The sequence below is a fragment of the Aristophania sp. ESL1100 genome, assembly GCF_058511235.1.
The window spans coordinates 707844-765514 of sequence record NZ_CP196394.1 but is presented as its reverse complement, the minus strand read 5'-3'; the positions used below and the strand labels follow the sequence as shown (position 1 = coordinate 765514).

Genomic DNA, 57671 nt, shown 5'->3' with positions numbered 1-57671 from the left:
AGTCTCCTGGTTAGTCTCCTGCCCTGTTGACGGTTCCTCTACAAGCTGCGTCGCAGAATTATCAGCACTATCTTCGTTCACCACATTAGCGGGGCCCGAGTCCGAATCAGAGGAAGAGGCTGCATTATCGTCCCCTTCTCCCTCGCTGTCTCCTTCAGAAGACCCAGGAGATTGTGGCCCGTCATTGCTGGTATTATCGACCAGCAGGGCCGTATCAGCCTTTTGGGCACCATCTTCATCATGAGAGGAAAAATGGTACCATCCGATATAAGCGGCCAGAACGACGATTAAACCGCTCGTGATCAAAACCCATTTCGGCAATGACCGCTCTGCTGCGGCTGCCTGCGGAAAGTCAAGCTGAGGCGCTTCCTCGCTTTGTTTAGCTCCTGCTGCTGCGAGTTCACGTTTAAAAGCCGCAATAACCTTGTCAGCGTCAAGCCCCATTAAAACGGCATAATTCCTCAGAAAACCAATCGCATAGACGTGACCAGGCAGCGCTTTGTAATCACTTTGTTCGAGAGCCTGCAAGAGGCTCAAACGGATCCGTAAATGATCGGCAATATTCTGTTCATCCCATCCCAATTCTTCACGCCGTTTACGCAGAACAGTGCCTATAGCGATCTGTACAGTCGGTCTTTCCTCGGGTTTGGGTCCATGCATATCAGCAATCTCTCTATAACAAGGCGGAGAAAAACAGTAAAAATGATCCTACGTATCACTCTCCTTACTCAGAGCGGTTTTCTCTCACTTCCAGGGCTTCTATCGCCTGGTCAATCAGCATCTTTATAATCTCGGCAACAGGCCTGATCTCCTTGACCATACCCACAGATTGTCCGGCCATCATAGAACCGTTTTCAATATCGCCTTCAATTACGGCTTTTCTGAGAGCCCCTGCCCAGAAATGTTCAATTTCCAGCTGAGCGGCTTCGCGCTCAATAACACCTTGCTTGAATTTCTCAACAGTATCGGCCTGATGCTGCATGAAATGACGGCTTGCCGTATTGACCAGACCACGAACCGGAATTACCGGGAAACGCTCATCAAGCTGCACTGACATCGCCGCATCTCTGGCATTTGCCCGCTTGAAGGCTGCTTTGAAATTGGGGTGAGCAATACTTTCCGTTGAAGCGGCAAAAAGAGTTCCAAGCTGTGCCCCGGCTGCGCCCATTTCCATATAAGACAGAATGGCATCACCCCGGCCTAAACCACCAGCAACGAAAACGGGAACATCGTTGATATAAGGCAGTATTTCCTGAGCCAGAACATTCAAGGAAACCGGGCCAACATGTCCCCCTGCTTCTGATCCCTCAATAATAAGGGCTTCAATCCCCAATTTAACGAGGCGTTTTCCTAAAGCAAGAGCCGGTGCAAACCCGATAGCCCGCGCACCACCATCGCGCACACGCCGGATGGTGGCACCGGTAGGAACCCCACCGGCAAGAACGATATGTGATACATTCTGCGCAAGACAGACATCCACAAGTTCATCCAGTCTCGGATGCATGGTGATCAGGTTCACCCCGAAAGGACGGTTCGTCAAACCTTGAGTGGCGATAATCTCCTCTTCCAGCCGTTCAGGTGTCATCGCGCCACAGGCAATCACACCGAAACCACCAGCATTGGAAATTGCCGAGACAAGATGACGCTCACTCACCCATGACATGGCCCCACCGAGAATCGCGACATCACTCCCCAGAAATTCACACCCACGCTCTGAGAGCTGTGAGAAAATCCGGCGAGCTTTTTCCTGCTTATCCACCGCTGAGTCATTCATGAATAGTCTTCCTTTTCAGCATCAAGTCCATAAGCAGCATGTAATGCCCGCATGGCCAGTTCAGTATATTCTGCATCTATTAATACAGAAATTTTTATTTCGCTTGTGGAAATTACCTGAACATTTATACCACGTTCAGCTAATGTTCTGAACATTGTCGCCGCAACGCCAGTATTAGAGCGCATTCCTACGCCAACGACACTGATCTTTACAACATCATGTGACGTTTCCAATCCCTTATAGGGGATTTCCTTACGCAACTCTTCAAGAAGCTGACAGGCTTTACGTTCATCACCTTTACTGACTGTAAAGGTCATATTGGTCGCCTGATCAACGCCGATACTCTGCACAATCATATCAACATTAATACCGCTTCCGGCCAGACCGCCGAAAATAGCGGCCGCAACACCAGGCCTGTCGGGAACGTCGCGAAGGCTGATTTTTGCTTCATCTCTGGAATAGGCAATGCCTGCCACAAGTCCTTTTTCCATGCCCTCATCCTCATCTACAACAATTGTGCCGCTTTTATCGTCTGTCTGATCAAATGATGACAGGACCCGAACTTTCACTTTCTCTCTCATCGCCAGGGCAACACTGCGAGTCTGCAAAACCTTTGCACCCACTGATGCCAGTTCAAGCATCTCTTCATATGTGATGCGGTCAAGCCGTCTTGCTTTTGTTACAATTCTGGGATCCGTTGTATAAACCCCGTCAACATCAGTATAAATATCGCATTGGTCAGCGTGAATGGCCGCTGCAAATGCCACCGCAGAGGTATCAGAGCCGCCGCGGCCCAATGTGGCAATCCTGCCGGCCCGGTCAACACCCTGAAAACCGGCAATCACCGGGATAATGCCCGCTTCAAGACAGGAAAGAATCGCCTGCCCCTCCACGCTTTCAATCGCTGCCTTGCCATGTGCCTCATCAGTGATAAGCGGAACCTGCCATCCCTGGAAAGAACGGGATTTCAAGCCCAGACTGTTTAATGCAATGGCGACCAATCCGCTCGTGACCTGCTCACCCGTTGCCACGACAGCATCATATTCTTCCAACGCCGGTGCCGGGTCGAGATCATGGCAATATTTCACCATCTGGTTGGTGACACCTGCCATGGCAGAGACAACAACAGCAACGCGGTTCCCGCGCTCATATTCAGTTTTAATCTTCTGGGCAACATTGCGAATACGGTCAAGGTCCCCGACAGACGTGCCGCCAAACTTCATGACGATTGTACGAGAACGATGTGTGAGATTATGATCCGAAAGGCTGCCAGGATCATCCTGAGAGGGATCAAGCGTGGACATTAGAACATTAGCTCCGATACATACATATTTTCTGCACAGAAAGATTTATGACATACCCATCTTGTCATGTCCCGTCCAGCAATGCTCTTAAGCAATGTAAATTTTATTGAAAGAATGAGCCATGAATGATACACCCCGAGCCGATTCTGCTACGGTTTTCAAACAGGCTGACTCTTCGGTCGTGCCAGAAGAAATTGAACATTTCAGCGCGTTGGCAGAAGAATGGTGGAACCCCAAAGGCCCTATGGCCCCTTTGCATGCCATGAATCCCGTCCGCACGGAATGGGTCAAAAAAAAATTGGCTTCTGCCTGTTCATCTTCTCCTCTCACCTTGCTTGATATTGGATGCGGTGCCGGCCTTGCCAGCGAAAGTTTTGCGAGATTGGGCTTTGATACGTCAGGTGTTGATGCCAGTGAAAAGGCTATTGAAGCAGCCAAGGCCCATAAAGAGCTCTTTCCCCTTCCCGCCTCAGCGGCTCCCCTCTCTTACCATCACGGCAATGCTGAACGCCTCGTGCAGGAGGGCAGAAGCTTTGATGTGGTTTGTGCGCTCGAAATTATTGAACATGTCAGAGATCCCGAAGAATTTCTTCGCCTGCTTTATGCACTGACAAAAGAAAATGGACATGTTGTGATTTCGACCATGAACCGGACGATCCGTTCATTCCTCATGGCCAAACTGGGTGCTGAATATCTGCTGCGAATGCTTCCTGTCGGAACACATCAATGGCAGAAATTTATCAAACCTGTTGAACTGGACCATATGGCCAGTCAGGCCGGGTTACGCCTTACCAACATCAGTGGGCTTTCCTATCACCCACCCCGTTGGCAAGAAAGTCGCGATCTGAGTGTGAATTATATCGCGCTTTTTTCTAAAAATCAGCTTTCACCAAAGGGCAGATGATTACGGCTCTTTCCTCACGTATCTCTCGTTAAAAAAGCAAAACTCGTGGGGCTGCCAACCGCTGTGAAATGATTTGTAAAAAGAAGCGTTCCTCTATCGCGATCCACACGGAAAGAGGTCACGGCATCGGAACGCTGATTGGCACAAAAAAGGAAGTTCCCACTGGGGTCAAACATCATGGCACGGCCATAATCAGCATGCATCCAGACCTGATCCTTCTGCACTAAGGTGCCATCCTGCCCCACGTCGAAAACTGCCAGAGAATCCCCCAGGCGATTTGAAACATAAACATGTTTCCCATCGCCAGAGAGCAAAATCTCAGCTGCCAATGTGGACCCCTTGAAGTGAGAGCTGACCGTGCTGACCGTCTGCACAACAGAAAGAGCTCCTGTTGAAGGGTTAAACTGGCAGACATTTACTTTTGAATCCTGCTCGCACAGATTGTACATAATCCGCCCTGAATGATCGAAAACAAAATGCCTGGGCGCAGACCCCGGTGTCATATCGAAATAAGGTGTTTTGGCTGGTATTAATTTCCCGCTCTTAAGATCGAGCGTTGAGATATAAACACGATCCAGCCCGGCATCATTAACAATGACGTAACGGCCACTGGGGTCAGTATCCACCATATGCGGATGGGGCCCACTATGATCGGAAACGGCAAAATTACCAGGAGGATTATCTGCAGCTCTATCGGGTTGGCGTGGCCCTGAATTATGTACGACATCTGTCGCATCACCCAATGAGCCATCGTCTTTTATGGGAAGGACACCGACCGAACCGCCAACATAATTAGCCACCAGGACATATTTCCCGGAAGGATGCACGCTTAAATGGGCCGGGATTGCGCCACCTGAACTGACACTATTCAGCTTAACGAGTGTGCCTGTACGCTTATCAACGGAAAAAGCCGTGACACAACCATGCCCTTCCTTGTTAAAATCATCAATCTCGCTGAGGGCGTAAAGAAATCTGGAATCTTTAGACAAGGTTATGAAAGAGGGACTGGCAATATCCGTAAAATTGGTAATAAGCGTCAAAAGGCCCGTTTCCCGGTCCATTTCGAAAACTGAAATCCCTGTACCATTTCCCTCACTATTGGGAGGGCCATGCTTGGTATAGCCTCCCACAAAGCATAAAATCCCTGAACCCGTGTCATCAGCCAAGGCCCGTTTATTTCCGATGACAGAGGCGGTGGACAAAGCGCCTATCGCCGTCAGACCGAGAGTAAAATGACGTCTGGAAATCCCATTTCTCATAGATTCTTTACTCCCTTTTTATGCTCTTGCTGAAAAATTATAGCCGTCAGGCTCTTCCTTATGCTGGAAAGAGCCAGGCTGTCTGGTTTCAGATGGAGAACGGCTTTATCTTTTCATAACCATACGGCAATTGGCCCCAATTGGCGGCCCATTATAACGCGTCCATTCCTGTGTCTGACCAAAAAGAGGGAGCAGCACATAGCCATGCAGACGCAATATACCGTCTTTACCCAATTTCAGGCGGGCGCCATATTGTCTCCCTGATCTTGGATCAAGAATATTCCCATGCCAGGCACCATCCTTATCGCGCTTGAGATCCTGCATCATGGTCAGACCACATTGCGAACGTCCCCAATGATCCACAGGGGGATTGGCTTCAGTATAATCCAGCCCGACCAACCAGCCACAAAGGCGCACTTCACCAGCTTTTTCACTCGAAGCGCAGGGGGCAAGATAAAAGATGCCATCTTTCGATTCGACGAGCCAATAACCTTGTTCAGGAATTGCAGAAGGCGCCGCTGGTGCCCCCTTTCCATAAGAAAGGAACGCACCAAACACAAACAGACCGAGAAGCCCTGTAAAACAGAAGCGTCTCAGCACCGCCAAGCTGCTTCTAGCCTTCTCCTCCAGATAAAAGAGCATCCAGCATTCCTTCTTTCTCAAGTTGCATGATATCGTCACAGCCACCAAGACTTTGATTATTGAAGAATATCTGGGGGACTGTCTGCTTTCCTCCTGAACGCGAAATTGCTTCCTCACGTTCAGTAGATCCACGAGGAGCATTAATCTCCTTTAACGCAACAGGTTTACTTTTCAGTAAATTTATCGCCCTTACGCAATAAGGGCAGCCGGGTTGAGTATAAATCTCGACCAAAGGCATTGTCATTAAAATTTGAACCTTTCCTCTACACTGGCCCTTCACAGGCTCTGGCAACGACAAAAAGATCAACCTGGCTACAGCCCGCTTCCATCAACACGGAAACGCAGGCTTCAGCCGTGGCTCCCGTTGTCAAAATATCGTCAATCAAAATAACATGACGGTCTTTTAAAGAGATAAGCCTATTTTCATTCACCTGAAAAGCATCTTTTAGCTCTTCACGACGTTGTTGGACTGATAAGTGAGCCAGAGGCCTGGTCCGACGGCACCTGACCAGGCCATCCAGGACAGCAGAAGAACCTTGTAATTTCCCTAAACTCTGAGCCAATAGCGCAGCCTGGTTATATCGGCGGGAGCGTAATTTCGAAACATGCAAAGGAACAGGAACCAGAACAGCCTCTCTATTACCTGACAGAAAATCATGCCCATAACGGCTCATCAGGGTAGCAAGAGGTTTTACGTTCAGCAGCCTGTCTGCGTATTTTAAAGGCAGGACCAGCTTTTTTGAGGCGTCGTTATAAACAAAAACAGCACGCGCCTCATGCCATAAAGGCGGTTTTTCCTGACAGGAAAGGCAAATCCCCTCTTTTCCCCCCAAGTCTCTGCTGGAAAAAGGTTCCCCGCATTTTTTGCAGAATGGTTCGGTAATAAATCTGAGTGCTGCAAAACATGATGCACAAAAAAAACCTCCCCCATCTGCGACCTCCCCTCGGCAGAGAAGGCACACAGATGGAAAGAGGAAATCACGTATCCTGCGATACAGCAAAATCTTTAGTGACTATGAGCCGCAGGTGCCGAAAAATCAGGGGCTTTTAAACCCGAGGCTGAAAGTTGCTGCACAAGAGCCTCTTTGAGGCGTTCCAGCCCTTCACGACTGTAGGATTCAGCCCGGGCAACCAGAACGGCCTGCGTATTGGACGCTCTGAGCAGCCACCAGCCGTCATCTGTTGAAACGCGCACACCATCAATTTCGGAAACGTTTGCCCCTTCTTTTTTCAGACGGGCAGCAACTTCCTTGATTACTTCAAACTTGCGGTTATCGTCACAAGGGAAACGCAATTCCGGTGTGCTGACCATTTCTGGCAGAGCTTCACGCGTTTCAGAAAGTTTGCCGTCCAGATTGCTGACGACACTAAGAATACGAATGGCGCCATAAATAGCGTCATCAAAGCCGTACCATTTATCCGCAAAGAAAATATGACCAGACATCTCTCCGGCAAGCGGCGCCTTTGTCTCAGCCATTTTGCTTTTAATCAGTGAATGCCCCGTCCGCCACATCAAAGGCTTACCACCGGCTTTTTCCACCTCGTCAAACAATACCTGGCTTGCTTTCACATCGGCAATAATTGTTGCCCCCGGGTGATGTTTCAGAACGTCCCGCGCCAGAAGCACAAGAATCTGATCGCCCCAGAGGATATGCCCCTTATCATCGACCACACCAACTCGGTCGGCATCACCATCAAAGGCGATTCCCACGTCTGCTTTCTGCTTTTTAACCTCTGCAATCAGGTCCTGCAGGTTTGCTTCAACGGTAGGATCTGGATGATGATTGGGGAAATGCCCGTCAATTTCGGGGTATAGAACAATATGCTGCCCCGGAAGTTTCTTTACCAGACGCTGGAGAACCTCCCCGGCGGCTGAATTTCCGTTATCCCATACCACTTTCAGAGGGCGTTTTCCGTCATAATCCTGAAGCAGGCGGGTGATATAGGCTTCAGAAGGATCAAAGGAACTGATTGTCCCTTCTGCCTGCGGAACAACATCCCCGACAGAAGCCAGACGCCCCAATTCGCGAATCTGCTCACCGAAGAAAGGTTTTCCCTGAAGCATCATTTTAAAACCATTATGATCAGGGGGATTATGGCTCCCCGTAATCATGATGGCGCCATCAGCCTGCCCCGTTACAGATGCAAAATAAAGCATCGGCGTCGGGCCACGCCCCATGCGCCTTACTTCAACACCAGATGCAGCAGCCCCGCGCACCAAAGCCTCTTCCAGAGAGGGAGATGAAACGCGCCCATCATAGCCAACGACAAGTGATTTCCCGCCATTACGGATGATAATGCTGCCAAAAACGCGCCCTACGGCATAAGCATCTTCAAGATGCAGCGTCTTATCGACAATTCCCCGGATATCATATTCACGAAGATTGGTCGGCTCGAAATTATATTTAAATGTCATGACACCCTCTCAAATGTATTTTTTCAGGAACGCCTGGACATCATCTCTCAGATCATCGCGGCCGATGGACATGGCGATCTGTGCTTCAAGAAAGCCGATCTTGCTGCCGCAATCAAAACGAGTCCCTTCGTAACGCAGACCGTGGAAGGGCTGACGCCCGATCAACTGTGCCATGGCATCTGTCAGTTGAACTTCCCCACCAACACCTTTCTGCAGTTTTGAAAGGGGTTCCAGCACGTCTGCTGTCAGAACGTAACGGCCTATAATGGTGAGATTCGATGGCGCATCAGCAGGATCAGGTTTTTCAACAAGACCTTTGACTTCAACAAGCTTTCCATCATCAGCGCCGGTTTCGAGCACACCATATTGTTTGGTCATCTCGATAGGCACTTCGTTCACAGCAACAACGTTACCACCGGTTTTGTGATAAACATCTGCCAATTGCGCGATACAGCTTCTCTCACTTTTCACAATGTCATCGGGAAGCAGAATGGCAAAAGGATCATTACCGATAAAGGAACGGGCACACCAGATTGCATGCCCCAGACCCAATGGCAGATTCTGCCGCACAGCCACCATGGAACCAGCATCCATACTACTGGCCTCAAGGGCGGCCAGAGTGGACGTTTTGCCTCTTTCACGTAAAGTATGTTCAAGCTCAGGAGCCGAATCAAAATAATCAATAAGATTATCTTTTCCACGGGCTGTTACGAGGCAGAATTCTTCAATCCCGGCAGCACGTGCCTCGTCAATCGCATATTGAATAAGGGGTTTATCGACAACAGGTAACATTTCCTTAGGCATGGCCTTTGTCGCCGGAAGAAAGCGCGTACCAAGACCACCAACTGGCAGAACAGCTTTACGTAAAGGTTTAATCATAAATTTAATTCACCCTCTCTAAGCATCAAATTAAAAATAGTCCCTACTGTGACAGAAGAAATGTTCTCACAGAAAAAGGGCAAACAATTTTAAAATCCTGAGGGAGAATAAAAGTTCATTTAAAAAAGCGCAAATGATCGTTTCTTAATATAAGATTGCCGACCAAAATCCATCATCATAATGCCTCTGCTTATCTTCAGCGACATTCTGACAATTTCTTTTAAGAGATTTTTTATTGGAAAAATTAAATTCTTTTCACACCCTGCCGTTCTATCGACAGGGGAAAAGAATATGGTGCGGCCGAGAAGACTCGAACTTCCACAGGATTTCTCCCACAAGCACCTCAAGCTTGCGCGTCTACCATTCCGCCACGGCCGCTCCGTGTGTAAGCGCCACATCAATTAAAACGTGACCGCTCTGGTGGGACGGCGTATAGCCCATACAAACAAAGAGGGCAACAGTATGATTCACTTTTCTGACGAAATATTTTTCAAACGAGACAAAGATTTATGTTCCTATGAGACCGCGCTGGAAAAAATGCAGACAATCGTCAGTGACATACAACAGAAGAATGGCCCTCAGACGCTCTGGTTTACCCAACACCCTCCTCTCTACACGGCTGGCACTTCAGCCAAGGCAGAGGATCTTCTCAACCCGTTCAATTATCCCACCTACAAAGCAGGCCGTGGTGGGCAATGGACCTATCACGGCCCAGGCCAACGCATTGCCTATGTCATGATGGACCTCTCCAGACCGCATGGCCAGGTCGCACCACGTGATATCCGTTCGTACGTAAAGGGCCTGGAAAACTGGCTCATCACGTCACTGAACAGCCTTAATATTGATGCCTTTACCCGTGAAGGACGCGTCGGGGTCTGGTGCCTGGACCCTGTCAGCGGTCAGGAATCAAAAATCGCCGCGATCGGGATTCGCATCAGCCGCTGGGTGAGCTGGCATGGCATTGCGCTCAACGTAGCGCCTGATCTCAATGATTTCGGGGGAATCATTCCCTGCGGAATCCGTGAATATGGCGTGACCAGTCTCAGGCGCTTTGACCCTGACTGCTCAATGGACAAGGCTGATGCAGCTCTTCTGGAAAACTGGTCCGCTATTTTCGAGTCTAATGTGCAGGAAATTTGAAAATTTCTTCAGAGACAGGCAAATCCTGCTTAACGTCAAAAAAAGATAGGCCGAAATGATGATTCTGCGCATCAACACCTTTCAGGCCTATCAGGGTCAGTTTCCCCCCTATGTCTGAGAATTGTAACGTCAGGAGCCCCTGCGAGGGGTTATTGGCCTGAGCTAATGATATCTGAATGTAATCACTGCCATAACGCACATCGGTAACCTGGACGTCTTTATCAAAATGGACAGGATGGCGCAGAAGGAAACCAAGCGGATTTTTCTTCAAGGAAAGCCGCGTGACTGATTCTGTCTGCTGATCCATCAACATAAGTTTTTCATCATGTGCCAGAACCAGTCTGCCAGCCGGGATTTCATAATCCATTCTTAAAGCACCGGGCACATAGACAAACTGACCGTCTCCCCCCTGATTGCCGCCAAAGCCATTCTGGGCAAATCCTGCCTGCATTGAATGGAGGTTATTGAGATAGGATTCGATCTTCTTTACGTCCGCTCTTTTCTTTTCTGACAGCTGCTCATAACCGCTGGTCGCACATCCTTCGAGCATCAGAAATGATGCGGCAGGAAGCACACAACTCAGACAGAGAGACAGAAACCCTGCACGCCACGTCCGTGTCATTTTTCCTGCTCCCCTCTTAACGTAAGCGACAAAGCGTGCAGGCCGGTCTCAAACTCATTTTTCAGCAGATCCTGCACAAGACGGTGCCGGTCCAGGCGTTTCATTTCGTCAAATGCGGCACTTGTGATCTCTATCTTATAGTGAGTTTGCCCACCCTCAGCCGGTGCTTTGACTTTATCTGCCACGGCCATACGTTCAACATGGCGGGCATGGCGGTGACTGTCATCAATGATAACTAATTTTACGGGATGTAATGCTTCTTCTAAAATAATGCGGATACGCTCTCCACGGTCGTGAATTGCCATGGTTGAAATATCTCCTGGTATGATAAAGTATGCCATCTTTTCAGCACGTTTTATCAAAAGATAGTAAATTTACTTGCAAGTTGAAAAGTCAGGTACCCATATTTCTCTTTATGCAACGTAGAATGTCCCGAACAAAAGCTTTTTCTCCTGATCCTGAAGCCCCTGACCGCGTCTGTGACCATCCGGAATGTGAAGAACCAGCCGGCTATAAAGCCCCACGAGGCAGAACGCACCTGCGCGATTACTACTGGTTCTGCCTGGAACATGTGCGCCAGTACAATGCAGGGTGGAACTATTATAAGGGCATGACACCAGGCCAGATTGAAGCACAGATCAGGGCGGATACGTCCTGGGATCGCCCTTCCTGGAAACTGGGCTCGATTGGAGGGGGCGCGAAGCCAGACTTCACGATCAATGATTTGCGGGATCCCCATGACATTCTGCGGGACTATCGCCAGAAACCGAGCCGGAAAGCCCCGCCGCCACCTCTTGCTGAACCATTGAGAAAAGCCCTAGCGACATTGGACCTTAAATGGCCTCTCACCTTCGAAGATGTTAAGGTAAAATATCGCTTTCTGGCGCGCCGCCATCACCCTGATGCCAATAGTGGTGATTCCAAAGCTGAAGAACGCTTCAAAACGATCGTCTCAGCCTATATGACTCTCAAGGCCCATTTTGCGTCTCCCTCCGCCAATACAGAGGGCGGGAAATGACGCTTTCTGATTTTATGATAAACACGACGTCTATAGCGATAAGAGCAGGAGTGCTGCCGTGACCTTTTCGACCGATTCTTCTCTGGCAAACAGCCTGCCATCCAAGCCTGACAGCCTGAAACCGGCCAGTGAGTTATTCCACCTTGATCTGGATTTTGACGTTCCGGTCTGGTCGCAACGCACTGATTATGTGCCGGAAATTGACCCGTCTTATTGTTTTGACCGCGATACAACACGCGCCATATTGGCCGGTTTCATCTATAATCGCCGCGTCATGGTGCAAGGGTTTCATGGAACAGGGAAATCTTCCCATATTGACCAGATCGCGGCCCGTCTGAACTGGCCATGTGTCAGGATCAATCTCGATAGTCATATTTCCCGCATTGACCTCATCGGTAAAGATGCCATCACCCTGCGTGATGGCTTACAGATTACTGAATTCAAGGAAGGGCTCCTTCCCTGGTGCCTTCAGAATCCCTGCGCCTTGATTTTTGATGAATATGACGCAGGACGCCCGGATGTCATGTTTGTGATCCAGCGTGTGCTTGAGGCCAACGGTGCTCTGACATTACTAGACCAGAATCGCGTCATTCATCCCCATCCCTCGTTCCGCCTGTTTGCAACGGCTAATACAATAGGGCTCGGTGATACCACGGGTCTTTATCACGGGACGCAGCAAATCAATCAGGGCCAGATGGACCGCTGGAACATTGTTGCGACCTTGAATTATCTTCCTTTTGAGCAGGAAGTGAAAATCATTACCGCCCGTATGGAAAACCAGCTTGATGCAGAGTTGATCGGCAAAATGGTAACGCTGGCTGATTTGACTCGCACTGGTTTTATGCAGGGTGATATTTCAACCGTCATGTCGCCCCGTACGGTGATCAGCTGGGCAGAGAATTATCTGATTTTCAAAGATGTTGCTTTTTCGTTTCGTCTGAGCTTCCTCAATAAATGCGATGAAATGGAACGTGATATCGTCGCTGAATATTATCAGCGCTGCTTTAATAATTCGCCTTTTCCCCAGGCATCATGACATCCCAGCCTGAACGCTTCCGCAAGGCGACATTGGCGACTTTGCGCACCTTGAGCCATGATCACAGCATTACACTCCCAGCAGGGCTCCCTGCTGGCGATTTGGAAGAAATTCTCGATGACGCCCGGAAACTTAAAATCCGCGGCACGATCGATGCATATGCCCTGAAATCACGCTATCACGACCCTGATCTGGCGCCCCCTCTTGTCCCGCAGGAAGCGCGGCATATCCTTGAGACTCTGGAACAGGCACGTTGTGAAATTTATGGCTCCCGTCACCTGGCAGGCGTCAGAGCCAATCTGCATAATCGTCTGGCTGAAAGAGGGAAAATTCTCAAAACGCCTGAAATGACATCACGCGAGGATATGCCCCCGGCACTGGCGCTGGAACTGCTGGCTCGGGAAAGCATGATCGGAGCAGAATTTGGGGCGGAATTAGGTGGAAAAGCCTTAAAAAAATGGCGTGAAAGCCTCTCTCCTGCTGTTAAACTTGCCTTAAATCATCTTGCCGAAACACAGTCTGATCAGAAAAAATTCATGCAGGCGGGACAGGAACTTCTAACCTCCCTGGGCCTTGTTAAAAAACAGAAAAGTGAGGCAGAGTCTGACAATCCTGACCAGCAATCTCCAGAGCCGTCTGAAGCAGGCGATGCAGACGCTCAGGGCAATCAGGACGAAGCGGCATCAGACGATTCAGAACAACAGGCTGTTGCCAGTGAAACAGGTGATGAAAGCGCTTCAGAAAGTGCAGAGTTAAGCTCTGACGAAATGGAAGCGCTCCTGACTGAGGGAGAACAGGGCGATGAAGAAGCAGCCGGCCCTTCTTCCCCTGAGGCAGAAGCTTGCTCGGCAGAAGCCCTCACCTTTCCTGATGGATACCATATTTACACACGTGAATTTGACGAAACGATTCCTGCCGATGAACTCTGCGACCCGGAAGAGCTTCATTTTTTAAGAGAACAGCTTGATCGGCAATTAGAACAGACCAAGGAATTTGTCTCCCGTCTGGCCCATCGATTGCAAAGGCGCCTTCTGGCCCAACAGCAACGCCATTGGACCTTTGATGAAGAAGACGGCATCCTTGATGCAGCCCGGCTGCCTCGCATCGTCAGTAATCCAGCACTGCCACTTTCCTATAAGCTGGAAAGCAATACAGATTTCAGAGAAACTGTTGTTACGCTTCTGATCGATAATTCCGGCTCTATGCGTGGAACTCCCATTACAACAGCGGCTATCTGCAGTGATATTCTCGCCCGCACTTTAGAACGTTGCGGCGTTAAAGTTGAGCTTCTTGGATTTACCACACGCGCCTGGAAAGGTGGACAAAGTCGCAATAAATGGATGCAGGATGGGCGCCCGGCTGAGCCGGGGCGGCTTAATGATTTGCGCCATATTATCTATAAATCAGCCGATATTCCCTGGAGAAGGGCTCGATTAAATCTGGGGTTGATGCTCCGTGACGGATTGCTTAAGGAAAATATCGACGGGGAAGCCCTTTTATGGGCTGCACGCAGGCTTAAAGCCCGGCCGGAACATCGGCGCATCCTGATGGTTATTTCAGATGGCGCCCCGGTCGATGACAGCACGGCCTCAGCCAACACGCCTGATTACCTTGATGACCATCTACATAAAGTCATTGCCAGACTGGAATCAGATCGCTCCATAGAGCTTCTGGCGATTGGTATTGGTCATGACGTCACGCGTTATTACGCCAATAGCGTTACAATCGGTTCCGCTTCTGACCTGGGTGACACAATGGTCAGCCAACTGACGAACCTATTTGTTACCAAAAGGAAAAAGCGAGGGACGACAAGAAACTAGAATCATCTTCCTGTTTACTGTAAAATCGCCTTCAAAACATTTACTTCGTTATTTTTGTGGAGCTTTGCTGTTCCGTCATGACATCTTTATCGCCCTTCAGGCTTCCATTCTCAAAAACAGCTCTAAAAAGCCTGTTTTGCGGCGCTTCCCTTTTTATCGGAAGTATCGCTTTTTCGCCTTCCTATGGTCGGGTTCTCGACCCCCTGCCTGAAGGGTGCTTCCGCTTTCTTTCCCAACAGGATAAGGGCGGCGACAATAAACTGACAACAACAAATTTCCACGCAGAGCTTGTTGGTACGGGCTATTCAATCGATGTCGGAACGTCATTATTGAAAGACCAGAAAAAGAAGCTCAATAGTGATGCCCTCATTCGCGTTAATGCTGCGGCCGCTTATGGGGTTCTGGTCGCTTATCATCATGATCTGCCCGACTCATGTAAAAACGCGGCCATTCCCGAAATCAATGAGGTAAAAGACTCACTTCCCCAGGCAAACTGGTCGAACATCAAGATCACCAAACCTGGGCATAGCTTTAATATTAATTCCGTCACATTTAAAATTGTCAGCACGTCTCCGACGATCCGTGCGGAGATTAATGGTAAAGGCCTTCATGACACGGCATATCCTTTGTTCCCACAAAGTGCTTCAGCTGATGTCTCCATGGAGCCCTCGACCACGCTTCCCTTCAATTTCACGATCAATAGTCTGCATACAGTCGTCGATAAAAGCGAAATTGACGGGCACGGCACCATTCATGCCGCGGGTGATCTGCCTAATTCCAATGCCAATGTTTATCTCAGTATCAGCGAGATCGGTAAGTTAATTGACCATCTGAGCCGCGTTGCCCCTGTAAAGGTTACGGCAGCTTTTCTGGTTGCCCGGCTTATGGGAAACCGGGAACCCAACCACCGCACAGGCTGGACGGTCACGCTGGAGGATTCAAAACTCCGGGTAAATGGCAGTAAATTGCCGATTAATCTCCAGCATTAATGATGTTCCATCCGGCTTATATTGCTTAACGTTGCCAGCTTTTCAGCAAGGCGCGGTGTCACTTTATAAGGTTGTGGCAGAATAATTTCGACGTCTCGTGTTTCTTCCATCGCGGGCATTAATACGATACGTCCCTGCCCCCCTGCGCTTTCTTTTAGAACAGCTTCAAGCTCCTCAAGGGCGGCCTCATCATCAAACCAGAGCCGTATCTCCGCCTTTTCTGCCTCCGCTGCCTTTTCCAGATCCACAACTGACTGCGCTGTAATACGCAAGGCGTCCCCGTCCATTTTCAGGTCGGCCGTCACTAATATGGCTTGGCCGGTGACAAGAAGATCACGACTGACTTCCAGCGTTTCTGAAAAGAGCGTGACTTCGCAGCTTCCACTACTATCCGTTAAGGTCACCCAGGCCATTTTCTTGCCTGTTCTGGTAGGGCGCTCTTTTTTATCAACAACACACCCGGCAATTTTGGCTCTGGTCACACCTGTTTCTGCCAGATGTTCAAGATTCGCTGCTGGCGTACTGCCCATACGCCGCAGAACAGAACGATAGGCATCCAGTGGATGAGCACTCATATGAAAGCCAATCACTGAGGATTCCTGAGATAAGCGCTCAAAATCAGGCCATGGCTTCACAGATTTCAGGTGCAGAATCTCCCGCATGGACTCTCCTGCATCCCCGAAGAGACCAACCTGCCCGACCTGTCGTTCTCGTGCTTTTTCCTGCGCACGACGCATAATCAGATCCGCATTGGCAAAAACCATATGGCGATTATCGACCAGACTGTCGAAAGCCCCTGCTTTTGCAAGACTTTCAATCTGTATCTTATTCATATTCTTTGCCTCACACCGTTCGGCAAAATCTGTAATATCCTTAAAAGGTGTCTCACCCCGGTCCTTGACCAGCCCCTCCATTGCCGCGGCGCCAACTCTCTTAATGGCTGAGAGGCCATAACGAATGGCCAATTGCCCCGATTCAAGCGTTTCAATCGAGAAATCAGCCTGGGAGCGGTTGATATCGACCGGCAGAATGGGAATTTCCATTCTTTTGGCTTCCTGGCACAAGGCTGCCAGCTTCTCTGTTTTTTCTCGGGCGAGCGACATACAGCCCGCCAGAAAAGCAACCGGGTAATTCGCTTTCATCCAGGCCGTCTGGTAGGACACAAGCGCATAGGCTGCGGCATGGGATTTATTAAACCCATAATCCGCAAATTTGGCCATCAGGTCAAAAACCTCTTCAGCCTTTTCAGCCGGAATTCCCCTTTTGGTTGCCCCTTCACGGAAAATAGCGCGCTGTTGCTCCATTTCAGAGGCAATTTTCTTACCCATGGCACGGCGTAAAAGATCTGCGCCTCCAAGGCTGTAGCCAGCCATTTTCTGGGCAATCTGCATAACCTGTTCCTGATAGACCATAATGCCATAGGTCTCTTCAAGAATAGGACGAATCTCTTCATGAGGGGGGGCCCAGGGCTCACCATGTTTCCGCCGACAATATTCCGGAATATTGGCCATTGGCCCTGGGCGGTAAAGCGACACCCCCGCAATCAAATCTTCCAGACGGCTGGCTTCCATCTGTTTGAGCATGTCCCGCATGCCCGCCCCTTCAAACTGGAACACACCGGCAGTATCGCCACGCGCCAGCATATCGAAGGTTTTTTTATCATGGAGGGAAATATGGGAGAGATCGACCTCTATGCCCATTTCCTTAAGGAAATCGACCCCCCGTTTCAGAATGGTCAGAGTCGTCAAACCCAGAAAGTCAAATTTGACGAGACCAGCCTGCTCCACATATTTCATATTATATTGCGTGACCAGCATATCACTGCGCGGGTCTCGGTAAAGTGGGACGAGCTTGACTAGCTCTCTATCACCAATCACCACCCCGGCGGCATGGGTCGAAGCATGGCGATAAAGCCCTTCAAGCTGCAGGGCTATTTCCAGAAGACGCTTGATCGTCTCATCACTATCCCGCATTTCCTGAAGACGAGGTTCTTCCTCAATCGCCTTTGCCAGCGGCGTCGGCTTTGCCGGATTATTGGGAATTAACTCGGCAACACGATTCACCTGACCATAAGGCAGACCAAGCACACGACCAACATCTCTGACCGCTGCCTTGGCCTGCAATTTACCGAACGTGATAATCTGTGCGACCTGACTTGAACCATATTCACGCCGGACATAACGAATCACCTCATCTCGCCTGTCCTGACAGAAATCAATATCGAAGTCAGGCATGGAAACGCGTTCAGGGTTCAGAAAACGTTCAAAAAGCAGTCCAAAAGGCAGCGGATCAATATCGGTAATAGTCAGGGCATAAGCCACCAGAGAGCCTGCACCAGACCCACGCCCTGGTCCCACGGGAATATTCTGCGATTTCGCCCATTGGATAAAATCCGCAACGATCAGGAAGTAACCGGGGAACCCCATACGTGCAATAATATCGAGCTCTGTTTTAAGGCGCTCTTCATACTCATCACGTTTCTGCTCGCCATCCTTCATCACTGACAGGCGTTTTTCAAGCCCTTCCTCAGCCATAGCACGAAGGGTCTGCTCTTCAGTGCTGCCCTCACGCACTTTGGGACAGATCGGCAAAAGCGGTTTACGCGTCGAGGCCGCTACAGCACACATTCTGGCAATTGTAACGGTGTTGCTGCACGCATCGGGCAAATCAGCAAATAAATCACACATTGCCTGCTGGCTTTTAAACCACGCTTCAGGAGAAACGCGCCAGCGGTCCTCCTCGGCCATTGTGCGGCCCTGCGCGATACAGAGCAAGGCATCATGCGCCTCATGGCGATCCGGCGTCGGGAAAAAACACTCATTTGTCGCCACTATGGGCAAGCCCATTTCATCAGCGAGGCGGACAAGAGCTGGCTCCGTTATGACTTCGCTTTCTTCCCCCAGGCGATTGAGCTCCAGAGCGATTCTTCCCCTGAAACCATCATTTAACCGGGCCAGAAGCTGCCTGGCTTTATCTTCCTGCTCAGACTGTAATAACCGGTTTAACGTCCCTCTGTTCCCGCCTGTCAGTAGAAAAAGCCCGTCGGCACGCTTACAGAGAAGATCAAGACTGACGCTGGGGTCGGCAGGGTCTCCGTCCAGAAAACCAGCTGACGACAAATATTGAAGGTTTTCCAGACCTTCTTCAGTCTGAGCCAGAACAACCAGAGGCTCAGCCAGGGCGCCAACCTTGTCACTATGGGACGGCAATGCCAGCTGGCAGCCGATAATCGGCTGTATACCAGCCTTTTTACAGGCAAGAGAAAATTCGAGAGCGCCAAACAGATTACCACTATCTGTCAGCGCAAGAGCGGGCATTTCGTTCTTGACGGCCAGAGATACCAGATTGGCAACGCTGATCGCCCCCTGGCTGAGAGAATAGGCAGAATGATTACGAAGATGGAGAAAACGGGGCTGGATCATAAGCCCCGTTATATCATGCCATGAGCGATTTTTTGTTACGAAAGTGGCGCTTCAGAACCAGTTTTTTTCCATCAGCTCTTTCGGACGGGCATAGCCAACACCGGGCTTCAGGAGATAGGTGCGATCCTGCACCTCTGTGACACCTGGAATGTCTTCTGACAACACACGCATGGCATGGATATCCACGACATCCCGTGAGGCTCCTTCCCAGGTCACGCACCCATTCTCCACCTTAAACGTAACGTCCGCAGCCCATTTAACGGTTCCAAGAACATCGTTAAGTTTCTTCGTAATTTCTTCGTCTGACAGAGGAGTCTTCTTTTCCTCAAGCTTTTCTCTCAGAACTTTCATGATATCACGGCCACTAATAACACCGATCAACGCCGAGTCCTGCGTGACGTACAATCTGTGAATGCCTTTGTGACGCATGATCTCAATGGCTTCATTCAAAGGGGTATCGGGGGGAATGGAGATAGGCTCTACCGTCATAACGTCACAAACCTGGCGGCCATATAGATGAATAAAGGCACGGGCATTATCTTCATGCGTAAAACGAGAGAAAAACCCTTCAGGCACTTCTCCCGTATCCAGTTCGGAACGCCAGAGAAGATCTGTGGAGCTGACAACTCCGACGAGTTTCCCTTCATCGGAGATAACTGGAAGGGCGCCTATGCCTTTTTCTTCCATCATATTAATAGCCAAAACAAGTGATTCAGTAGGACCGATATGAATCACGTTTTTATGCATTACTTCGCTGACGTCTCTCATTATTCCCGGCTCCTTCAGCCTCGGTTAAAGACTCTAAGACTCTGTGCCGACTATTTTACCACCTTTTAGAGTTATTGTGCGGTCCATTGCAGCCGCCAAAGAAACATTATGCGTGGCGATCAGAGCAGCAACGCCTTCTTCGCGCACAACACGCATCAATTCTTTAAAAACGAGCTCAGCTGTATGGGTATCAAGATTTCCCGTAGGCTCATCAGCCAATAAAATCGCAGGACGGTTCGCCAAGGCACGTGCAATGGCAGCGCGCTGTTTTTCCCCCCCCGACATACGGCCCGGCAATGATTCAAGACGATGCTCCAGTCCGAACCGTGTCAAAAGATCAACCGCACGTTCTCTTGCTTTCCTGGGTGACACGCCAGCAGTCATAAGAGGCAGCATGACGTTTTCGCACGCAGTAAACTCGCCGAGCAAATGATGAAACTGATATACGAATCCAATTTCATCGCGCCGCATGATCGTACGGCCCTTTTCACCTAACTGACGCGTTGAAAACCCTTCTATAATGACGTCTCCGTCGTCAGGGGCTTCAAGCAGGCCTGCCAGATGCAGAAAGGTTGATTTTCCTGTTCCACTGGGCGCCACAAGAGCAACGATTTCACCTTTCTTCAGAGAAAGATCAGCACCGGACAGGACCTCAAGCGTCTCTTCTCCTGAGGTAAAACGTCTCACGATCTGTTTCAGCTCAAGAACAGTTTTGACCTCATTCATGGCGTAACGCTTCCACGGGATCAGTTTTGGCGGCTCGCCATGAGGGATAAAGCGTTGCCAACAAGGAAAGAAGGAGGGAAAGCACAAGAACTTCTATGACCTGTGACCAGATCAGATGGGCCGGAAGACGAGACAGGAAATACACTTCAGGATTGAAGAGATTCGTCCCCGTCAAAGACTCCAGAAGATGCCTGATCCGCTCAATATTCAACGAGAAAGAGATACCCAGAATGGCACCAAGGGTCGTCCCAAGCACACCAACAGACGCCCCGCACATCAGGAATATGCGCATTATAGCCCCACGACTGACACCAAACGTTCTGAGGATCGCGATATCGCGCGTTTTATCCTTCACCATCATGATAAGCGAGGAGATAACATTAAAGGCAGCAACCAGTATAATAAGCGTCAGAATCAGGAACATGACATTCTGCTCAACATTCACAGCATCCAGAAAGCCATTGGCACTTTGCGTCCAATCCATAACGCGCAATCTGGGATCATTGAGCCTGTCAGCAATCTGGCGCGTCACTTCCTGAACGTGCATAGGATCGCCTGTATTAACCTGAATGACTGAGACGCCTCCTTCCATCAATAGGAACTTCTGCGACGCAGCCAGCGGCATAAGAATGACGTTACTATTATAATCGTTCCAGTTCGCATCAAAAATCGCTGCGACTTTCACAGTCCTGACACGTGGCATTGTGCCAAAAGGTGTTGCCTGACCGTTAGGCGATAAGATCGTCAATGAGGAACCAACATGCGCGCCTGCACGCTCGGCCATCGTAATGCCGATTGCCACCGATTGATCATTATTCAGCTGGTCAAAACTGCCTTCAACAACCCCTTTGCTTAGAGCCGTCCATGATTTCAGGTCAGAAAGAGCAACCCCCTGAAGTTGAGCCCCCGTAGAGTAATGAGGCGCCTCAACCAGCACGGTCCCTTGCGTCATGGGAATAGCCTGTTTGACACTGGGGATCTGGCGGATGAGCATCGTGTCATCCTGATAATCTTTTATGGTCTGACCATAGCCATAAATACCAAGGTCCCCGTGCAGCCCCAGGATACGCCCCATTAAATCGGCTTTAAACCCGTTCATCACCGCCATAACGATGATGAGTGTCGCAACACCAAGGGCAATCCCGATCAACGAGAAAAAAGCGATAATTGAGGCAAAGCGTTCCCCCTTCCTCGCCCGGAGGTAACGCAAAGCCACAAGACGCTCAAAGCGGCCGAACATTCAGCGGAGACCGATTTTCGTCACAGCCTCTTCAAAAGGCAGTTCCAGACGCTCACCGGTCGCACGGTTTTTCAGCTCGATTGTGCGGGTTTTCGCCCCACGTGGGCCAATAATGGCCTGCCAGGGATGTCCCATCAAATCAGCGTCGTTAAATTTAACCCCGGCTCGCTCTGAACGATCATCATAGAGAATCGCATCCGGATCAAGGGCATAAAACTCTTCGCAAAGCTGGTCACAGGCTTCATCACCCGGGCGCAGATTCAGCAGGGCCGCCCGATAAGGGGCCACTTCTTCCGGCCAGATGATTCCAGCCTCATCATGAGAGGCCTCAATAATCGCCCCGACAAGACGGGATACACCAATACCATATGAGCCCATATGAGGATGGAACGGCGCCCCGTCATGGCCACTGACCTCTACGCCCATGGATTCAGTATATTTGGTGCCGAAATAGAAGATGTGACCAACTTCAATCCCGCGCCCCTCACGCCTTTTTTCTGAAGGCAATGTTTCCCACGCAGCTTCATCATGCTTTTCATCGGTTGCGGAATAGGTTCTGGCAACGCGATTTTTCAGCTCCTGAAGATCTTCATCTTTTCGCGGATCAAGAGACGAGGCGCTCCAGTCAAAGGAATCCCACTCACTGTCATAGAACACGCCACTTTCACCCGTAGGTGCCAGAACGAGGAACTCATGACTGAGGTCTCCCCCAATAGGCCCGGTATCAGCCGCCATTGGAACTGCTTTGACCCCGAGGCGACGGAAAATACGCAGATAGGAAAGCATGATACGGTAATAGCTTTTTTCTGCATCTTCATAAGTAGCGTCGAAGGAATATCCATCCTTCATATAAAATTCACGTCCACGCATCACACCAAAACGCGGGCGGATTTCATCACGGAATTTCCACTGGATATGATAGAGCATTTTGGGAAGCTCTTTATAGGATTTAACCGTGCTTCCAAAAAGATCCGTAATCATTTCCTCATTGGTCGGACCATAGAGCATCTCACGCTTATGACGATCCTGAATTCTCAGCATTTCAGGGCCATAAGCATCATAACGGCCGGAACGTTTCCACAAATCAGCTGATTGCAAAGTGGGCATCAAGATCTCTTCTGCCCCGATCGCGTTCTGCTCTTCACGTACGATCTGTGAAATATGGCGCAACACACGCAAGCCCGCTGGCAGCCAGGCGTAAATACCCGCTGAAGTCTGGCGGACAAGCCCTGCCCGCAGCATCAAACGGTGTGAGGCAATCTGGGCCTCGGCGGGAACTTCTTTAAGAGTCGGTTGGTAAGCCTGACTTAAACGCATGAAGGTCTATCCTTAAACACGCAAGAGATGAACATCAACAAGAGGACGCTTTTGCAATTTCCGACCAAGAGCATGACGCAATGCCGTACAGGCGGCTTCGTGAAATGCGTGGTCATCCTGACGTAACTCGTCAGGGATTTCGTCAATTGCCTGAGCAAAATCATTTTTAATACGTTCTGATACGGGGTCATTATCATCAAGCAGCCCCGGCGCACTGATGCGCGGCTCACCAATGACGTAACCTTCATCATCAACAGCAAAACTGGCCAATACCATACCATTGAACAGCATGCGGCGCCTTGCCGCGAGAACATCACCAGACAGGGGCAGAAGCCGGCCCGCATCCACTGCCCAACGGCCAGTCGGGGCTGTGTCAAGCACTTCCACCTTATCGGGTCCCAGATGGAGGATATCGCCATCCTCCAGCAACACAACCTCTGAACCTGCCTCATGAGCAAGGGCTGCATGTGCAGTCATATGGCGCCATTCACCATGGGTCGGCACGCTGTATTTAGGCTTCACCAGGCTATAAAGGTGACGGATATCCTCGCTCGTGGCGTGACCAGACGTATGAACAAAGGCTTCCCTATCCGTGATGACATTCACACCTCGGCGCGTCAGATTATCCTGCACATTCATCACAGCCAGCTCATTACCAGGAATGACGCGTGAGCTATAAATAACCGTATCACCTTCCCCGAAGGCAATTGTCTGATGAACGTCCGCAGCGATCCGGGAAAGAGCAGAACGCGGCTCTCCCTGGCTCCCTGTAACGATCATCAGGATATTATCATCAGGGATATCTTCAGCATCCTGCTCGGTGAGAAAATAGGGAACCTCGGAGAGATAACCACATTCACGCGCTGCGATTTCAAGGTTCTTGAGAGACCGCCCGACAATCATGACCTGGCGCCCTGCTGCCTGGGCTGCAAGAGCGATACTCTCAACACGGGCAACGTTACTGGCAAAACAGGTAACAGCTACGCGCCCCTTTAAACCGGCAATCAGCTTGAAGAGACTTTTCCTGACCTCGGACTCTGATTCGGAAGGACCTTCCTTTAAAGCATTGGTGCTATCGCCAATCATGGCAAGGACACCCTTCTGCCCCAGCTCCTTAAAGGCCTCGAAATCAGTCAAAGGACCGACAAGCGGGTTGGGGTCAATTTTCCAGTCACCTGTGTGCAAGATCGTTCCGTAAGGCGAATGAATCGCCAGGGATTGCGCTTCTACAATTGAATGTGTGACAGGAATAAATTGCAGGGCAAAGGGCCCGACATCAAAATGGGACCCCGGGCGAATAACGTGAATCGTGACGCGATTGCTTAATCTCGCTTCCCCCAATTTACGCCGCACAACAGCCGCAGCAAAAGGGGTTGCGTAAATCGGACAACGCAAACGCGGCCACAGATAGGCAACGGCCCCAAGATGGTCTTCATGAGCATGGGTTATAACCAGCCCACATAATTTGTCAGCTCTTTCTTCGATATAGCCCGGATCAGCAACAAGGATATCAGCCTCAGGCGTATCATTACCTGAAAAACCAATTCCGCAATCGACTGCCAGCCAGTTTTCCTGGCCGTCCTGACGCAAACGATAAAGGTTGAAATTCATACCGATTTCGCCTGTCCCCCCTAATGGGAGAAAGGCGAGACCGTCCTTTTCTTCTGTGTTATTTTTCATAAGTACTCTTTCATAACGTCAAAAAAAACTCTCTATCCACTGTTCGGAATTTGATTACCTTCCGAAGAATTCCTTAAAATTTCTGCCTCATTCAGGTCTGCCAGAATACGGAGGCCATCCAGTGTCAAATCAGGGGCGATAACGTCAAAACACTCTGTTCCCTCGGCAAAGAGTGACGCCAGACCACCTGTTGCAATAATTTTTACCGGCTCGTTACCGGTGTGGTTTATTTCTTTTCTGATATGATGAAGGACATTTTCAACCAGACCGATATATCCCCAATAAAGGCCTGATCTCATGGCATTATGGGTATTACGCCCGATCGCATTCATCGGGCGGCCAATGGATATACGTGGCAGCCGCGCTGCTGCCATATGCAAAGCATCCATTGATAAATTCACGCCCGGAGCAATGGCTCCCCCACAATAATTCCCTGCTTCATCTACAACGTCAAAGGTCGTCGCTGTGCCAAAATCCACAACAATCAGTGGGCCACCATAAAGATGATGTGCCGCTAATCCATTCAAACGGCGATCAGAACCCAGCTCTTCCGGGTTATCAATGAGAACGCCCAAGCCCCATTGCAGCTTGTTATCAGCAATCAAGGCTTCCTTATCAAGCCAGTCTCTGCAAAAACGGCGCAAATCATGCAATATGGCCGGGACAACGGTACTGATAATGACCCGGTCAATCTTTTTTCCGCCCAGCCCCAGACGATTGATCAATGCCAGAAACCAGACGGCATATTCGTCAGAAGTGCGGCGATTTTCAGTCGATATGCGCCAGTGACCTAGCCATGACTGCCCGTCATGTAGTGCAAAAACCACATTGGTATTGCCGGCATCAATGACGAGAAGCACGCTCTCTCCTTCACAAACAAAAAATATCACCTGTCACGACTGGAATAATGTCTCCTTCATCCAGTCGCAACAATAACCGCCCATAGGAGTCAAGACCATTAAATGTCCCGGTCACAGCTCCATCGGCATTAACGATTCTCAGTTCCGTCCCAATCGGGTGGGCTCGCCTGAGCCAGGCTTCATAAATAACGCCATTTCCACCATCTTGCCAGTGGGCCAACCAGTGTCCCATCATATCCATCAGCCTTCTGGCAAATATGACTGGATGTGGCGGCACGCTGACATCGGAAAAAGAAGCTGTTTTGCGGTCAGGAAGGTCAGGGGCTGTCCTCAGGTTAACGCCAACACCGACAGAAAGCCACTGGCCTTCTTCATTATGGCCGGATTCAATTAAGATCCCAGATATTTTCCCGCCATTTAACAAAAGATCATTAGGCCATTTCAACTGAAACAGGAAATGTTCCCCCTCTTTTCCCTTCCCGGGATCAGAAAGACAATTCTGACACGAATCATACAAAGCAACGCCTGTCATAAATGGCAGGGCCGAAAGAAGTGTGCCTTCCTTATCTCCGTAAAGTAAGAATGTCAGAGCCAAATTATCCTGAGAGCCGGACCATTTACGGCCGCGTGTTCCTCGCCCGGCACTTTGCTCATGAGCAATAACCACAAGGCCGGATTTTTCGTTCTGATTGGCTTTTTGACGGCAGTAATCCAGTGTCGATGTCAGGACGTCATGAATCTCGAAACGCCACATAAACAAAACCGGATCATGAATTTGTCAGATGGTGGGCAATGACGGGATCGAACCGCCGACCATCTCGGTGTAAACGAGACGCTCTACCTCTGAGCTAATTGCCCGCAGCAGGGTATACGTTAAAACGTTCCCCTACGCAACAGGGATGCACATAATATTTTCAAATATTTATGCATCCCATGTTTAAAATTAACGGCTTACGGCCTCTTTCAGACCTTTGCCCGGTTTAAAGCGGACAGAGGTGGAAGCAGGAATGTCGATTTCCTCGCCTGTGCGGGGGTTACGACCTTTGGCGGCCTTACGAGAAGCCGTCACAAAGCTGCCAAAGCCAACAAGGCGAACTTCCTGACCCTGAGAAAGTGTTTTCTCAATGGTGGCAAAAACGGCATCAAGCACTTCACCTGTTTTTGCTTTTGGCAGGTCAACAGATTCTGCAACGGCGGCAATCAGTTCCTGCTTGTTTAGTGGTTTCTCCATGGTAAGCCTTTCTAGTTTTGGCGTCACAGCCTGCCCCTTAAGGGTAAGGAACAGACCATAACAATATTAGCACCAACGCTTGCACTATGAAGCGCTTTTTCTCTACGTCAACTGGTAGAATCGCACAAACCCACCAACTTAATGCGGTAGCGGCTGAGAAAGCACAGTTTCACCACTCTCCACGGCCTTGTTCAGCAAGGATTCAGCAAGAATTGGCTCTGGTTTTCCAGCGAGGGCGATCTCTAGCACTTCGTTGACATGCCGCACAGGAAGAATCTTCAATTTTTGACGAACACTCTCTGGAATATCCGCAAGATCTTTCATGTTGCTTTCAGGAATCATGACAAGCTTGATACCCGCTCTCACGGCAGCAAGAAGTTTTTCTTTCAAACCACCAATTTCCAGCACATGGCCACGCAATGTCACTTCACCGGTCATTGCCACATCATGCCTGACGGGAATACGGGTCATAACACTGACAAGCGAGGTCACAAGCGCGATCCCCGCTGAGGGGCCATCTTTAGGCACAGCACCTTCGGGAAGATGGATATGAACATCCTTTTCCTCCAGAATTTCCTTGCTGATTCCAAAATCATCCGCACGGGAACGCACATAGGAAAACGCAGCAGAGACGCTTTCTTTCATAACGTCACCCAGTTTTCCCGTCTGCCTGACCTGCCCTTTGCCAGGGATCAGCAAACTTTCAATGGTCAGAATCTCACCACCAACCTGCGTCCAGGCAAGACCTGTCACAATCCCGACCTGATCTTCAGAATCAATTTCACCATGATGGAATCTGGGAATTCCGGCATATTTTTCCAGATTCTCAGAGGTGATTTTGACTCGTTTGACTTTCTTTGAAAGAAGTTCACGGACGATTTTGCGAGCCAGACGCGCGATAAAACGCTCCAGATCACGCACACCAGCCTCACGCGTATAGCGCCGAATCAGCATCAGAAGCGCATCATCTGTCACCTCCCATTCAGCAGGCTTGAGGTTATGTTCCTCGCCCTGTTTTTTGAGAAGGTGACGTTTGGCAATCTCCAGCTTTTCTTCTTCGGTATAACCAGAGAGGCGAATCACTTCCATGCGGTCCAGCAAGGGCTGGGGCATATCAAGCGTATTGGCCGTTGCAACAAACATTACATCTGAAAGGTCATAATCAACTTCGAGATAATGGTCTGTGAAGTTCTTATTCTGTTCAGGATCAAGCACCTCCAGCAACGCTGCAGATGGGTCTCCCCGCCAGTCAGAGCCAAGTTTATCCACCTCATCAAGCAGGAAGAGTGGGTTTGAAACCCCCACTTTCTTCATGCTCTGAAGAATTTTACCAGGCATCGCTCCTATATAAGTGCGCCTGTGCCCTCTGATCTCTGATTCGTCGCGCATACCTCCCAGAGCCATCCGCACATATTTACGGCCTGTTGCGTGAGCAATGGAGCGGGCAAGCGACGTTTTACCAACGCCGGGAGGCCCCACAAGGCACAGAATCGGCCCTTTTAACTTACGAGAGCGACTCTGCACAGCCAGATATTCCAGGATACGTTCCTTGACCTTCTCCAGGCCATAATGATCCGCATCCATGATGGTTTCGGCATTTTCCAGAGAGCGCGAAATTTTTGAGCGTTTCTCCCATGGAAGATCTACAAGCCAATCCAGATAGTTTCTGACAACAGAACTTTCTGCTGAAGACGGGCTCATATTTTTAAGCTTTTTCAGCTCGGAAGTGGCCTTGTCGCGCGCTTCTTTGGAAAGACGGGTCTGCTTGATCTTTTCTTCAAGTTCTGCGAGGTCGTCAGTCCCTTCCTCTCCGTCTCCAAGTTCTTTCTGAATCGCCTTGATCTGCTCATTCAGGTAATATTCGCGCTGCGTCTTCTCCATCTGTTTTTTGACGCGGCCTCGAATACGTTTCTCAACTTCGAGGATATCAATTTCAGCTTCCATGAAAGCAAAAATTTTCTCCAGACGGGCCTCGACTGAAACCGTCTCAAGCAAATCCTGCTTTTCAGCGATCTTGAGATTGAGATGGCTCGCGATTGTATCCGCCTTCTGGGACAGATTTTCAAGCTGACTGATAGAAGATGCGATCTCTGGCGCAATTTTCTTGTTCAGAGACACATAATCTTCAAAACGCAAGGTCACAGACCGTGCAAGAGCAGCGAGATCGCTTTCCGATTCACTGAAAGAGTCTTCCAGGTCCTCTATTTCAGCCAGGAAATATTCTTTCCGGTCATGAAGTTTGGTGATATGGGCACGCCTGATCCCCTCTACCAGCACTTTAACAGTCCCGTCAGGAAGTTTCAGTATCTGGAGAATATTGGCGATCGTCCCGACCCGATAAATATCATCAGCTCCCGGATCATCCAGAGCGATATCCTTCTGGGTCACCAGCAGGATTTCATTATGGTCCTTATCAAGGGTTTCCAGCGCGTTAACCGATTTATCCCGCCCTACAAACAGGGGGACAATCATATTGGGAAATACAACAATATTGCGAAGGGGCAGTACAGGATAAGACTTTACCTGCGCGCCCTCGTCATTTTTCCTGGCCACTGACTCGGGTTTTTTACGCGTTGCAGCCGTCCGTTTAGGGGCAGATTTACGCTTTACTGTCTCCTTACCCCCCTTTACTTCAACCTTCTCCACGGCGCTTTTACGCGCACGAGGCTTCGACTTTTTCTCTTCACTCATTTACGAGATCTCCAAATTGGACGATCAATCGGGCTTTGCCCCTGAATGGGCACAAAGCCCAAGATTTTTAAAAAGCTCAGGCAGATTTTTCGACTGTTTTTCGTTCTTCATCGGGCCCGTAAACATAAACAGGAGATGTTTTTCCCTCCGCTACGTCACGGTTAACGACAACTTCTTTTACAGTATCGCGCCCTGGCAAATCATACATAGTATCGAGCAGGATTTTTTCCAATATGGAGCGCAACCCTCTAGCCCCTGTTTTGCGTTCAATAGCACGCGCCGCGATTGCTGAAAGAGCATCACTGGTAAAGGAAAGCTCAACATTTTCCATCTGGAAAAGGCGTGCGTATTGTTTCACTAAAGCGTTACGAGGCTCACTCAGAATCTGAACCAGCATGGCCTCATCAAGATCCTCAAGAGTCGCAATCACAGGCAGGCGGCCGATAAATTCAGGAATTAACCCGAATTTCATCAGATCTTCCGGCTCAATATCACGCAACACATCCCCAAGGCGGCGTTCATCTTCTGAACGCACATCGGCCCCGAACCCCATGGATGAACCTTTTCCACGGGCTGTGATGATCTTATCAAGACCGGCAAAAGCCCCCCCACAGATAAACAACATATTGGTTGTATCAACCTGCAGGAATTCCTGCTGCGGATGTTTACGCCCCCCCTGAGGTGGCACAGAAGCAACGGTCCCTTCCATCAGTTTCAGAAGTGCCTGTTGCACCCCCTCGCCTGATACATCGCGTGTAATGGAAGGATTTTCCGCCTTGCGCGAAATCTTGTCGATCTCGTCGATATAAACGATCCCTCTCTGGGCTTTCTCAACATCATAATTGGCAGCCTGAAGCAGTTTGAGAATGATATTCTCAACATCCTCGCCGACATATCCTGCTTCAGTCAGTGTCGTCGCATCAGCCATCGTGAAAGGAACATCGAGAATGCGCGCGAGTGTCTGCGCCAGAAGTGTTTTCCCTGTTCCGGTAGGGCCAATCAGCAGAATATTGGATTTACCAATTTCCACATCCGATGACTTATCGTTCAGTTCCAGTCTTTTATAGTGATTATGAACCGCGACAGACAAAGCCTTCTTCGCCTGTTTCTGCCCGATGACATAATCATCAAGCACCTTGAAAATTTCACGGGGTGTCGGCACACCCTCTTTTGATTTTACAGGGTCCCCGCTATGTTCAGCGCGAATGATGTCGGTGCATAACTCAACACATTCATTACAGATAAAAACTGTAGGCCCTGCGATCAACTTGTTAACTTCGTGCTGGGACTTGCCGCAGAACGAACAATATAAGGTATTCTTTGAATCGCTTTCGTTTTCGCTCATAACAGTCCCCTTATGGCAGCCTGCCTTCTAAAGAAGCGCAGCCTGACCATCTCAAATTCCTTACCATCACGCTGGTAAATTAGTGTGCCTTATCTGCCTCAGCAGAAGGATGACGGCGAACAACTTCATCGACAAGACCAAAATCGCGCGCTTCATCGGCAGACATATAACGATCACGTTCCAGAGCCTGCTCAATTTCCTCAAGAGAGCGGCCTGTGTGTTCTTTATATATTTCGTTAAGCCTTTTACGAATAACAAGGATCTCACGTGCTTGAATTTCAATATCCGAGGCTTGTCCCTGTGCTCCTCCCGAAGGCTGGTGCACCATGACACGTGCATTAGGCAGACAGAAACGCCGCCCCTTTTCACCACCGGCAAGAAGAAGAGACCCCATGGAAGCAGCCTGACCGATACAAACAGTACTGACCGGGCAACGGATATATTGCATGGTATCATACATCGCCAGACCCGCTGAAACGACACCACCGGGACTATTGATATAAAATGAAATCTCTTTTGTGGGATTAACACTTTCCAGATAGAGCAACTGCGCACAGACCAGCGAAGAAACCTGATCATAAACAGTTCCAGTCAGGAAAATAATTCTCTCCTGCAGAAGACGGGAGAATATATCAAATGACCTCTCACCACGGGACGTCTGTTCGACAACCATGGGCACGAGGGTACTGTTAAAAATATCAAGAGGGTTGCGGTCCCCAATGTCCATTGTAGATTTCCTTTATGCCTTCCCTCAATTTAAATGTCGGGGCAGACTTCTGTCCATATAAAATGGTGCAGGAATGATCTTCCGTCAAAGGGGAATCGGTCAAAAAAAAGGAATGAAGGGAGTCTTTTATTTCAAAGACTCCCTTTTAAGGCAGATTTAGTCTGCTTCCGGCATGTCTGCCAGCTCTTCTGGTGTCACTTCTTTGTCTGTGACATCAGAGAGTTCAATAAGATAATCCACAACCTTATTCTCAAGGATTGGACCTTTTAGATTTTCAACGGCCTGCGGATTACGGGAGAAGAACTCATAAACAAGTTTTTCCTGCCCAGGGAAACGACGAATCTCCTGCTGCACAGCTCCCATAAGCTCTTCACGGGAAACCTGAATATCCTGCTTGCGGCCAATTTCAGCCAGAAGGAGGCCAAGTTTAACGCGGCGAACAGCGATTTTACGGTAATCTGCACGCAATGTTTCTTCGTCTTTTGCAGCTTCTTCTTCGTCCAGACGACCTGCTTTGCGTTCTTCTTCGATGCGGGCCCAGATCTGGGCAAATTCTGCATCAACCAGAGATGCGGGTGCTTCAAAATCAACTTTATCAGCAAGAAGATCAAGCAGGTCACGCTTGATACGCATACGTGAAAGCTGGTTATATTCACCTTCCAGCTGCTCTCTTAAAATCTTGCGTAATGCTTCGAGATCCTCGAGTCCCAGCTTCTTGGCCAGCTCATCATTGATTTCAGGCGCCGTCGCTTTTTTCAGCTCTTTTGCCTTGATCTCAAAGGTTGCTTCCTTACCGGCAAGCTCCGTTGCCTGGTAATCTTCAGGGAACGTTACCGTAATGGTCCGTTCTTCCCCTGGAGCCATGCCTTCCATCTGGTCAGCGAAGCCAGGGATGAAGCCTTCCCCACCGATCTCAACGTTCACATCGTCTGCTGAACCACCTTCGAAAGGCTCGCCATTCAATTTACCGACGAAATCAACGCAAAGAACGTCACCTTTTACGGCAGGGCGCTTCTCTTCAAGCGTTGTGAAGGTCTGATTGCGCTTTGCAATGGATTCGATGGATTTTTCGATTTCTTCATCAGAAGCCTTGCTTGTCAGACGCGTCAGCTTCAGGCCTGAAAGATCAGGAACTTCAAAGTCTGGCAGGACTTCCATCTCAACCGTGAATTCGAGGTCTTTTCCCTCATCGCCTTTCTGCACAAGATTAATGTGCGGCTGAATGGCAGGACGCAGTTTCTGCTCTTCGAGAAGTTTTGCAACATTGTCCTGAACAAGCTTCTCAATAATTTCGGCCTGAACAGACTCGCTATAACGCTGCTTGACAACTGAGGCAGGCACTTTACCAGGACGGAAGCCAGGAAGGCGGATGTCTTTGGCAATCTCTTTCAAACGTGCGTCTCTACGAGCCTGCAGGTCGGCAGACGGAACAACGACGGTGAAGGCGCGCTTTAATCCTTCATTGAGCGTGGGCGTAACCTGCATGGTCCAGGCGATCCTCTCGGCGAAAGTTGATGAATATCTAATATGAAAGATCAACCTTTGGTACGGGCGGAGGGACTTGAACCCCCACAACTTGCGTCACCAGAACCTAAATCTGGCGTGTCTACCAATTCCACCACGCCCGCATAACAATGGGTCAATGACCTTTCCGACCCGAGCATAGCCCGGATCACTTCGTGGTGAAAGCGGCTTTAGCGCATGATGCGCTGTTGGGCAAGCCGTCACAGACCAGAAAGACGGGGAATCACCTTTAATTTACATAGTTTTTTTATTTTTTACCCTTACCGAAGGCTATTTGGGCGGCTTTCTCACGTGCGCAACCGAGAATAGAGACCACATCTTCAGCCAGGATCCAGCCACCATGCTGCTCCGCCGCCATCAACCCTGCCTGACCGTGAATCCAGACTCCTGCGCACGCAGCCTCCCATGCTGACATACCGGCCGCAAAGAGCGCTGCAATAACCCCACTCAAGACATCACCCGTTCCTGCTGTCGCCAAAGCCGGAGTTGCGTGAGAGTTGATCACCACGCGACCGTCAGGTGATGCAATAATCGTATCCTCCCCTTTCAGAACAACAATCAGATTCAAGCTTTTGGCAGCTTTCTGCGCATTTTGAAGGCGCGTCCCTTTATAGTCAGGGAAAAGCCGGGAAAATTCTCCATCATGCGGTGTAATGATTTTTACGCCTCTCAGACGGGAAATATCTTCTGACGCCCAGCTCAGAGCCCCGGCATCGGCAATAACCTCTTTTCCCGCAACAAGAATATCCGGGAGCACATGACCTGCTTCCTCCGGCAATAGACCAGGTCCGCAGATCCATACTTTCCTCCGCGAATCCTGCAAGGTTTTTTCAAAGGCATCGTCGATAATCAGGCCCGGCTCGCCCAACCTGTAAAAAGGAGCATCATCTTTGGAAGCAACGATTCTGACCATGCCGGCTCCCACACGCCTTGCAGCCCCCGCCGCCAACCGGGCTGCACCTGGCATCTCATGCCCTCCTACCAGACTGACGACTCCCCTTTTATATTTATGATCCCCTGCCTTCTGGGCCGGCAATCTCCACAGACTCGGATGATTATGCCAGAAAACCGGTTTTATACTGTCCAGCGCCTCTGGCAACTGAGCGATATCAGCACAAGCAACTTCGCCACAATAAAGAGCACCAGGCAGTAAAAAATGTCCTGGCCGCGGCCTGACAAAACAGACACTCAGGCAGCATGGTGCAACTTTCCCCAGCAATGCGCCATCAAGACCGTTCACCCCGGAAGGCAGATCAATAGCAATAATTTTTCGCGCCGCTCCTAAAAAATTTTCAACTTCAGGAGATAAAGCCCGATTCATACCCGCACCGAAAAGAGCATCAACGACCATATCAAAACGCGCAGCTTCCTCGGGCAGAAAAGGCACTAAAGGTCCATTCCATTCACGAAGCATTTTCTGCGCCAAAGGTGAAGAAGGTGGGTTTTTTAGAAGCGTTACCGCGACCGGCCATCCATGATTTAGCAAAAAACGGGCGGCAACCAGTCCATCTCCCCCATTATTTCCAGGGCCACACGCCACCAATATTCTACAGGGTGAAAATTTTTTCCTGATAACGCGCCCCACCATTTCCCCGGCATTCAACATGAGGCGCTCAACATCGGAGGGAACTGTCTGGTCCATGATTTTTGTCTCTTCAGGGGACAGTAAAACCCGGGGATGAAGCCCCTTTCCTCCGGAAAACACTGACGGACATGATAGAGAATGAGACATAAGGCGATATTCCCTCTATACTGTGACCCAATAATTCCAACACTATTTTGAGGTCATCATGTGGATGTCTGTTTTATGGAGCGCCTTGCTGGTCCTGCACCTATTGAGCATTATCTACTGGGTTGGCGGGGGAATCTTCTCGCTCCAGATAAATCGTATCACTCATCTTCTGGATCCGACACAGAAATCGGCCGTTCAGATTCAAGCTTTATCACGTTATTTCAGAGCCCTGTGCCATGTCGTCCCATTGGCCCTGATTACAGGCATTATCCTTTTCATTCATCATGGCATCAGGCTCAGCTGGCCTTATCATGTTATGGCCATATGCGGCGTTCTTATGACCTTTCTGTTTTTAATAACGTTCCTCGGGAATTATCAGAAACTGCGCCGTGCCATCCGTCCCCAAAATGAGATTTTTGTAAAAACGCGTAGAAATATTCTGCTGATGACCCTTCTGGGACTGATTGCGGCCGCCATGGGGGGCATCGGACATTTTGTCTAGAGTCACTACAGTAATCAGGAGCAAAACACTCTACTTGCACCCGGGGGAAGTTTAATGTATTTTCCAAGGGTGTAACAAGCTTGTTATAAAACAGCTTTTTGGTCACTTCAGTAACGCATCATACTGATCTGAATTCAGCTATGATGCGCCTATCAAGAAATATTTTGAGAGTCTTTTGAGCGCAAAAAAATCATCCACTCCCGTGGTATCCCGCCTCCGATCTCCTCGTTCACGCAAGAAAGCGCCTGAGACTGAGGTCATTGTTACAGAGGATCACTCTTCAAAGGCAGAGGCTTCACCCTTGAAGTCAGCACCTGCAGAAGAGACTGGCGTTTCTAAAAAACGAAAAAATATTTCAAAATCTGACGAATCACTCTCCATGACAGACGAAAAAGCATTAACGTCATCAGACGACGCCGTTAAACCCAGAAAAAAACGCACAACCACAAAGGCTGCGTCTTCCAGTAAGACTTCCAAAGCTGTTGCTGAAAAAAAGACGGCTCCCAGACGCAAAAAAACGACGTCAATTCTTAAAGTCGACCCGAATGCACCGGCAGATCAGCCTATTGAGATTCCCGGCTTTACTGATGAAGGTGACGACGGAGATGTGCAGGACGTAGCCCCTGTGGCCCCTGCTAAAAAGACACGCGTCACGAAACGTAAAACGGTCGCAAAATCAGGCGTTGCCAAAAAAACTGTTAAAGAGAAAAAATCTGACAAAGAGGATACTGCAGCCGTAACAGCGGTCCAACCTGCTCCTGCTGAAATTGCTGAGACCGAGAAAAAAGCACCGGCTCGGAAAAAAAGAGCCCCTGCCAGGAAGAAAACAGCCTCTTCTGAGCTGGTTCAACAGAGCGATATTACGCCTGAGAAAAAAGAAACTGAAACGGCGGCACATACAATACCCTCTTCTCCCCCGGAATCTGAAGCCAAGGAATCTGAAACTGAGGCCCCTGATACGGCGCTACGCTTCGAGAGCTTAGGACTTTCCCGCCCTATTCTTCAGGCTATTGAAGAGATTGGCTATAGCTCTCCTACTCCTATTCAGGCTCAGGCAATTCCTGAAGTACTGGCAGGGCATGACGTTCTGGGCGTTGCACAGACGGGGACAGGAAAAACAGCGTCCTTTACGCTGCCGTTACTTGAAAAACTTTCCAATTCACGTGCACGCGCGAGAATGCCTCGCTCATTAATATTGGAGCCAACCCGTGAACTTGCTTTACAGGTTGCCGATAATTTTGAACTCTACGGCAAGAATTTGCGCCTGAATCATGCTCTGCTTATTGGCGGGAACAGCATGAATGAACAACGTGACCTGCTTAATCGTGGTGTTGACGTGTTAATTGCGACGCCTGGCAGGCTTCTTGATTTATTTGACCGTGGTGGTCTGCTCCTGATGCAGACGGACCTGTTGGTTATCGATGAAGCAGACCGTATGCTTGATATGGGATTTATCCCCGATATTGAGCGCATTGTTTCCCTGCTTCCCCGCTCACGTCAGACATTGTTTTTCTCAGCCACAATGGCACCGGAAATCAAACGCCTGGCTGACGCTTTTCTGACAAATCCAAAAGAAATTACCGTCGCCCGACAATCTTCTATTGCCACAACAATTACAGAACGTCTTTGCATTGTTGAGAAACAGGATAAGAAATGGGCTTTGAAAAAAGCTCTTCAGCATAAAGATGTCGAAAACGCGATTATTTTCTGTAATCGCAAACGTGACGTTGATGAATTGCAGGCCTTCCTGAACCGGAATCGTTTTTCAGTGGGACATCTTCATGGTGATCTAACGCAGACAGTCCGTTTTTCGACATTGGAAAAATTCCGTTCCGGTGAGCTGAAAATCCTTGTCTGCTCTGACGTTGCCGCCCGTGGTATCGATATTGATGGGCTGTCACACGTCTTTAATTATGATCTTCCCATTAATGCTGAAGATTATGTTCACCGTATCGGGCGCACCGGCCGTGCAGGCAAGGAAGGCTTTGCTTTAAGCTTCGCTCTTCCGACTGAGCATAATTTGCTGGAAGCGATTGAACGCCTGACCGGGAAAATTATTGAATATATCACTCTTGATGGCATTGCTCCGGCGGAATGGCTGGATGAAGAGACAGCTTCTTCAACATCCTCACATTCAAAACAGACATCGGCCCGGGACAAAGATAAAAACAGAAATAAGCGGGAAAAAGCTCCTCGACCAGCATCGTCCGAAAGCAGAAATTCTGACAGACGAAATGACAGGCATGGTCGTAATAAGGGATTATTACCCCCTATGCCTGAATCTGAAGAAAATCAGGAAGGTTTTGGCTCAACGCTCCCGGCCTTTATGAATGTCCGCTTCAGACTCGCGCCTCATATCCTCTCTGACAAGTAAATAATACCGTGACATCTCAATCAAACTGGTACCCTGTTGAGCAACTTGGTTCAGCAGGGGATGGACTCGTTATTATTAACGATAAACCTCATTTCGTTCCGGGCGTCCTTCCCGGGGAAGAAATACATCTTTCCGTTCATGGAAACGAAATCGAGCTGAAAGAGATCAGGAATTTTTCTCCAGACCGTACTGTTCCCTCGTGTTCTCTTTCTGGAATCTGTGGGGGATGCACGCTCCAGCATATGAGCAAGGAGGCGCTCCTTTCGTGGAAGTCTCAGAGAGCCAGCCAGGCACTCCGCCATGCAGGCTTTGATACGCTTCCTGTCGCAGATATGTCTCAGGTTGAACCCTATAGCCGCAGGCGTATGGATTTTGCAGTCCAACGCAAGGAAGGCGGTGTCATCATCGGGTTGCATCAGCGTGCCGGTGAACCTGTGGACATGACAGAGTGCGCTCTTCTTGATGAATCGATTTTTGCGCTTTTACCTGCTTTGTGCGACTGTCTTTCTCATATCGGCGCTCTGACAGGACGAGGGGGCTTGCTGATCAATCTGCTTGATAGCGGGCCTGATCTTCTTCTGGAAACAAGAGCCCCATTATCGGCAACAGATAAGGCGAAACTGGCTGATTTTGCACGACAGAAAAATATTCCCCGCATTGCGTGGAGACCATCACTTCATGAAGAACCGGAAATCATTGTGCAATGGAAGCCGGTTTTTCATCATTTTGGTCCGGTAAAAGTCACCCCACCGCCAGGGGCTTTCATGCAGCCAGCTATTTCGTCCGAACAAAAGCTGGTTGACGCTATTATGAAAGGCCTCCCTGCTCTTAATAAAAAAGACGCTCTTTATGAACTTTACGCCGGTAACGGTACTTTCTCCTTCCCCTTAGGAGAAAAGCACCGTGTACAGGCTTATGAAGGCCATAAAGCTGCTTTTGATGCCATGAATACGGCAAGTTCAGGCACCAGAGTGAGCGCCTTCCATCGCGACCTTAAACGCCAGCCTTTACTTGCTTCTGATCTGAAAAATGCCAGAGTCGTTATTCTGGATCCACCTTTCTCAGGTGCCGGAAAACAAATGGACTTCCTGGCACAATCCAACGTGCAGGATATTATTTATATAAGCTGCAATCCTGCTCTTCTGGCCAAAGAGTTAAAACCTCTGCAACAGGCAGGTTTTGACGTTATTGCCTATAGTGTGATTGATCAGTTTTTATGGTCCGCTGATTTTGAAACTGTCGTCATATTAAGCCGTGATGCCAAACGGATTAAAAACGCCCGGAAAAACTAATCCTCAATCATGATGGGGGCCTATTTCATCAGAAAATAGGACCCCATCACGACAGCAATATGATCATAAAAAGACGTCTTAGACGTAAAAACTTTCACCACATCCACAGCGGCCTTTTTCGTTAGGATTGGTAAAAGTGAAGCCGGATTCAAGCTCTTTCACCTCATAATCCATTACGGTACCGATCAGGAAAAGCGTTGCTTTCCGATCAATAAAAAGACGCTGATTCTTATCCTCGATCACTTCATCGCCTGGTTGGGCTTCTGTGACAAAATTCATCTCATAAGAATGACCTGAACAGCCGCGCACGCCGACACTGATACGCAGGACCTTCCCCTTCTCTGCGCCTTCATAAAGTTTGCCCAGTCGCGCGGCAGCACGATCGGTTAGTGTCATAATGGGAGGCAGGGAACGTTTTGTTTTCGTATCAGGCATAATTTCAAAGTCTCAAAAAAGATTCAGAGCCAACCGGGCATCATCGCTCATACGGCTCATATCCCACGGCGGGTCCCAGACAATTTTCACTTCCACAGAAGAAACCTTCGGGGCCTCAAGGACTGCTTTCCGAATCATCTCAGGCAACTCCTGCGCACTTGGGCAGTTCGGTGCTGTAAGAGACATTTCTATCTCTACGCGCCCATCATCATGGAGATCAATCGCGTAAATCAGCCCCAGTTCATAAATATTAACCGGGATCTCAGGGTCATAAACCGTTGCGATGGCCGCAATCACCTCTTCCTGATCCGGCAGACCAATCTCTTTGGAAGACTGGGGCGAAGAACCATCTAAAGACGTGTGAGCGTCGGAAACGGCTTTTTGTTCAAGTGTGTCAGATTCAGTGCGCTCTTGCACATCATGCTCAGTCATACTTTCCCTCACGCCAGAAGAGCACGGGCTTTTTCCAACCCTACAATAAGCGCTTTGATTTCATCCTCAGTTGTATAAACCGCAAAGCTTGCTCTGGTCGTCGCCTTCACGCCCAGGCGATCCATTAAAGGCTCGGCACAATGCTGCCCCGCACGAACAGCGATCCCCTGCTGATCCAGCAAGACAGCAAGATCATGCGGGTGAGCCCCTTCCATAACAAAGGAAAAGACGCCGCCTCGTTGTTGCGGGTTACCGAGAACGCGCAGCCCTTTTACATCCTTTAACGCCTGAGACGCAAACTCAACCAGATGCATTTCATGCTTTAAAATAACGTCACGGCCAATCCTGTTCACAAAGTCAATGGCCGCCCCAAGACCAATAACTTCCAGGATAGGCGGAGTCCCGGCTTCAAAACGGTGCGGCACGTCAGCATATGTCGCTCCTTTGAATGAAACCGTTTTGATCATGTCACCACCCCCCATAAAAGGTGGCAATTCATTAAGATACTCATAACGGCCCCAGAGAACCCCTATCCCCGTGGGACCATAAAGCTTGTGGCCCGTAAAGGCGATATAATCCACCTCAAGTTCCTGCACATCGACAGGATAATGAACAATGGACTGGGACGCATCGAGCAATATTCGTGCCCCATAGTGATGAGCTAACTGGGCCAGTTTCTTCGCAGGCGTTACCGTTCCCAATACATTGGACATATGCGTCACGGCCACCAGAGCAATATCGCCCTTCGCAAGCAGAGCCTCATAAGCGTCCAGGTCAATATCACCGGCCTCATTGATCGGAGCAACTTCCAGCTCCACGCCGCAACGATCCCGTAACATAAGCCAAGGCACGAGATTTGCGTGATGTTCGAGTTCCGAAACCAGTATTTTCTGCCCAGCTTTTAATTGTGACCCAAAGCTATAGGCAAGCAGGTTAATGGCCGCTGTACTGTTGGACGTATAAACAACTTCCCGGGAATCATACGCATTAATAAAGCGGGCTATTTTACGACGCACTTCTTCATAGGCATCTGTCGCCTTTTCACTCATGGCATATAAGCCACGGTGAATATTTGCGTAACAATGATGCACAGACTGGGCTACCGCCTCCAGAACACAATCCGGTTTCTGGGCGGAAGCCGCGCTATCGAGAAAAACAAAGGGTTTCCCATGCACTTTTTCGGCAAGTATGGGAAATTCTTTACGAATGGCGTCAATCATGAAAATTCATCCTGCCCAGTAAATAGGTACTCAGGACCTGATTTTCCAGAAGATCGAGACTTTCATTAAGAAAAGCTCTGATTAAAAGTGAGCGAGCCTGCGGCTCAGCAATACCACGCGACCGAAGATAGAAAAGTTGTTCCTCATCAAGCGCACCAACCGTTGCCCCATGAGAACAGCGGACATCATCGGCATAAATTTCCAGCTCGGGCTTGCTGTTCATCTGTGCTGAATCGGAAAGCAACAAAGCCTGATTCATCTGATAACCATCAGTTTTCTGTGCCGCCTGATCGACCAGTACTTTTCCCTGGAAAACGCCTGTTCCCCTATCTTCCAGCACGGTTCTGACAGTTTGTCTTGATTGACAATGGGGCACTTCATGATGGATCAACGACGTCAGATCATGATGGCTTTCGCCTGAAACAACCTGAATCGCATTAACATGAGCCACTGCCTGTTCACCTTGAAGTGCCGCTTTGACTTCATGGCGAGCGAGAGCTGCCCCAACCTGGAGCGTGAAACTTTCATAAATGCTTTTTTTGCCTAATGACGCAGAAATATAGGCAAGATGATAGGCGTCCCGGCTTTCACTCTGGTCTTTAACATGGGTGAAATGAGCCAAATCAGCACATGTAATCTCAAAAACAGGATTAGCCAGATAGCAACCACGTCCCAGATTAATCTCTAAAAGAGTCAGGGAAGAACCTTCTCCTAAAGAGATTTTATGACGTAGATGCGTCGAAAACCCCTCTCCCTCATTGAAGGTAAGGAGAATAATGGTTCCGGCGTGGCAATTTTCCGAGACATGCAGGTCCAGGCCCTTATCCTGCAAAGCTTCGTTCAACTGCCAGGAAAAAGGGGCCGTTTCAGTTTGCGCGACCGAAGCAATCCCGCTCCCTTTCTTCACGCCCTCGGGCAGAAAACTATGTGATGGGACAAATCTCCCATTGGCAAAAACAATTTTCCCCGCATGTTCCGGGAGCTCCAGGGCCTCAAGCCAGGAAGACATCTGGCTTTCATCCAAAGATTCTGCTTCCTGCCAGACCATTTTATCGAGACGATGCAACGGCGTATAATGCCACGCCTCATTTTTCCGGCTCGGGAAAGAATAGCCTGAATGGGCAAGCGCCTGGCCGCCTCTCCCAGGGAAATTATCCTGTAATGATGATCCGGTATTAGTCACGCTGCAGCCTCAAGAAAGGCTTTATATCCTTCTTTTTCAAGCTGATGCGCTATTTCTGGACCACCACTATGAATAATACGCCCTGCGGCCATAACATGGATACGATCCGGCACGATATAATCAAGCAAACGTTGATGATGGGTTATCACGAGCGCTGAGAATTCAGGGCCTCTCAGAGAGTTGACACCTTCAGCGACAATACGGAGGGCATCAATATCCAGACCGCTATCGGTCTCATCTAAAATAGCGAAAGAAGGTTGCAGAAGACGCATCTGCAAAACTTCATTGCGCTTTTTCTCTCCCCCCGAGAACCCGACATTGACCGCTCGTTTCAACATTTCAGGTGACATGGAAAGATGGCGCATTTCTTCTTTCACCAGCTTGAGGAACGTCACGGCATCAAGCTCTTTTTCCCCTCGCGCTTTTCTGACAGCATTGGCCGCTGTACGGAGAAAATTCGCATTATTAACCCCTGGCAATTCAACTGGAGACTGAAATGCCAGAAACACGCCCAATGCTGCCCGCTCTTCAGGGGCGAGTGCCAATAAATCTTTTTCTTTAAAGGTAACGCTACCATGCGTTACTTCATATTCTTCACGACCGGCAAGAATATAGGAAAGTGTTGATTTACCGGAGCCATTTGGCCCCATAATGGCGTGAACCTCCCCTTTTGGAACCGCCAGAGTCAAACCTTTCAGGATAGGTTTTGTCCCTTCGTCTGCTTCGATCTGTGCTTTAAGATCACGAATATCGAGAAAACTGGTCATAAAAACTATCCTACACTTCCTTCAAGGCTGATCTGCAACAATTTCTGCGCCTCTACAGCAAATTCCATTGGCAGTTCTTTAAGAACTTCCCGGCAAAATCCATTAACGATCAACCCGACAGCCTCTTCATCTGACAAGCCCCGTGAGCGGCAATAAAAGAGCTGATCTTCCGAAATTTTTGACGTCGTCGCTTCGTGCTCAATGCGGGCACTGATATTGCGACTTTCTATATAAGGGACGGTATGGGCGCCGCATTGATCGCCAATCAAAAGACTGTCGCATTGCGTAAAATTGCGCCCATTAGAGGCTTTGGGCTGCATTCTTACCAGCCCACGATATGTACTGTCTGATTTCCCGGCAGAAATGGTTTTGGCAATAATGGTTGATTTTGTATCCGGTGCGAGGTGAATCATTTTCGTCCCAGTGTCTGCCTGCTGGTGCTTGTTTGTCACCGCAACAGAATAAAACTCACCGACTGCGCCTTTCCCTGCCAGAATACAGGATGGATATTTCCAGGTAATCGCTGATCCTGTTTCAACCTGCGTCCATGAAATACGTGAGCGCTCTCCCTGGCATAAGCCGCGCTTGGTCACAAAATTATAAATGCCACCTTTGCCATTTTCGTCGCCAGGGTACCAGTTCTGCACAGTCGAATATTTTATCGAGGCATCATCCATGGCAATAAGCTCGACAACAGCTGCATGAAGCTGATTTTCATCGCGTTGTGGCGCTGTGCATCCCTCAAGATAGGAGACGTAAGCCCCTTCTTCAGCAATGATCAAGGTCCGTTCGAACTGGCCTGTATTACGGGCATTGATACGAAAATAGGTTGAAAGTTCCATCGGGCAGCGCACGCCTTTAGGAATATAGACAAATGACCCATCTGTAAAAACTGCTGAGTTCAGCGCTGAAAAGAAATTATCCCCTACCGGCACCACTCGTCCCAGGTAGCGCTGTACCAAATCGGGGTATTCCTGAATGGCCTCTGAAATCGGGCAGAAAATAACACCGGCTTCCTGAAGCGTTTTACGAAATGTCGTTGCTACTGAAACACTGTCAAAAACAGCATCAACAGCGATCGGGGCCCTGGGAAGTTCAGCATTCTCAACGCCTGCAAGAAGAGCCTGCTCATGAAGGGGAATCCCCAGCTTTTCATATGTACGTAAAAGCTCGGGATCAACTTCATCGAGGCTCTTGGGCCCGGGTGTTTTTTTCGGCTGGGCGAAATAATGGGCGTCCTGGTAATCAATAGCCGGGTAGCGCAACTTCGCCCAATGTGGTTCCTCCATTGTCTGCCATAAGGCAAACGCCTTGAGGCGCCATTGGAGCATCCACTCTGGTTCGTTTTTTTTACGGGAAATAAGCCTGACTGTGTCCTCGCTCAGACCTTTGGGAGCGATATCCATTTCAATATCAGTCTCAAATCCCCACTCATATGCTGACTGAGCCAGGGTTTCCACGGTTTTTCTTGTTTCAGTCGTGGCTGCCATCCTGCTTCCCCGCTTTTAGATACCTATAATACAGTTTTGAGCCCCTCAAGGTCACTATTTGCCAATCTCTGACATGCAAAGCTCGGGTTTCCTATATCAGCAATACTGACCTTTTCGAGTACTTCCCGAAGCGCTTTATTCACGACATCCCATTGACCGGAAAGATTACATTTTTCATCATGCAGGCAGGAATTGCCATCACAGCATGAGGTCAGCATCACGGGACCATCAACAGCCTCAATAACCTTGGCAACAGAAACTTTGGCCAAAGAGTCCAGAAGACTATAGCCACCTCTTGCTCCCCGAGAGGATTGGAGAATTTTGTGGACAGTCAGCGTCTTGAGCAGTTTCGCAACGGTCGGCTCCGGAATGCCTGTTTCAACAGACAGACCTGAAGCTGTCGTCTGACTTTCCATGCGCCCCAGCGCAATCAGAATGAAAATCGCATAATCAGCGAGCTTGGATAATCTAAGCACGGCAACCCTCTAATCGTCGGACTCCTGAAACAGGACAAAAAAAGTCCGCATTACTCTGATGGATTAAAAAAACTTCACGGTCAAGTGGTAACGTTCTCAAACAAAGATATAATCTTTGAAAAATCAATTTATTTTATACAATTATCATAAAGTTTTGATAATTAGGAATGGTACATAAATAATATTTATATATCTTAATAAACTTTAAATATGCCCAATAAGATTCAAAAGAAATTCCAGAATTGCTCCAATAACACAACCAACGACGGTTCCGTTAATACGGATGAATGCAAGATCCTGCCCAACGCCCTTTTCCAGATTTCTTGAAAGAGTGGCACCATCCCAGTTATTGACAACAGCCGGTATTAAATCTGCTATTTCACTACGTATGCGAGGCAGGAAACCAAGAATAACGGCTTCTATGGTCTGATTGAGTTTAGAGCTCAGGCCGTCCTGCTCCTTGAGAGCAACGATCATCTGGCGCAATAAGGCCTCAAATGACTGAGCACTCCATCCGTCATCTTTCCTGCTATCTTCTTCAACCATTTCGCGGAGTCTGACCCACAGACTCCCAGCCCATAAACGCAGGCTTTCATGCGTAAAAAACTGCCGCAGCCTGCGGACGACCCGTTCTGTTCTGACGGGATCTTTTTCTATTTCTTCGAGCTCACTTCTAACCCAGACGGTAAAACCCTGTCTTAATTGAGAATCCATCGGGTCGATACGTTCCAGTTCAAGCTTGAGAGCCTGCAAGACCTGGTTAGCCACTGAGGGGCCGATCGCCCAGCCAATCAGGCGCCCCCCCTGCTCTCTGACCCTTGATTCGACAAAATGGCGCAGATCGGCCTCTTTGGTCATCACCATGGCGCGGAACTGGGTGAGCAGAAATGAAAAAACTTCCTGATGAATATCGTTCTTCACCATTGCCTGACAGACGCGCAATAAAAGTGGGGCTATATCTTCTCTTTTTACAAAAACATCAATAACGCGCGCCAGAAAGCTTGCGCCACGACCATCACTCAAACTCTCCAGAAGACCCGGAATACTGATTCTCAATTGCTGGGAAACTGAATTGAAATTCTCAGGCTTATCGAGTGTTTCAGCTAGTGTTCTGGCAAAATTGAACCGATGAAGCACAGCCGCAACATCGTCATCCGAAAAAAAATGGTCCGCGACAAAACGCCCTAATGTAATGCCCAATTGCTCTTTTTTATGAGGGAGAATGGCCGTGTGAGGGATGGGAAGCCCCAAAGGGTGTCGGAACAGTGCGGTCACAGCAAACCAGTCTGCGATCCCGCCAACCACACCGGCCCTGCTCCCGGCCTGGATGATATCCAGCATCTCTGAAGAACCATAGAGCCGTCGCCATATGGGCAGACTCGCTGTCACAGCAATTGTGCCCATTCCAATCAGCAATGATGTTGCCCAGAATGAATAAGGACGTCTGTTAACCTCTTTACGGGCGTTTTCAGACGCCATACTTACACCTCTCATTACCGACACATGACACAAGGTCATATTTTTGCCACTGGTATTATACTTGGCATTTTAGTACTGATAGTGAACCATTTATTTGTTCATCACCAATTCAGACTGAGATAAAGCCTTATGAACGCCCGCGTTGCCGTGCCGGAAGCAAATGCTGCCGAACTGATCGATATCCTCCAGAATCAGCTGGAAAAACAGGATTACTCTTTATCAGATATGACGGCCGCTCTCACGCGAAAAACAACAACGGAAAAAGGTTTCAGTCTCCTTGAAGAAATGGTCCATATCCTCCGTGACCGTAATTTTGTAACACGGGCACAGGCTCTGAGAGATTACGTTGAGCTGCCGGATTCTGCAACAGATGCAAAGCAGGAAGAAAAGCTTTCCAGCGTCGCCAGGCACCTTGTAGCACTTGCAGCAAACCCGCAGGCGCTTTCCACTCCTTCCATGGCCGGGGTTTTTACAGCCCACCCGACTTTTGCTCTCTCCAATCATGTCTATGATCTCCTGGCATCCTGTGCTGAAGATCAGGACCACAAGCCGGAAAGACTTAAAACCCATCGCCGGTCCACGCCCCCCACATTGGAAGAAGAACAGGATCTCGCCGTTACAGCTATCAAGCGCGGCCGGGACGCACTTGACCGCCTTAATAAACATATTTTCCGTGCCGCTACTGAAAAATGGGGAGAGGACGCTCTCTTCAACCCTGCCCCGATCGTACTGGCAAGCTGGGTTGGCTTTGATACAGACGGCCGCAACGACATCAACTGGCACGATACCTTTCGTATGCGCCTTGAGCTTAAGACGATCCAACTGACGCGCTTACAGGAAGGACTGGAAAAACTTGGCCTGACAGAGACACCCTTATGTCAGAAAGTTACGTCCGTTCTCAAAGCCACTGTAAAGCAACACAGCCTCTGCCCGGCAAACTCCCAGGGTCAACAGCCCGATCCGAACCAGACAGCAAAATTCTCACAGGACATGCTCTCTCTGGAAAAAGAGACCATTCTGAGAGCTGATGAGCTTGGCGAACTGTTTTCACAGGCGAGACTGTCTCTTCCACCGGCTGATCGGCTTGAACTCGACGTTATACGTACAGGCTTTATGGCCCATGGTCTGGGTATTTCTCATATTCATACCCGCCTTAATGCCGCACAGATTTATAACATCGCCCGGACCCGCCTTGGCCTGACAGATGATCCGACGCTTCCCGCTCACCGCCGCGTTCTTCTCTCGCGCATCGATCAGGCCATGGATGAGCTGAAGCCTTTATCAGTCAGTTTCGGCAGTCTGTTAATAGAGCCAAGCGCTGCGGCACGCCTGATGATGACCATGGCGCAGATCCTTAAACATATTGATTCCGGCACACCAATCCGCTTTCTGATTGCTGAAACAGAAAGTGGCTACACTCTGCTTGCCACTCTGTGGCTTGCACGCCTTTTCGGGATCAGGGATGAGCAGATTGAAATCTCCCCTCTTTTCGAAACTGAAAGCGCACTCGAAAATGGTGAAACCATTCTGCGTGAAGCCATGCGCTCCAGACATTGGCGCAATTACCTGAAAGCCAATGGTCGGCTTTCCCTGCAATTTGGTTATTCTGACTCCGGGCGTTACGTCGGGCAGCTTGCTGCCGGGACGCTTGTGGAAAGATTGCGCCTGAAAGCGATCGCCCTTCTCAAGGAATATCAGCTTGAAGATGTCTCTCTGACCATGTTTGATACGCATGGGGAAAGTATTGGACGAGGCGCCCATCCTTTCAGTTTCAGAAAACGCCTGGATTATTTTTCCCCTCCGCGCACCTATAAAGCCTTGCATGAGGCAGACCTGCCCTGCCGTTTTGAAACGGCTTTCCAGGGGGCCGATGGCTATACTCTTTTCGGCACGCAGGCACTGGCAACATCAACCATTACCATTATGGCCGAACAGATTGCGGCCCATCTTGACCCCGTTTCTCTCAATGCAGAGCAGGACCCGCTTTATAAGCACCCTAATTTCCATCTGGATTTCTTTGCCACGATTGCCCTCAAAATGGGTGATCTGGTTAATAACCCCGGATATACGGCTCTCTTAAGTGCCTTTGGCCTGTCTCTCATTGATAAAACAGGCTCTCGTCCTTCAGCACGCCAGAGCGATACGGCACGCGTAAGCCGTATCACACATCCAAGTCAGATAAGGGCTATCCCCAATAATGCCATTTTGCAGCAACTGGGCTGGTGGGCCAATATCCTTCATGGCCTCGGCACGGCTGTGAACCGTAATCAGGAAATGTTTGAACAATTAAGAAAAGAATCGCCACGTTTCAAACAATTGATGGATTTCGCCTCACAGGCCCTCGCTCATTCAGACATTGATATTCTGCGCGAAACCATTCACTTTCTCGATCCCGGGACGTGGCTGGACCGTGCGGCACAGAGTAAACAGGAAGACGACCGGGCACGCTTTATTCAGATTGCCCAGGGACTTGAAGATCTGGAATTCTGGAAAAGTGTTCCCGCCATGTTCCGCAATATCCAGCGCGAACATATAGACCTTCTCTCCACCTGGCCTGATGCGCCCCGCATGGCCACTGAGGAAAAGATACTTCACGCTATCCGCTTCGCCTTGATTGAGAGGATCTGGCTTCTTTCAACGCAGATCCCCTATTTCGGCCCTCGCGGTTCTCTGACCAGAGAGGCTATCACGACGCTTATTCTTTGTTTGAATGTCCCTCGCGCCTTAAGACTGCTTGAGGACCTCTTCCCTGTCACGGAGCCCAGTATTGCCGACCTGGATTTTGGTGAAAAAGGTGATGCTGCCATTGCTCAGGGCTTTGCCCGTGAACATGAAAATATCTTCCGTCCCTTACAGCAATGTTTTGATCTTCTGCGGGAAGTTGGTGTAGCGATTATGCACGCCAATCATTCCTTCGGTTAAAAAACAGGACCCCGCATCTGAATTGAAAACTATGCGGGGTCTTATCTCATTAGCAAAAAGACCAGACTGCAAAATAAACGCCCATTCCCACAATAACGGTCAGAAACAGACTCCGGCTGAAATAGCAGGCAATAAAAGACATAATTGTCGCGGCACTCATTGAAATTGCTTCAGATTTATCCTGAAAATGCTGCACAACTTCACTGGTTATAATCGCCGCAATAATTGATGACGGAATAAAACTCAGCCAATTCTGGATAAAAGGTGGGAAATTACGGTTCGCCAAGGCCAGAAGTGGAACAGCTCTTAAAAGAAAGCTGACGAGACTACATAACAGAATCACACTAAAAAGATGCATATTCACGGGATAACACATCCTTGTTTGTTTCTTATGAAAACGTACGTCGTCACACTTGTTGCACTTAAAGTCGCCATCAGAAGAGAGATATTGGGATTAAATATAAAAATCCCCAATAAAAAAACCATGCAAGACAAAAGAACGGCCATAATTTCATACCGCTTATACGCACTCCCAAAATAATTGAGCGTTAAAAGCCCGATAAACATGGCTGTCAGACTGAACATTAAGCCATGAGATAATCGAACGGGGATAATTTTAGCAAAGTAACACCCCATGAGATTGGCAACACACCAGTTAAGATAAGCTGAAAGATTAAGACCAAAAAACCACCAGAAATTAAGTTTTCCTTCTTCTCTGGCTTTCTGGACGGCAACCCCGAACGTTTCATCAGTCAGTAAAGTCCCATGGACCAGACGTTCCCAGAATGGATCCCCTTTACAAAAACCGGCAAGATAAGAGCTCATCAATACGTAACGGACATTAATCAGAAAAACGCCTGTAAGAATGGCTATTGTTTCAGCTCCGGCGAGCCACAGTGAATAAAATAAAAACTGTGCGCCACCAGCATAGAGCAGCATTGTTAAAGCCATTTCGGCAGAGAGGCTGAACCCGCTGATAATTCCAATAGCCCCACAGGCAAATCCAATACACCAATAACCCAGAATTGTTGGCATACAGGCGATGATACCGCTTCTGAACTGGTTCCAACCGTACATCTTTTTTAACACGGGCTCATCAGGCACGAGTTTCACTTTCAATCACATCATTTATGAAAAGAAACTTACTTTAAAGAAAGCGTTTCTGAGCGTTTATGAAGAAAGCTTTTGGGTGTGACAAGTTTCTGGGCGGAATAAATCCCCCGATGGCCTGAAAAGAGGTACGCAAGCCAGCACCCCAGTGCATAATAAATCAGCCCGGCACTCCCAAATAATTCCACCCCCATAAAGGTACAGGCCAGAGGCGTATTGGCTGCGGCTGCAAATACGGAGATAAACCCAACGGCTGCCAATAATTCTGGAGAGACATGCAGCAAGGGGGCCATTGCATTCCCAAGGGCAGCCCCGATAAAGAAGAGTGGTGTTACCTCTCCCCCTTTGAACCCACTCGAAAGAGCCACAACGGTAAAAAGACATTTGAACGCCCATGCCCAGTCATAATGAACCAGGGAAAAAAAGTTCAATAGAGAGGCCCCTCCGGCTTCCGGTGCTGTAATCCCCAATCCCAGATAATCCCGTGACCCTGAAAGCCAAACCAACAGGATTGTCGCAATCCCTCCCAGAAAGGGGCGCCCCCAGCTTGAAGGACAATATTTTTTCAATAAAGGCGTCAGAAAATGAACCGTGTCGGCAAAGATCTTGCTGATCAGACCAAAAGCAAGAGCTGCCAAACAGACTTTTGCCATTAAGGCTGGCTTAACGGCATAATACCCCCCTGTTTGTAAGCCCATAGAGCTGAACATCACATGATAAACGGTATGGTGTATGCCCCATGACTGACAGACCCAATCAGCCAGAATAGACGCTAAAAGCGCAGGAAATAAGGCACTATAATCCAGCTTTCCAATAGAAAGCACTTCAAGCGCAAAGACCGCCCCTGCGATCGGCGTTCCAAAAACAGCCCCAAAACCTGCCGCCAGACCCGCGATAAGATAAAGCCGTTTCAGTTCAGGCGTAAATCTGAATAATTGAGCCAAGCCATTGGCAATGCTCCCTCCGATTTGGAGAGCCGTCCCTTCCCGGCCGACAGAGGCACCAAATAAATGACTGGTTACCGTGCCAAGAAAGACGAGTGGCGCCATACGTAAAGGCACCCCTTTATCGGGAGCATGAATTTCATCAAGAAGAAGATTATTGCCACGCTCTGAGGCGCCACCAATTCTGACGTAGATAAAGCCTATGATGGCTCCTGCTACAGGCAACCCATAAAGCAGGAACGGATAGGAAAACCGTAAAGCCGTTACCTGTTCCAGGCACCAGAGAAAAAAAGCACAGAAGCTTCCCACCAAAGCTGAAAGGCACAGAAGCGCTACCAACCATAGGGCAAAATCTTTTATTCTCATTTCTCTTAAAAAACAAACTGAGAATTGAATTTTCCTGGACACGATACTCCCTCCCGTTCAGCTTTCAAAGCAATAACGATCAACAGGAATCATCAGCCTTGTCTCAAAATTCAAGTAAGGCAGTTTGGCATTCACGCCTGGTGGAAATCCATCACCGACACTGAATAGAGCTTATTTAGGACCTGAAATCAAGTCTGATTAAAAGGAAGGTCCCCTCAATAAATCCCTACCATTTCAGGTAGGGATCATTTCTTACCGTCTCAGGAAATCTGAAGCAGCTTGGCTAACTTCCTAACACGCCTCCTCCGTTCTGGCTCATAACTGGGGCGAGCATTTGAGCGATATGGTCGTTCCCAACAGGCAGTACAGACCCATGATGGACCGTTATCGCATCCGCTGTTAACGAATGGGGAGATAGCTTTATGCCCATATCTGCGGCCTGCGTTCCTGGCAAATGATAGCTTGCAAAATCGCCTAGCAATTTCACGAGGGCCTTTGAATCTGTGATCAGGCCTGAGTTATGATCGGCCAATGCACTACATTCCTGATCCAATTTTACATTATCATTTGGGTCACCAACCATCACAACCTTGCCATAATGATTTAACTGACCATTTTGACCGGTCGGCATTGATACAAGCAAAGCATTATCAGGGTACGTATCAGAAGCATAATTTCCAACAGGATCCCCATAAGTGACGACACTTACAAAATTCTTTCCCCGTCCTACTGCACTGGGATCATCAGGAATCCCTGTTGATTCAAAAGCCACACCTCCAAGACCGGTTTGCTGCGCTACGTAGGATGCTTCAATTCCTCCCAGGGAATGACCTGTTACAAAGATATTATTGGTACCAATCCCCTGTTTCTGCGCCTGATCTACAACATAATGCGTAAAAGAAAGAGCATCTTTCTGTGACTGCGTAACACCTTCTGCAGCCACCTGTATATCTGACAGCATCCCCGTTACACCAGGCACCGTATTGGTAAAGATATTATCACCACCAGTTGTGCCAGCAAAAGAAATGATGACCTGGTGATGATCAGTTTGCCAGACTTTTGCGACCATACCATTTGCGGCATCGGTAATAGCAAGCTGTTTCCCATCCACCATAAAAGCTGACATACCCTCTGGCGTTCCCGAAACAGCATAACCTGTATTTGCTGCATTTAAGAACTGAGACATGGTGGGGGTGTTATTTAAATTCTGATTTATGGGAGCTGCGATCGATGTTTTATCTGACAATAAAACTGATAATTTCGTTGTATCGGTATGATCTATAATACTGTTTGGGAGAGAAGAAATAGCACTGGATATGTTATTTAATCCTGTATAGTGCATGATATCATTGTAGCCCTGAACAATATCATTAATAGCATCCTGCATTGAATAATCAGAAAAAACACCTGAATTTGTTACCATTTCCATTTCTTTTCTCCAATATTTTAAAGGAGGAAAGATAGTGTTAAATATTTAATATTTTATAAAATTTTATAATTTTATTTTAATTTTATCTGTAATCACTTGAAAACAAAGAATTTACGTTAAAATATTTATAAAAACACATAAAATAAAGCCCTTGTCGTTTCCAATAAGGGCTTTCATCTCTATTCATGATAATTTTATTTATACGACTTGGGTATAAACAAAAAATCATGAAATAAGAGTGTAATTTTTAGCTCCCTAACACACCATTCATATCATGATTGGTAATAGGAGCCAGGATCTGCGAAAGATGATCATTCCCGACAGGGGTTACGGATCCATGCTGAAAGGTAATCGCATCCGCTGTAACTGAGTGCGGAGATAATTTTATTCCCATATCCGCTGCCTGAGTGCCCGGCAGATGATACTCAAGGAAACTCTCAACTGCCTTCACAATAGAGGCTGCATCTTTGAACACATTTGTGTCAGCCATATGATCATAGGCATTATATAATTGCTGAGTATCAGCTGGGTCGCCAACCATTAAAATTTTTCCATAATGATTAAACTCGCCATTCTGCCCAGCTGGCATTGTGTTAATTAACGCGTTTTTGGGATTTGTATCTGATGCATAATCACCAATAGGATCACCATAAGTCACAACACTTACAAAGTTACTTCCATCCCCAACAGCATGTGGATCACTTAAAATGCCTGTAGACTCAAACGCAACACCAGCAAGCCCTGTTTGTTGTGCGACGTAGGAAGCTTCGATCCCGCCAAGAGAATGACCCGTTACAAAAATATTATTGGTATCAATTCCCTGTTTCTGCGCTTGATCGACAACATAATGCGTAAAAGAAAGGGCATCTTTTTCAGCTTGTGAAAGATTCTGTGACGCTACCTGGAAGTCTGAAGCAATCCCTGTTACCCCAGCTATGGTATTGGTAAGGATATTATCGCCACCGGTCGTACCAGCAAAAGAAATGATAACCTGGTGATTATCAGTCTGCCAGACTTTGGCCACCATTCCATCTGCAGAATCGGTAATGGCAAGCTGCTTTCCATCCACCATGAAGGGTGACATCCCCTCAGGAACACCGTCAATCACATACCCTGTATTAGCCGCATTTAGGAATTGAGACATTGTAGGTGTGTTGCTGAGATCCTGATGATCTGGCGCTATAATTGGTGTTGTATCTGACAATAAACTTGAGAGATCGGTCGTATTGGTATGCCCAATGAGGCTATTAGGAATCGAAGACAAATAACTGGTAATATTATTAAGACCAGTTTTGTTCATAAAATCATTAAAACCCTGAACAATATCATTGACTGCATTTTGTATGGGATGATCGGAAAAAGATTTAGATTCCACTTATTATCTCCTATGTAAAAAAACAGAGGCTCTTAATATTAAAATTATTAAAAAAATATTAAATATACCGATGTTATTTTGAATTTATTATAAAAATAACATCGATAAATCAATAAAACTTTTCTTGATAATATCGAAAAGACAAAAACTCCCGTCATTCCTGACGAAAGGTTGTAATGAATCACAGTTTAATTTTAGATTCGCTTCGCGCAGCCATGATCTCATCTGCAACACTACAAGACACTGGATCGTAATGATGGAACTGCATACGCTTCAGAATAACCGGATCGGGCGGGTCAGTTATATCTCACCTGTAACGGGGGCTTTCAGGCCGATGAACGCAGCAATATCACCAGCGCCAACAGACTTTACTTCCTGACGTTTGTCAGCATGCATCTGGAACATACGGCCGACACCTTCTTTCGTTAACGGGCGGGTTGAAAGCACTTATCCCGCCTGATTGATGGCATGATTGCTGTTAATTTCGAAAAACAAAAAAAAATCCCCGCCATTTCTGACGGGGATCTGTGAATAATCACATTTTAAGTCTGGAAAGACCTCAGCTACGGGCTGCCATGATCTCTTCTGCCACGTTACGAGGCACTGGATCATAATGATGGAACTGCATGGTGAAGGATGCACGACCCTTTGTTGCAGAACGCAGATGAGAAATGTAACCAAACATCTCTTTCAAAGGAACCTGAGCGCGGATCAGAACTGTTGAACCAGCTGTTTCCTGGTTCTGAATGATACCGCGACGGCGGTTAAGATCGCCCACAACGTCACCAACGTGATCGTTTGGTGTGGTGATTTCAACATCCATGATCGGCTCAAGAATAACCGGACCAGCTTTTTTCATACCTTCGCGGAAGCAGGCTTTAGCAGCGATTTCGAAGGCCAGAGCTGATGAGTCAACGTCATGGTATTTACCGTCAAGGAGGGTAAATTTGAAGTCAACCGTTTCAAAGCCAGCCAGAACACCGGTTGATGCCTGATTGCGAATACCTTTTTCGACAGCCGGGATATATTCTTTAGGAACAGCACCACCAACGATCTTGTTCTCAAAGATGATCTCGTCTTTCTTGCCGGATGGCTCAAATTTGATCGTCACTTCAGCGAACTGACCGGAACCACCAGACTGTTTCTTGTGGGTATAGGTCTCTGTATGTTCCTGAGTGATCGTCTCACGATAAGCAACCTGAGGCGCACCGACGTCAGCTTCAACACCATATTCACGACGCAGACGGTCAATGATGATGTCGAGATGAAGCTCACCCATACCGGACAGAATGGTCTGACCTGTTTCCTGATCTGTGCGCAGATGCAGGGAAGGATCTTCAGCTGTCAGTTTCTGGAGAGCCAGTGTCATTTTCTCAACCGCGTCCTTTGTTTTAGGCTCAACGGAGATATCAATAACAGGCACAGGGAACTGCATACGCTCCAGAATAACCGGATCGGTCGGATCAGCCAATGTGTCACCTGTGACGGTGTCTTTCAGGCCGACGAACGCAGCAATATCACCAGCGCCGACAGACTTCACTTCCTGACGTTTGTCAGCATGCATCTGGAACATACGGCCGACACGCTCTTTCGTGCCTTTCGTTGTGTTCAGCACAGTGTCACCGGAGTTAAGGACACCACGATAAACGCGAACGAAGGTCAGAGTGCCGTACTTGTCAGAGATGATCTTGAAGGCGAGACCAGCAAATTTACCCTCTGGGTCAACAGGGATAATGGGCAGGAAGCTTTCATCAACATCTTCATCTTCAGGCGGAGCAATACGAATGCCCTCAACCTCATCAGGAGCAGGAAGATAGTCAATAACCGCATCAAGCAGAGGCTGAACACCTTTGTTCTTGAACGCTGTTCCGCAAAGGACAGGACGGAATTCGCCGGAAATTGTCCCTTTTTTGATGCAGCGTTTCAGAGTGGCGATATCAACTTCACCGTTCTCGAAATACTCTTCCATTGCCTTTTCATCAACTGACAAGGCGATATCAAGAAGGTTCTGACGAGCTTCAGCAGCGCGTTCCTGAAGTTCAGCAGGAATTTCTTCATAACGGAACTTCGCACCCAGCTCACCACCTTCCCAGATGATGGCACGCATTTCGACGAGGTCCACAACACCGACGAAATTATCTTCAGCACCGATTGGAAGCTGGAGCGGAACCGCTACGATGTCGAGTTTCTCTTTCAGAGTATCGAACGCGTAATAGAAATCAGCCCCTGTACGATCAAGCTTGTTGATGAAGATGATACGAGGAACATTATAACGGTCTGCCAGACGCCAGTTGGTCTCAGACTGAGGCTGCACACCAGCCACACCCTCGATCACAAAGATCGCGCCATCGAGCACACGCAGAGAGCGGTTCACTTCGATATTGAAGTCAATATGACCCGGGGTGTCGATGATGTTGATGCGATGGTCGTTCCATACACACGTCACCGCCGCAGAGGTAATGGTGATACCACGCTCACGTTCCTGAGCCATATAATCTGTTGTGGTGTTACCATCATGCACTTCACCGATACGATGTGACATGCCGGTATAGTACAGAATACGCTCAGTCGTTGTTGTTTTACCCGCATCAATATGCGCTGTAATACCAATGTTACGGATCTTCGAGAGAGCGGTCTTCGCGCCCTGGACGGTATCGTCGGTCACGGGAATCTCCAAAATGCAGGGAAAGGTGTCCCAGCTCATGACTGAAACACCTTCTTGGAACCCTGTTTATTTAATCAGTTAAAACTCATTTTCCCGACAGGGATCATCAGGAAAGCCGGTGTGCTTTTTGCCACCTGAGAGCTT

50 protein-coding genes, 3 tRNA genes and 1 riboswitch (1 of these 54 only partly in view) are annotated in these 57671 nt (G+C 48.7%); of the genes, 10 read left to right on the top strand and 43 right to left on the bottom strand.

The window, feature by feature from the left end:
* The 3 genes from ACSYSY_RS03770 to ACSYSY_RS03760 all read right to left on the bottom strand — a co-directional run.
* Positions 1–660 carry the 5' portion of a helix-turn-helix domain-containing protein gene (locus ACSYSY_RS03770; RefSeq protein WP_491707967.1) on the bottom strand. Its footprint begins 567 nt before the window's first position, so the window shows 660 of its 1227 coding nt (coding positions 1–660); it begins with the start codon at positions 658–660; its stop codon lies beyond the left edge, outside the window.
* Between the two features lie 64 nt (positions 661–724).
* Positions 725–1774: an NAD(P)H-dependent flavin oxidoreductase gene (locus ACSYSY_RS03765; RefSeq protein ID WP_491707966.1), complete on the bottom strand. Its 1050-nt coding sequence runs from the start codon at positions 1772–1774 to the stop codon at positions 725–727.
* On the bottom strand, positions 1771–2997 hold the full coding sequence (locus tag ACSYSY_RS03760; protein WP_491708212.1) for an aspartate kinase: 1227 nt from the start codon (positions 2995–2997) through the stop codon (positions 1771–1773). The genes ACSYSY_RS03765 and ACSYSY_RS03760 overlap by 4 nt, the downstream gene beginning before the upstream one ends.
* Before the next feature lie 202 nt (positions 2998–3199).
* Here ACSYSY_RS03760 and ubiG point away from each other — a divergent pair, with 202 nt between their 5' ends.
* Positions 3200–3982 carry a bifunctional 2-polyprenyl-6-hydroxyphenol methylase/3-demethylubiquinol 3-O-methyltransferase UbiG gene (gene ubiG, locus ACSYSY_RS03755; protein WP_491707965.1) on the top strand — a complete coding sequence of 261 codons (783 nt, stop codon included), beginning with the start codon at positions 3200–3202 and terminating at the stop codon, positions 3980–3982.
* Positions 3983–3996: 14 nt separating this feature from the next.
* Here ubiG and ACSYSY_RS03750 read toward each other — a convergent pair whose 3' ends face one another.
* The 7 genes from ACSYSY_RS03750 to ACSYSY_RS03720 form a co-directional block, all read right to left on the bottom strand.
* The gene (locus ACSYSY_RS03750; RefSeq protein WP_491707964.1) at positions 3997–5241 is read right to left on the bottom strand and encodes a lactonase family protein; all 1245 of its coding nucleotides are present in this window, start codon (positions 5239–5241) and stop codon (positions 3997–3999) included.
* A 105-nt stretch (positions 5242–5346) separates the two neighbouring features.
* On the bottom strand, positions 5347–5841 hold the full coding sequence (locus ACSYSY_RS03745) for a DUF2147 domain-containing protein (RefSeq protein ID WP_491708211.1): 495 nt from the start codon (positions 5839–5841) through the stop codon (positions 5347–5349).
* Between the two features lie 13 nt (positions 5842–5854).
* Positions 5855–6121: a glutaredoxin 3 gene (gene grxC / locus ACSYSY_RS03740; RefSeq protein ID WP_491708210.1), complete on the bottom strand. Its 267-nt coding sequence runs from the start codon at positions 6119–6121 to the stop codon at positions 5855–5857.
* Between the two features lie 25 nt (positions 6122–6146).
* Positions 6147–6884, bottom strand: coding sequence for a double zinc ribbon domain-containing protein (locus tag ACSYSY_RS03735; RefSeq protein WP_491707963.1), 738 nt, complete (start codon positions 6882–6884; stop codon positions 6147–6149).
* Positions 6885–6889: 5 nt separating this feature from the next.
* On the bottom strand, positions 6890–8299 hold the full coding sequence (gene pgmG, locus ACSYSY_RS03730; RefSeq protein WP_491707962.1) for a phosphoglucomutase/phosphomannomutase PgmG: 1410 nt from the start codon (positions 8297–8299) through the stop codon (positions 6890–6892).
* A 9-nt stretch (positions 8300–8308) separates the two neighbouring features.
* On the bottom strand, positions 8309–9178 hold the full coding sequence (gene galU, locus ACSYSY_RS03725) for a UTP--glucose-1-phosphate uridylyltransferase GalU (RefSeq protein WP_491707961.1): 870 nt from the start codon (positions 9176–9178) through the stop codon (positions 8309–8311).
* A 292-nt stretch (positions 9179–9470) separates the two neighbouring features.
* Positions 9471–9556: transfer RNA gene (locus ACSYSY_RS03720), tRNA-Leu, on the bottom strand.
* An 84-nt stretch (positions 9557–9640) separates the two neighbouring features.
* Here ACSYSY_RS03720 and lipB point away from each other — a divergent pair.
* Complete coding sequence (gene lipB / locus ACSYSY_RS03715; protein ID WP_491707960.1) at positions 9641–10318, top strand: lipoyl(octanoyl) transferase LipB; 678 nt, start codon at positions 9641–9643, stop codon at positions 10316–10318.
* On the opposite strand, the gene ACSYSY_RS03710 is transcribed toward lipB, so the two are convergent.
* Together ACSYSY_RS03710 and ACSYSY_RS03705 are read right to left on the bottom strand one after the other, a co-directional pair.
* Positions 10299–10940 carry a LolA family protein gene (locus ACSYSY_RS03710; protein ID WP_491707959.1) on the bottom strand — a complete coding sequence of 214 codons (642 nt, stop codon included), beginning with the start codon at positions 10938–10940 and terminating at the stop codon, positions 10299–10301. The two genes, lipB and ACSYSY_RS03710, sit on opposite strands and share 20 nt — an antisense overlap.
* Complete coding sequence (locus ACSYSY_RS03705) at positions 10937–11245, bottom strand: BolA family protein (protein WP_491707958.1); 309 nt, start codon at positions 11243–11245, stop codon at positions 10937–10939. The genes ACSYSY_RS03710 and ACSYSY_RS03705 overlap by 4 nt, the downstream gene beginning before the upstream one ends.
* Before the next feature lie 110 nt (positions 11246–11355).
* Between ACSYSY_RS03705 and ACSYSY_RS03700 the strand changes: the two genes are divergently transcribed.
* The 4 genes from ACSYSY_RS03700 (at position 11356) to ACSYSY_RS03685 (ending at position 15803) form a co-directional block, all read left to right on the top strand.
* Entirely contained in the window at positions 11356–11958 is a 603-nt protein-coding gene (locus tag ACSYSY_RS03700; RefSeq protein WP_491707957.1) for a J domain-containing protein, read from the top strand.
* 94 nt (positions 11959–12052) lie between these two features.
* Positions 12053–12994 (top strand): AAA family ATPase, encoded by a 942-nt coding sequence (locus ACSYSY_RS03695; RefSeq protein ID WP_491708209.1) that lies wholly within the window; start codon positions 12053–12055, stop codon positions 12992–12994.
* Positions 12991–14814, top strand: a complete 1824-nt coding sequence (locus ACSYSY_RS03690; RefSeq protein ID WP_491707956.1) for a cobaltochelatase CobT-related protein — start codon at positions 12991–12993, stop codon at positions 14812–14814. Before ACSYSY_RS03695 ends, ACSYSY_RS03690 begins: the two co-directional genes overlap by 4 nt.
* Before the next feature lie 77 nt (positions 14815–14891).
* Positions 14892–15803, top strand: coding sequence for a hypothetical protein (locus ACSYSY_RS03685; RefSeq protein WP_491707955.1), 912 nt, complete (start codon positions 14892–14894; stop codon positions 15801–15803).
* On the opposite strand, the gene dnaE is transcribed toward ACSYSY_RS03685, so the two are convergent.
* From dnaE to ACSYSY_RS03605, 16 genes are all read right to left on the bottom strand, one after another.
* The gene (dnaE, locus tag ACSYSY_RS03680) at positions 15800–19225 is read right to left on the bottom strand and encodes a DNA polymerase III subunit alpha (protein WP_491707954.1); all 3426 of its coding nucleotides are present in this window, start codon (positions 19223–19225) and stop codon (positions 15800–15802) included. The genes ACSYSY_RS03685 and dnaE overlap by 4 nt on opposite strands.
* 51 nt (positions 19226–19276) lie before the next feature.
* The gene (locus ACSYSY_RS03675; protein WP_491707953.1) at positions 19277–19972 is read right to left on the bottom strand and encodes a CBS domain-containing protein; all 696 of its coding nucleotides are present in this window, start codon (positions 19970–19972) and stop codon (positions 19277–19279) included.
* Between the two features lie 54 nt (positions 19973–20026).
* Positions 20027–20719 (bottom strand): ABC transporter ATP-binding protein, encoded by a 693-nt coding sequence (locus ACSYSY_RS03670; RefSeq protein WP_491707952.1) that lies wholly within the window; start codon positions 20717–20719, stop codon positions 20027–20029.
* Entirely contained in the window at positions 20712–21959 is a 1248-nt protein-coding gene (locus ACSYSY_RS03665) for a lipoprotein-releasing ABC transporter permease subunit (RefSeq protein WP_491707951.1), read from the bottom strand. Before ACSYSY_RS03665 ends, ACSYSY_RS03670 begins: the two co-directional genes overlap by 8 nt.
* Positions 21960–23276 carry a proline--tRNA ligase gene (gene proS, locus ACSYSY_RS03660; protein ID WP_491707950.1) on the bottom strand — a complete coding sequence of 439 codons (1317 nt, stop codon included), beginning with the start codon at positions 23274–23276 and terminating at the stop codon, positions 21960–21962.
* A gap of 12 nt (positions 23277–23288) precedes the next feature.
* Positions 23289–24956 (bottom strand): ribonuclease J, encoded by a 1668-nt coding sequence (locus ACSYSY_RS03655; RefSeq protein WP_491707949.1) that lies wholly within the window; start codon positions 24954–24956, stop codon positions 23289–23291.
* A 32-nt stretch (positions 24957–24988) separates the two neighbouring features.
* A complete protein-coding gene (locus ACSYSY_RS03650) occupies positions 24989–25816 on the bottom strand; it encodes a type III pantothenate kinase (protein ID WP_491707948.1) in 828 nt (275 codons plus the stop codon).
* A 10-nt stretch (positions 25817–25826) separates the two neighbouring features.
* A complete protein-coding gene (locus ACSYSY_RS03645) occupies positions 25827–26570 on the bottom strand; it encodes a biotin--[acetyl-CoA-carboxylase] ligase (protein ID WP_491707947.1) in 744 nt (247 codons plus the stop codon).
* A 29-nt stretch (positions 26571–26599) separates the two neighbouring features.
* Positions 26600–26674, bottom strand: a tRNA-Val gene (locus ACSYSY_RS03640).
* An 85-nt stretch (positions 26675–26759) separates the two neighbouring features.
* Positions 26760–27047: an HU family DNA-binding protein gene (locus tag ACSYSY_RS03635; RefSeq protein WP_491707946.1), complete on the bottom strand. Its 288-nt coding sequence runs from the start codon at positions 27045–27047 to the stop codon at positions 26760–26762.
* Between the two features lie 138 nt (positions 27048–27185).
* Positions 27186–29738, bottom strand: a complete 2553-nt coding sequence (gene lon / locus ACSYSY_RS03630; protein WP_491707945.1) for an endopeptidase La — start codon at positions 29736–29738, stop codon at positions 27186–27188.
* 76 nt (positions 29739–29814) lie between these two features.
* A complete protein-coding gene (gene clpX / locus ACSYSY_RS03625; RefSeq protein WP_491707944.1) occupies positions 29815–31083 on the bottom strand; it encodes an ATP-dependent Clp protease ATP-binding subunit ClpX in 1269 nt (422 codons plus the stop codon).
* A gap of 79 nt (positions 31084–31162) precedes the next feature.
* Entirely contained in the window at positions 31163–31810 is a 648-nt protein-coding gene (locus ACSYSY_RS03620) for an ATP-dependent Clp protease proteolytic subunit (RefSeq protein WP_491707943.1), read from the bottom strand.
* 156 nt (positions 31811–31966) lie between these two features.
* Complete coding sequence (gene tig, locus ACSYSY_RS03615) at positions 31967–33295, bottom strand: trigger factor (RefSeq protein WP_491707942.1); 1329 nt, start codon at positions 33293–33295, stop codon at positions 31967–31969.
* Positions 33296–33353: 58 nt separating this feature from the next.
* A tRNA-Leu gene (locus tag ACSYSY_RS03610) sits at positions 33354–33438 on the bottom strand.
* A gap of 143 nt (positions 33439–33581) precedes the next feature.
* Positions 33582–34976, bottom strand: a complete 1395-nt coding sequence (locus ACSYSY_RS03605; protein ID WP_491707941.1) for an NAD(P)H-hydrate dehydratase — start codon at positions 34974–34976, stop codon at positions 33582–33584.
* Between the two features lie 154 nt (positions 34977–35130).
* Between ACSYSY_RS03605 and ACSYSY_RS03600 the strand changes: the two genes are divergently transcribed.
* From ACSYSY_RS03600 to ACSYSY_RS03590, 3 genes are all read left to right on the top strand, one after another.
* Positions 35131–35568: a hypothetical protein gene (locus ACSYSY_RS03600; RefSeq protein WP_491707940.1), complete on the top strand. Its 438-nt coding sequence runs from the start codon at positions 35131–35133 to the stop codon at positions 35566–35568.
* Between the two features lie 301 nt (positions 35569–35869).
* On the top strand, positions 35870–37942 hold the full coding sequence (locus ACSYSY_RS03595) for a DEAD/DEAH box helicase (protein WP_491707939.1): 2073 nt from the start codon (positions 35870–35872) through the stop codon (positions 37940–37942).
* A gap of 8 nt (positions 37943–37950) precedes the next feature.
* On the top strand, positions 37951–39234 hold the full coding sequence (locus ACSYSY_RS03590) for a class I SAM-dependent RNA methyltransferase (protein WP_491707938.1): 1284 nt from the start codon (positions 37951–37953) through the stop codon (positions 39232–39234).
* Between the two features lie 78 nt (positions 39235–39312).
* Here ACSYSY_RS03590 and ACSYSY_RS03585 read toward each other — a convergent pair whose 3' ends face one another.
* From ACSYSY_RS03585 to ACSYSY_RS03550, 8 genes are all read right to left on the bottom strand, one after another.
* Positions 39313–39669: a HesB/IscA family protein gene (locus tag ACSYSY_RS03585; RefSeq protein ID WP_491707937.1), complete on the bottom strand. Its 357-nt coding sequence runs from the start codon at positions 39667–39669 to the stop codon at positions 39313–39315.
* A gap of 12 nt (positions 39670–39681) precedes the next feature.
* Complete coding sequence (locus tag ACSYSY_RS03580; protein ID WP_491707936.1) at positions 39682–40101, bottom strand: SUF system Fe-S cluster assembly protein; 420 nt, start codon at positions 40099–40101, stop codon at positions 39682–39684.
* 8 nt (positions 40102–40109) lie between these two features.
* Complete coding sequence (locus ACSYSY_RS03575; protein ID WP_491707935.1) at positions 40110–41321, bottom strand: aminotransferase class V-fold PLP-dependent enzyme; 1212 nt, start codon at positions 41319–41321, stop codon at positions 40110–40112.
* Positions 41314–42504, bottom strand: a complete 1191-nt coding sequence (sufD, locus tag ACSYSY_RS03570) for a Fe-S cluster assembly protein SufD (RefSeq protein WP_491707934.1) — start codon at positions 42502–42504, stop codon at positions 41314–41316. The genes ACSYSY_RS03575 and sufD overlap by 8 nt, the downstream gene beginning before the upstream one ends.
* On the bottom strand, positions 42501–43271 hold the full coding sequence (gene sufC / locus ACSYSY_RS03565) for a Fe-S cluster assembly ATPase SufC (protein ID WP_491707933.1): 771 nt from the start codon (positions 43269–43271) through the stop codon (positions 42501–42503). Before sufC ends, sufD begins: the two co-directional genes overlap by 4 nt.
* Positions 43272–43276: 5 nt before the next feature.
* The gene (sufB, locus tag ACSYSY_RS03560) at positions 43277–44761 is read right to left on the bottom strand and encodes a Fe-S cluster assembly protein SufB (protein ID WP_491707932.1); all 1485 of its coding nucleotides are present in this window, start codon (positions 44759–44761) and stop codon (positions 43277–43279) included.
* A gap of 23 nt (positions 44762–44784) precedes the next feature.
* Positions 44785–45237 carry an SUF system Fe-S cluster assembly regulator gene (locus ACSYSY_RS03555; protein ID WP_491707931.1) on the bottom strand — a complete coding sequence of 151 codons (453 nt, stop codon included), beginning with the start codon at positions 45235–45237 and terminating at the stop codon, positions 44785–44787.
* Between the two features lie 204 nt (positions 45238–45441).
* Positions 45442–46716, bottom strand: coding sequence for a DUF445 domain-containing protein (locus ACSYSY_RS03550; protein WP_491707930.1), 1275 nt, complete (start codon positions 46714–46716; stop codon positions 45442–45444).
* A 129-nt stretch (positions 46717–46845) separates the two neighbouring features.
* On the opposite strand from ACSYSY_RS03550, the gene ACSYSY_RS03545 reads away from it, so the two are divergent.
* Complete coding sequence (locus ACSYSY_RS03545; protein WP_491707929.1) at positions 46846–49638, top strand: phosphoenolpyruvate carboxylase; 2793 nt, start codon at positions 46846–46848, stop codon at positions 49636–49638.
* A gap of 49 nt (positions 49639–49687) precedes the next feature.
* Here the strand turns inward: ACSYSY_RS03545 and ACSYSY_RS03540 are convergent, their stop codons facing one another.
* The 7 genes from ACSYSY_RS03540 to fusA form a co-directional block, all read right to left on the bottom strand.
* A complete protein-coding gene (locus tag ACSYSY_RS03540) occupies positions 49688–49996 on the bottom strand; it encodes an AzlD domain-containing protein (RefSeq protein ID WP_491708208.1) in 309 nt (102 codons plus the stop codon).
* Positions 49997–49998: 2 nt separating this feature from the next.
* Entirely contained in the window at positions 49999–50715 is a 717-nt protein-coding gene (locus tag ACSYSY_RS03535; protein ID WP_491707928.1) for an AzlC family ABC transporter permease, read from the bottom strand.
* 65 nt (positions 50716–50780) lie between these two features.
* Positions 50781–52058 carry a voltage-gated chloride channel family protein gene (locus tag ACSYSY_RS03530; RefSeq protein WP_491707927.1) on the bottom strand — a complete coding sequence of 426 codons (1278 nt, stop codon included), beginning with the start codon at positions 52056–52058 and terminating at the stop codon, positions 50781–50783.
* Between the two features lie 76 nt (positions 52059–52134).
* Positions 52135–52223, bottom strand: a riboswitch (Fluoride riboswitch).
* Positions 52224–52341: 118 nt separating this feature from the next.
* Positions 52342–53481: a lipase gene (locus ACSYSY_RS03525; protein ID WP_491707926.1), complete on the bottom strand. Its 1140-nt coding sequence runs from the start codon at positions 53479–53481 to the stop codon at positions 52342–52344.
* A 253-nt stretch (positions 53482–53734) separates the two neighbouring features.
* On the bottom strand, positions 53735–54862 hold the full coding sequence (locus ACSYSY_RS03520) for a lipase (RefSeq protein WP_491707925.1): 1128 nt from the start codon (positions 54860–54862) through the stop codon (positions 53735–53737).
* A 300-nt stretch (positions 54863–55162) separates the two neighbouring features.
* Positions 55163–55309 (bottom strand): hypothetical protein, encoded by a 147-nt coding sequence (locus ACSYSY_RS03515; protein WP_491708271.1) that lies wholly within the window; start codon positions 55307–55309, stop codon positions 55163–55165.
* Between the two features lie 112 nt (positions 55310–55421).
* Positions 55422–57527, bottom strand: coding sequence for an elongation factor G (gene fusA / locus ACSYSY_RS03510; protein WP_491707924.1), 2106 nt, complete (start codon positions 57525–57527; stop codon positions 55422–55424).
* Positions 57528–57671 lie beyond the last annotated feature (144 nt).

Excerpts from the sequence above, each read along its gene's own strand:
- ACSYSY_RS03765 (WP_491707966.1), bottom strand. The coding sequence starts at position 1,774 with ATGAATGACTCAGCGGTGGATAAGCAGGAAAAAGCTCGCCGGATTTTC.
- ACSYSY_RS03760 (WP_491708212.1), bottom strand. The coding sequence starts at position 2,997 with ATGAAGTTTGGCGGCACGTCTGTCGGGGACCTTGACCGTATTCGCAAT.
- ubiG (WP_491707965.1), top strand. The coding sequence starts at position 3,200 with ATGAATGATACACCCCGAGCCGATTCTGCTACGGTTTTCAAACAGGCT.
- ACSYSY_RS03750 (WP_491707964.1), bottom strand. The coding sequence starts at position 5,241 with ATGAGAAATGGGATTTCCAGACGTCATTTTACTCTCGGTCTGACGGCG.
- grxC (WP_491708210.1), bottom strand. The coding sequence starts at position 6,121 with ATGCCTTTGGTCGAGATTTATACTCAACCCGGCTGCCCTTATTGCGTA.
- pgmG (WP_491707962.1), bottom strand. The coding sequence starts at position 8,299 with ATGACATTTAAATATAATTTCGAGCCGACCAATCTTCGTGAATATGAT.
- galU (WP_491707961.1), bottom strand. The coding sequence starts at position 9,178 with ATGATTAAACCTTTACGTAAAGCTGTTCTGCCAGTTGGTGGTCTTGGT.
- lipB (WP_491707960.1), top strand. The coding sequence starts at position 9,641 with ATGATTCACTTTTCTGACGAAATATTTTTCAAACGAGACAAAGATTTA.
- ACSYSY_RS03710 (WP_491707959.1), bottom strand. The coding sequence starts at position 10,940 with ATGACACGGACGTGGCGTGCAGGGTTTCTGTCTCTCTGTCTGAGTTGT.
- ACSYSY_RS03705 (WP_491707958.1), bottom strand. The coding sequence starts at position 11,245 with ATGGCAATTCACGACCGTGGAGAGCGTATCCGCATTATTTTAGAAGAA.
- ACSYSY_RS03700 (WP_491707957.1), top strand. The coding sequence starts at position 11,356 with ATGCAACGTAGAATGTCCCGAACAAAAGCTTTTTCTCCTGATCCTGAA.
- ACSYSY_RS03690 (WP_491707956.1), top strand. The coding sequence starts at position 12,991 with ATGACATCCCAGCCTGAACGCTTCCGCAAGGCGACATTGGCGACTTTG.
- ACSYSY_RS03685 (WP_491707955.1), top strand. The coding sequence starts at position 14,892 with ATGACATCTTTATCGCCCTTCAGGCTTCCATTCTCAAAAACAGCTCTA.
- dnaE (WP_491707954.1), bottom strand. The coding sequence starts at position 19,225 with ATGATCCAGCCCCGTTTTCTCCATCTTCGTAATCATTCTGCCTATTCT.
- ACSYSY_RS03675 (WP_491707953.1), bottom strand. The coding sequence starts at position 19,972 with ATGCATAAAAACGTGATTCATATCGGTCCTACTGAATCACTTGTTTTG.
- ACSYSY_RS03670 (WP_491707952.1), bottom strand. The coding sequence starts at position 20,719 with ATGAATGAGGTCAAAACTGTTCTTGAGCTGAAACAGATCGTGAGACGT.
- ACSYSY_RS03665 (WP_491707951.1), bottom strand. The coding sequence starts at position 21,959 with ATGTTCGGCCGCTTTGAGCGTCTTGTGGCTTTGCGTTACCTCCGGGCG.
- proS (WP_491707950.1), bottom strand. The coding sequence starts at position 23,276 with ATGCGTTTAAGTCAGGCTTACCAACCGACTCTTAAAGAAGTTCCCGCC.
- ACSYSY_RS03655 (WP_491707949.1), bottom strand. The coding sequence starts at position 24,956 with ATGAAAAATAACACAGAAGAAAAGGACGGTCTCGCCTTTCTCCCATTA.
- ACSYSY_RS03645 (WP_491707947.1), bottom strand. The coding sequence starts at position 26,570 with ATGTGGCGTTTCGAGATTCATGACGTCCTGACATCGACACTGGATTAC.
- ACSYSY_RS03635 (WP_491707946.1), bottom strand. The coding sequence starts at position 27,047 with ATGGAGAAACCACTAAACAAGCAGGAACTGATTGCCGCCGTTGCAGAA.
- lon (WP_491707945.1), bottom strand. The coding sequence starts at position 29,738 with ATGAGTGAAGAGAAAAAGTCGAAGCCTCGTGCGCGTAAAAGCGCCGTG.
- clpX (WP_491707944.1), bottom strand. The coding sequence starts at position 31,083 with ATGAGCGAAAACGAAAGCGATTCAAAGAATACCTTATATTGTTCGTTC.
- ACSYSY_RS03620 (WP_491707943.1), bottom strand. The coding sequence starts at position 31,810 with ATGGACATTGGGGACCGCAACCCTCTTGATATTTTTAACAGTACCCTC.
- tig (WP_491707942.1), bottom strand. The coding sequence starts at position 33,295 with ATGCAGGTTACGCCCACGCTCAATGAAGGATTAAAGCGCGCCTTCACC.
- ACSYSY_RS03605 (WP_491707941.1), bottom strand. The coding sequence starts at position 34,976 with ATGGACCAGACAGTTCCCTCCGATGTTGAGCGCCTCATGTTGAATGCC.
- ACSYSY_RS03600 (WP_491707940.1), top strand. The coding sequence starts at position 35,131 with ATGTCTGTTTTATGGAGCGCCTTGCTGGTCCTGCACCTATTGAGCATT.
- ACSYSY_RS03585 (WP_491707937.1), bottom strand. The coding sequence starts at position 39,669 with ATGCCTGATACGAAAACAAAACGTTCCCTGCCTCCCATTATGACACTA.
- ACSYSY_RS03580 (WP_491707936.1), bottom strand. The coding sequence starts at position 40,101 with ATGACTGAGCATGATGTGCAAGAGCGCACTGAATCTGACACACTTGAA.
- ACSYSY_RS03575 (WP_491707935.1), bottom strand. The coding sequence starts at position 41,321 with ATGATTGACGCCATTCGTAAAGAATTTCCCATACTTGCCGAAAAAGTG.
- sufC (WP_491707933.1), bottom strand. The coding sequence starts at position 43,271 with ATGACCAGTTTTCTCGATATTCGTGATCTTAAAGCACAGATCGAAGCA.
- sufB (WP_491707932.1), bottom strand. The coding sequence starts at position 44,761 with ATGGCAGCCACGACTGAAACAAGAAAAACCGTGGAAACCCTGGCTCAG.
- ACSYSY_RS03550 (WP_491707930.1), bottom strand. The coding sequence starts at position 46,716 with ATGGCGTCTGAAAACGCCCGTAAAGAGGTTAACAGACGTCCTTATTCA.
- ACSYSY_RS03545 (WP_491707929.1), top strand. The coding sequence starts at position 46,846 with ATGAACGCCCGCGTTGCCGTGCCGGAAGCAAATGCTGCCGAACTGATC.
- ACSYSY_RS03540 (WP_491708208.1), bottom strand. The coding sequence starts at position 49,996 with ATGCATCTTTTTAGTGTGATTCTGTTATGTAGTCTCGTCAGCTTTCTT.
- ACSYSY_RS03535 (WP_491707928.1), bottom strand. The coding sequence starts at position 50,715 with ATGTACGGTTGGAACCAGTTCAGAAGCGGTATCATCGCCTGTATGCCA.
- ACSYSY_RS03530 (WP_491707927.1), bottom strand. The coding sequence starts at position 52,058 with ATGAGAATAAAAGATTTTGCCCTATGGTTGGTAGCGCTTCTGTGCCTT.
- ACSYSY_RS03525 (WP_491707926.1), bottom strand. The coding sequence starts at position 53,481 with ATGGTAACAAATTCAGGTGTTTTTTCTGATTATTCAATGCAGGATGCT.